Annotated in this window: 42 protein-coding genes and 1 pseudogene (1 of these 43 running past the window's edge); 32 read left to right on the plus strand and 11 right to left on the minus strand. The window is 42.0% G+C overall.

The features are described 5' to 3' along the window. Positions 1-88 precede the first annotated feature (88 nt). The 12 genes from ACT6R0_RS11720 to ACT6R0_RS11775 all read left to right on the plus strand — a co-directional run bounded on the left by ACT6R0_RS11720 (position 89) and on the right by ACT6R0_RS11775 (position 31,303). Positions 89-1,945, plus strand: coding sequence for an OmpA family protein (locus ACT6R0_RS11720; RefSeq protein WP_444653568.1), 1,857 nt, complete (start codon positions 89-91; stop codon positions 1,943-1,945). Positions 1,946-2,127: 182 nt separating this feature from the next. After that, positions 2,128-3,000, plus strand: coding sequence for a cupin-like domain-containing protein (locus ACT6R0_RS11725; protein WP_444653570.1), 873 nt, complete (start codon positions 2,128-2,130; stop codon positions 2,998-3,000). Between the two features lie 49 nt (positions 3,001-3,049). Further along, positions 3,050-3,529 carry a regulatory protein RecX gene (locus ACT6R0_RS11730; protein WP_444653839.1) on the plus strand — a complete coding sequence of 160 codons (480 nt, stop codon included), beginning with the start codon at positions 3,050-3,052 and terminating at the stop codon, positions 3,527-3,529. An 84-nt stretch (positions 3,530-3,613) separates the two neighbouring features. Beyond that, a complete protein-coding gene (locus tag ACT6R0_RS11735) occupies positions 3,614-5,455 on the plus strand; it encodes a tetratricopeptide repeat protein (protein WP_444653571.1) in 1,842 nt (613 codons plus the stop codon). 16 nt (positions 5,456-5,471) lie between these two features. After that, complete coding sequence (locus tag ACT6R0_RS11740; RefSeq protein WP_444653573.1) at positions 5,472-7,298, plus strand: tetratricopeptide repeat protein; 1,827 nt, start codon at positions 5,472-5,474, stop codon at positions 7,296-7,298. Positions 7,299-7,918: 620 nt separating this feature from the next. Next, positions 7,919-12,679 (plus strand): Ig-like domain-containing protein, encoded by a 4,761-nt coding sequence (locus tag ACT6R0_RS11745; RefSeq protein WP_444653574.1) that lies wholly within the window; start codon positions 7,919-7,921, stop codon positions 12,677-12,679. A gap of 462 nt (positions 12,680-13,141) precedes the next feature. Continuing rightward, positions 13,142-16,615: a T9SS sorting signal type C domain-containing protein gene (locus tag ACT6R0_RS11750; protein WP_444653575.1), complete on the plus strand. Its 3,474-nt coding sequence runs from the start codon at positions 13,142-13,144 to the stop codon at positions 16,613-16,615. Positions 16,616-17,475: 860 nt separating this feature from the next. Then, entirely contained in the window at positions 17,476-21,204 is a 3,729-nt protein-coding gene (locus ACT6R0_RS11755; RefSeq protein ID WP_444653576.1) for a T9SS sorting signal type C domain-containing protein, read from the plus strand. A 984-nt stretch (positions 21,205-22,188) separates the two neighbouring features. Continuing rightward, on the plus strand, positions 22,189-23,799 hold the full coding sequence (locus tag ACT6R0_RS11760; RefSeq protein ID WP_444653577.1) for a T9SS type A sorting domain-containing protein: 1,611 nt from the start codon (positions 22,189-22,191) through the stop codon (positions 23,797-23,799). Positions 23,800-23,815: 16 nt separating this feature from the next. Continuing rightward, positions 23,816-27,259 carry a hypothetical protein gene (locus ACT6R0_RS11765; RefSeq protein ID WP_444653578.1) on the plus strand — a complete coding sequence of 1,148 codons (3,444 nt, stop codon included), beginning with the start codon at positions 23,816-23,818 and terminating at the stop codon, positions 27,257-27,259. Between the two features lie 77 nt (positions 27,260-27,336). Then, positions 27,337-30,771 (plus strand): DUF6443 domain-containing protein, encoded by a 3,435-nt coding sequence (locus tag ACT6R0_RS11770; RefSeq protein WP_444653579.1) that lies wholly within the window; start codon positions 27,337-27,339, stop codon positions 30,769-30,771. Between the two features lie 4 nt (positions 30,772-30,775). After that, positions 30,776-31,303: a hypothetical protein gene (locus ACT6R0_RS11775; RefSeq protein ID WP_444653580.1), complete on the plus strand. Its 528-nt coding sequence runs from the start codon at positions 30,776-30,778 to the stop codon at positions 31,301-31,303. Positions 31,304-31,330: 27 nt separating this feature from the next. On the opposite strand, the gene ACT6R0_RS11780 is transcribed toward ACT6R0_RS11775, so the two are convergent. Together ACT6R0_RS11780 and ACT6R0_RS11785 are read right to left on the minus strand one after the other, a co-directional pair. Further along, on the minus strand, positions 31,331-31,639 hold the full coding sequence (locus ACT6R0_RS11780; RefSeq protein WP_444653582.1) for a hypothetical protein: 309 nt from the start codon (positions 31,637-31,639) through the stop codon (positions 31,331-31,333). A 135-nt stretch (positions 31,640-31,774) separates the two neighbouring features. Next, positions 31,775-33,367 (minus strand): hypothetical protein, encoded by a 1,593-nt coding sequence (locus ACT6R0_RS11785; RefSeq protein WP_444653583.1) that lies wholly within the window; start codon positions 33,365-33,367, stop codon positions 31,775-31,777. A 735-nt stretch (positions 33,368-34,102) separates the two neighbouring features. On the opposite strand from ACT6R0_RS11785, the gene ACT6R0_RS11790 reads away from it, so the two are divergent. After that, a complete protein-coding gene (locus ACT6R0_RS11790) occupies positions 34,103-34,261 on the plus strand; it encodes a hypothetical protein (RefSeq protein WP_444653584.1) in 159 nt (52 codons plus the stop codon). On the opposite strand, the gene ACT6R0_RS11795 is transcribed toward ACT6R0_RS11790, so the two are convergent. Further along, on the minus strand, positions 34,247-34,570 hold the full coding sequence (locus tag ACT6R0_RS11795) for a hypothetical protein (RefSeq protein ID WP_444653585.1): 324 nt from the start codon (positions 34,568-34,570) through the stop codon (positions 34,247-34,249). The two genes, ACT6R0_RS11790 and ACT6R0_RS11795, sit on opposite strands and share 15 nt — an antisense overlap. A 60-nt stretch (positions 34,571-34,630) precedes the next feature. Here ACT6R0_RS11795 and ACT6R0_RS11800 point away from each other — a divergent pair, with 60 nt between their 5' ends. Then, a complete protein-coding gene (locus ACT6R0_RS11800) occupies positions 34,631-35,242 on the plus strand; it encodes a hypothetical protein (RefSeq protein WP_444653587.1) in 612 nt (203 codons plus the stop codon). Between the two features lie 34 nt (positions 35,243-35,276). Beyond that, complete coding sequence (locus ACT6R0_RS11805) at positions 35,277-35,855, plus strand: hypothetical protein (protein ID WP_444667395.1); 579 nt, start codon at positions 35,277-35,279, stop codon at positions 35,853-35,855. A 53-nt stretch (positions 35,856-35,908) separates the two neighbouring features. On the opposite strand, the gene ACT6R0_RS11810 is transcribed toward ACT6R0_RS11805, so the two are convergent. Further along, positions 35,909-36,898, minus strand: a complete 990-nt coding sequence (locus tag ACT6R0_RS11810) for a DNA cytosine methyltransferase (RefSeq protein ID WP_444653589.1) — start codon at positions 36,896-36,898, stop codon at positions 35,909-35,911. Positions 36,899-36,927: 29 nt separating this feature from the next. Between ACT6R0_RS11810 and ACT6R0_RS11815 the strand changes: the two genes are divergently transcribed. Beyond that, on the plus strand, positions 36,928-37,800 hold the full coding sequence (locus tag ACT6R0_RS11815) for a recombinase family protein (RefSeq protein ID WP_444653590.1): 873 nt from the start codon (positions 36,928-36,930) through the stop codon (positions 37,798-37,800). On the opposite strand, the gene ACT6R0_RS11820 is transcribed toward ACT6R0_RS11815, so the two are convergent. Continuing rightward, the gene (locus ACT6R0_RS11820) at positions 37,786-39,180 is read right to left on the minus strand and encodes a hypothetical protein (protein WP_444653591.1); all 1,395 of its coding nucleotides are present in this window, start codon (positions 39,178-39,180) and stop codon (positions 37,786-37,788) included. The genes ACT6R0_RS11815 and ACT6R0_RS11820 overlap by 15 nt on opposite strands. Before the next feature lie 356 nt (positions 39,181-39,536). Here ACT6R0_RS11820 and ACT6R0_RS11825 point away from each other — a divergent pair, with 356 nt between their 5' ends. The 4 genes from ACT6R0_RS11825 (at position 39,537) to ACT6R0_RS11840 (ending at position 43,702) form a co-directional block, all read left to right on the plus strand. Beyond that, complete coding sequence (locus tag ACT6R0_RS11825) at positions 39,537-40,100, plus strand: hypothetical protein (RefSeq protein WP_444653592.1); 564 nt, start codon at positions 39,537-39,539, stop codon at positions 40,098-40,100. Positions 40,101-40,106: 6 nt separating this feature from the next. Further along, positions 40,107-41,780 carry a hypothetical protein gene (locus ACT6R0_RS11830; protein WP_444653594.1) on the plus strand — a complete coding sequence of 558 codons (1,674 nt, stop codon included), beginning with the start codon at positions 40,107-40,109 and terminating at the stop codon, positions 41,778-41,780. A gap of 115 nt (positions 41,781-41,895) precedes the next feature. Beyond that, positions 41,896-42,834 (plus strand): tyrosine-type recombinase/integrase, encoded by a 939-nt coding sequence (locus tag ACT6R0_RS11835; RefSeq protein ID WP_444653595.1) that lies wholly within the window; start codon positions 41,896-41,898, stop codon positions 42,832-42,834. Continuing rightward, positions 42,827-43,702, plus strand: coding sequence for a tyrosine-type recombinase/integrase (locus tag ACT6R0_RS11840; protein WP_444653597.1), 876 nt, complete (start codon positions 42,827-42,829; stop codon positions 43,700-43,702). Before ACT6R0_RS11835 ends, ACT6R0_RS11840 begins: the two co-directional genes overlap by 8 nt. Positions 43,703-43,738: 36 nt before the next feature. Here ACT6R0_RS11840 and ACT6R0_RS11845 read toward each other — a convergent pair whose 3' ends face one another. Next, positions 43,739-44,068 (minus strand): YegP family protein, encoded by a 330-nt coding sequence (locus ACT6R0_RS11845; RefSeq protein WP_444653598.1) that lies wholly within the window; start codon positions 44,066-44,068, stop codon positions 43,739-43,741. Positions 44,069-44,260: 192 nt separating this feature from the next. On the opposite strand from ACT6R0_RS11845, the pseudogene ACT6R0_RS11850 reads away from it, so the two are divergent. The 3 genes and pseudogenes from ACT6R0_RS11850 to ACT6R0_RS11860 all read left to right on the plus strand — a co-directional run. Beyond that, a pseudogene (locus ACT6R0_RS11850) lies at positions 44,261-44,356 on the plus strand (hypothetical protein); the annotation flags it as partial. 12 nt (positions 44,357-44,368) lie between these two features. Further along, complete coding sequence (locus ACT6R0_RS11855) at positions 44,369-45,172, plus strand: hypothetical protein (protein ID WP_444653600.1); 804 nt, start codon at positions 44,369-44,371, stop codon at positions 45,170-45,172. Between the two features lie 5 nt (positions 45,173-45,177). Then, the gene (locus ACT6R0_RS11860; RefSeq protein ID WP_444653601.1) at positions 45,178-45,915 is read left to right on the plus strand and encodes a hypothetical protein; all 738 of its coding nucleotides are present in this window, start codon (positions 45,178-45,180) and stop codon (positions 45,913-45,915) included. 55 nt (positions 45,916-45,970) lie between these two features. Here ACT6R0_RS11860 and ACT6R0_RS11865 read toward each other — a convergent pair whose 3' ends face one another. After that, a complete protein-coding gene (locus ACT6R0_RS11865) occupies positions 45,971-46,207 on the minus strand; it encodes a hypothetical protein (protein WP_444653603.1) in 237 nt (78 codons plus the stop codon). 136 nt (positions 46,208-46,343) lie between these two features. Further along, positions 46,344-47,819 (minus strand): BT4734/BF3469 family protein, encoded by a 1,476-nt coding sequence (locus tag ACT6R0_RS11870; protein ID WP_444653605.1) that lies wholly within the window; start codon positions 47,817-47,819, stop codon positions 46,344-46,346. A 392-nt stretch (positions 47,820-48,211) separates the two neighbouring features. Between ACT6R0_RS11870 and ACT6R0_RS11875 the strand changes: the two genes are divergently transcribed. Continuing rightward, on the plus strand, positions 48,212-48,358 hold the full coding sequence (locus tag ACT6R0_RS11875; RefSeq protein ID WP_444653607.1) for a hypothetical protein: 147 nt from the start codon (positions 48,212-48,214) through the stop codon (positions 48,356-48,358). Here the strand turns inward: ACT6R0_RS11875 and ACT6R0_RS11880 are convergent. Beyond that, complete coding sequence (locus ACT6R0_RS11880) at positions 48,355-48,600, minus strand: helix-turn-helix domain-containing protein (RefSeq protein ID WP_444653609.1); 246 nt, start codon at positions 48,598-48,600, stop codon at positions 48,355-48,357. The genes ACT6R0_RS11875 and ACT6R0_RS11880 overlap by 4 nt on opposite strands. A 99-nt stretch (positions 48,601-48,699) precedes the next feature. On the opposite strand from ACT6R0_RS11880, the gene ACT6R0_RS11885 reads away from it, so the two are divergent. Together ACT6R0_RS11885 and ACT6R0_RS11890 are read left to right on the plus strand one after the other, a co-directional pair. Further along, entirely contained in the window at positions 48,700-49,311 is a 612-nt protein-coding gene (locus ACT6R0_RS11885) for a hypothetical protein (RefSeq protein WP_444653611.1), read from the plus strand. Positions 49,312-49,323: 12 nt separating this feature from the next. Further along, entirely contained in the window at positions 49,324-49,590 is a 267-nt protein-coding gene (locus tag ACT6R0_RS11890; protein ID WP_444653613.1) for a hypothetical protein, read from the plus strand. Between the two features lie 50 nt (positions 49,591-49,640). Here the strand turns inward: ACT6R0_RS11890 and ACT6R0_RS11895 are convergent, their stop codons facing one another. Continuing rightward, positions 49,641-50,630 (minus strand): DNA cytosine methyltransferase, encoded by a 990-nt coding sequence (locus ACT6R0_RS11895; RefSeq protein ID WP_444653615.1) that lies wholly within the window; start codon positions 50,628-50,630, stop codon positions 49,641-49,643. Between the two features lie 219 nt (positions 50,631-50,849). On the opposite strand from ACT6R0_RS11895, the gene ACT6R0_RS11900 reads away from it, so the two are divergent. After that, positions 50,850-51,533 carry a recombinase family protein gene (locus ACT6R0_RS11900; RefSeq protein ID WP_444653617.1) on the plus strand — a complete coding sequence of 228 codons (684 nt, stop codon included), beginning with the start codon at positions 50,850-50,852 and terminating at the stop codon, positions 51,531-51,533. On the opposite strand, the gene ACT6R0_RS11905 is transcribed toward ACT6R0_RS11900, so the two are convergent. Continuing rightward, complete coding sequence (locus ACT6R0_RS11905) at positions 51,519-52,925, minus strand: hypothetical protein (protein ID WP_444653619.1); 1,407 nt, start codon at positions 52,923-52,925, stop codon at positions 51,519-51,521. The two genes, ACT6R0_RS11900 and ACT6R0_RS11905, sit on opposite strands and share 15 nt — an antisense overlap. A gap of 368 nt (positions 52,926-53,293) precedes the next feature. On the opposite strand from ACT6R0_RS11905, the gene ACT6R0_RS11910 reads away from it, so the two are divergent. The 5 genes from ACT6R0_RS11910 to ACT6R0_RS11930 form a co-directional block, all read left to right on the plus strand. Then, the gene (locus ACT6R0_RS11910; protein ID WP_444653621.1) at positions 53,294-53,659 is read left to right on the plus strand and encodes a hypothetical protein; all 366 of its coding nucleotides are present in this window, start codon (positions 53,294-53,296) and stop codon (positions 53,657-53,659) included. Next, positions 53,646-54,209 (plus strand): hypothetical protein, encoded by a 564-nt coding sequence (locus ACT6R0_RS11915; protein WP_444653623.1) that lies wholly within the window; start codon positions 53,646-53,648, stop codon positions 54,207-54,209. The genes ACT6R0_RS11910 and ACT6R0_RS11915 overlap by 14 nt, the downstream gene beginning before the upstream one ends. A gap of 6 nt (positions 54,210-54,215) precedes the next feature. Next, positions 54,216-55,889, plus strand: a complete 1,674-nt coding sequence (locus ACT6R0_RS11920; RefSeq protein WP_444653625.1) for a hypothetical protein — start codon at positions 54,216-54,218, stop codon at positions 55,887-55,889. Positions 55,890-56,004: 115 nt separating this feature from the next. Beyond that, a complete protein-coding gene (locus tag ACT6R0_RS11925; protein ID WP_444653627.1) occupies positions 56,005-56,943 on the plus strand; it encodes a tyrosine-type recombinase/integrase in 939 nt (312 codons plus the stop codon). Then, on the plus strand, positions 56,936-57,671 hold the 5' portion of the coding sequence (locus tag ACT6R0_RS11930) for a tyrosine-type recombinase/integrase (RefSeq protein ID WP_444653628.1). It continues 137 nt past the right edge of the window; 736 of the gene's 873 nt are visible here — the first part of the coding sequence; it begins with the start codon at positions 56,936-56,938; its stop codon lies beyond the right edge, outside the window. Before ACT6R0_RS11925 ends, ACT6R0_RS11930 begins: the two co-directional genes overlap by 8 nt.

A 57,671-nucleotide genomic window follows, 5' to 3' on the forward strand; every position in this document is an offset into this window, starting at 1 on the left:
CTCACGAGGTGATGTTGCTGTTCGATGTGAACTTCCCGAAAAAAGTATCACGTTCCCCACGTTATTTCTAACCTAAAGCAACTTACAAATGAAACACCTATATATATCACTTGGTTTTATGCTGGCTGCCATGACGGTGTCGGCACAAACAAAGGAAACTGCCGAGGCCGACAAGCTTTTCAAGAAGTTTGAATACCTTGACGCGGCTAAAGAATACCAGAAAATAAGATCGAAGGACGGCTATGTGTACAAGCAGATCGCCGAGAGCTACTTTAACGTATACAACAGCAAGGAAGCTGTAAAATGGTACGCAAAGGCTGTAGAAAGCAAGCAGGACGCCGAAACCTACTACCGTTATGCCCAGATGCTGAAGGCCGAAGGCAAGTATGAAGAGTCCAACAAGCAGATGCAGAAATTTTCCTCTATGGCCCCGAAAGACCAGCGTGCCATTGCTTTTAACCAGGATCCGGACTACCTGCCGAAACTGAAAAGCCAGTCGAAGTTATTCGAAGAAAAGATATTAGATATAAACGATAAGAAGTATGCCGATTTTGGGGCGGTGTTGGTGAATAACACACTGTACTTTACCAGCGCGCGCAATACTGCGAGGAAAACGTATGGCAGGAACGAAGAGCCGTTCCTTGATATGTATACGGCTACTTACAATAGCAATGGCACCTTTAGCGCCCCAACCCCGATAGCGGAGATCAATTCTAAATACCATGATGGCCCTGCCGCAGTAACCGCCGATGGGACTACCATGTATTTTTCGAGCGAAAGCTTTAAGGAAGGCAATTATGAGAAAGATACACCGGGGCAAAGGACAGGGCTCATTTATCTGTTCGTTGCTACAAATGTGAATGGGCAGTGGACGAACATCAAGCCGGTGCCTTTTAACGGAAAAACATGGTCTACTGGAAATCCATCGATTAGCAAGGACGGCAAGACGCTGTACTTCGCATCGAACAGGAAAGGGTCAATGGGAGCGACCGATATTTGGAAAGTGGATGTAAAAGGTAATAATACCTATAGTGAACCGGTAAACCTTGGCAAAAAAGTGAATACCGAAGGTAATGAGAACTTCCCTTTCATAGCCGATGACAACAAACTGTATTTTGCATCGGACGGAAGGAAAGGCGTGGGCGCCATGGATATTTACGTTAAGGACATTAGCAGCGACAGCGAGTCGCTTAACCTTGGATTGCCGATCAACTCACCGCAGGACGATTTTGGCTTTACATTTAACGTAGCTGCCAACAAAGGCTTTTTCTCGAGTAACCGTGGCGGTATTGACGACATGTATTTGGCTACGCCTATATGCGGTGTAGATGCCGTGGTGATGGTGACCGACTCCAAGACCGGAAAACCATTGGTGTCAGCAAATGTAGCGATCCTGGATGCTAAGAATAATGTGATAGAGACCCGGAAAACCAATACTGACGGATGGGTAACGTATAATATTGACTGTAATACCCCATATTCGCTTACGGTATCGGCAGATGGCTACACCAGTAGCACAAAACCGCTGGAAAAACACCCGGGCGGCAAGCAGGATGCAAAGGTCGTGCTAGATCCCATCGAGAGCATCATCAAGGGGGATATGGTACAGCTGAACGATATTTACTTTGAGTTCGACAAGAGCAACATTACCCAGGAAGGCGCAACTGAACTGAACAAGCTCGTTGCAGTAATGAAGGCGAAGCCCGCAATGGTGATATCTGCCAAAGCCCATACTGATAACCGGGGCAGCGATGAATATAACCTGAGCCTCTCGGACCGCAGGGCGAGGGCAGTAGTGCAGTATGTTGTTTCGCAGGGCATTGCTGAGGATAGGATATCCGGCAAAGGATATGGCGAGACCCAGCCCCGCGTGAATTGCACCGAATGTACCGATGAGCAGCATGCGCAAAACAGGAGGAACGAGTTCATCATCGTAAAAAAATAGTTTAGGACAAAATATACGGAGGGCTGTCACCATGGCGAAAAAAGCTATTTCGGGTGACAGGCCTCCTTCTTTTTACAGCTTGGCTGTTTAAGTTTTTAATTGGCATTAAGAAAAATTTGGCATTACATAATTTACAGTATCGTAACGCTTTCTTAATTTTGTTTTGCTCAATATCCTGTATCATGCCATTGAACCTAACCGAGATCGAACGTGTAAAGACCATTACCAGGGAAGATTTTTATAATAACTATGTAAAAAAGCAGCGACCGGTCGTTATTGAGAAGCTTACCCAAGACTGGCCGGCGTACCACAAGTGGAAGCTGGAATACATAAAGGAGGTCGCGGGCGAAAAAACCGTGCCACTGTATGATGACAGGCCTGTGAGCCATAAAGACGGATTCAATGAGGCGCATGCCAAAATGAAAATGGCCGATTACATTGACCTCCTGCGATCCAAACCGACTAATTACCGTATCTTCCTGTATAACCTGATAAAGGAAGTGCCATCGCTTAAAGATGACTTCAGGTGGCCGGATATTGGCCTGAAGCTGGTAAAGCAGCTGCCAATGCTCTTCTTTGGCGGCGAGAACTCGAAGGTATTCATCCACTACGATATTGACTATTCGAACATACTGCATTTCCATTTTCATGGAAAAAAGCGCTGCATCCTTTTTGCGCCCGACCAGACACCTTACCTGTATAAAGTGCCGCATGCGCTGATCTCGCGGGAGGATATCGACTTTGATAACCCCGATCTCGAAAAGTGGCCGGCACTGCAATACGCGCATGGGCTTGTTGCCGACCTTGAACATGGCGAAATGCTGTATATGCCCGAGGGGTACTGGCATTACATGAAGTACGTTACACCCGGATTTTCGATTAGCCTTCGGGCATTTCCGAGGAAGATAAGCAACCTTTCAAGAGCGGTCTACAACCTTCTGATCATGCGTTATTTTGACAATATGATGCGAAGGTACAAAGGCCAGGCCTGGATAGATCATAAAAATGAGCAGGCCGTGATACGGACCCATAAAAACCTGAACATTCCTGTGTAGTCCCGCCAATGAGCGGGATCTTTTTATATTTACATTATTAACCCTAATGATGGCATCATTGCAAAGATCTTATACCGTAGATGAAGCGAAAAGAAAGCTGGAGCAATATTGTGCGTACCAGGAGCGCTGCCATGCCGAGGTGGTTCAGAAGCTCAAGGACATGAAAATGATACCACAGGCTATTGATATTATCGTAGTACACCTGATAGACAATAACTTTCTTAATGAAGAACGTTTTGCAATGAGTTTTGCCCGGGGAAAATTCAGGATAAAGCATTGGGGAAGGCGCAGAATAGTCAACGAGTTGAGGTCCAGAAACATATCTATTTATAATATAAATAAAGCGCTTAAGGAAATTCCGGATCACGAGTATGCCGAGACCTTCGAGAATTTATCTGCAAAAGAATGGGAAGGAAGCAGCGAAAATAATATCCTTAAAAGGAAAAAGAAGGTGGCAGACTATCTTTTGAGGAAAGGTTTTGAGAGTGATATCGTACTCGACAGGGTACATTTTTTGGCACGACAATAATTAATATTTAAATATTTTAATTTTCATAAATATTTGTTAATTTAGTAGTGTCAACAATTTAGTGTCAAAATAAAATAAAGACTTATGCTGAGGAGATCACCATCGCTTTTATTGTTGCTGCTTTGCCAATTGAATTATGGACAGTCATACGACTTTAAAAAGGCGGAGCACGATGCACGAAAACTCATTTATTCCAAACCCGACAGCGCGCTTACAATAATCAGGAGGACACTTTCACAAAGGGGTGCCCACGATACGGTATACGGCAATACGTACAATATTTATGGGATGTATTACGGCATGACCGGCAATTCTGACTCCCTTATTTATTATACTAAAAAGTCGCTGTCCTACCTCGACGGCTATCCGCGCAACAAAGCCCGAAGCCTTATGAACATGTCTATCGGCTACAGGAACAAGGCAGATTACAGATCGGCAATAAAGATCGTAGAGCAGGCACTTGCCCTGCATGAAAAGGAAGGAAATGACGTAGGTGTGGCGATGGCTTATGGGGAGCTTGCCTCTAACTACAATTACACCCTCGAGTACGACAAATCGATAAATCTGCTATTGAAGGCCATCAAGATCTTGAAGGCTGAAAAGAACACCAGGCAGCTGGTCGCCATAAAGCAGAAGCTGGCTAATACCTATCTTGCAAAGGAGAATTACAAGTTCGCAATAGACCTTTATCGCGAATGTCTGGAAGATTTTAAGAAGGGAGGCATGACCAAGAATTACTACCTGACACAGATGAACCTTGGAGAAGCACTGATACATACAAATGATCTGCAGGGGGCAAAAAGATCGCTGTCGGAAGCTGTAGTGGGGCTGGAGCCGTTCGGCGATAAGGAAATGCTGGGTATTTGCCATTCCAAAATAGGCAACCTCGAAAATACGCTCGGCAATACAAAAAAGGCGATCGCTTCTTTCCAAAAGGCGATGGACTACCTCGTGCCTTCGGGATCTAACAGGGTAGTGAGGATCGCGGGAGAATACATTAACCTGCTTAATAAGGCCGGAGACCATAAAAAAGCACTGGAGGTCATCGTGCTTACAGACCGGCTCAAAAAATTCAACAGCGCGAACATCCAGGACAGGATGGTATACAAAAATGCCGTAGCAGATACCTACAAGGCCACCAATAATGAGAAAGGCGCTATAAAGGCATACCAGCACACCATAGCTATTATGGACTCTATTACCGACAATGAGAAAAAGAGTGCGGTAGAGGAGATACAGGCAAAATTCCAGACGGAATTGCAACGTGAAAAGAACCTTGGGCTCGAAGCCAATAATAAAATGCTGCAGGCAACGATGCGATCGGAGCAGAACCTGATGCTCTTGTATGTGCTTGTGAGCGTTGCCATAATTGTGCTCATATTATTGTTGCTAAGGGGCTATTGGCTAAGGTCGAAACTACAGAAGGAAGAACTGAGATCTATTGAGGCTGAAAAAAATATGATCAAGCAGCAGCATGAATATGAACAGGAGCTTACCAATGCCCAAAAGGAGACCATAGAGGAAAAGCAGCGCGAACTTACCTCGACCACATTGCGAATGGCCAACTACCAGGACAGCATTAACCAGATCATTGATAAATGCGAATCGAACGTATATGCAAAGGTTGGCGATGTTAAGAAGGAACTGCAAAGCCTGATAAAGCAAAAGGACTACTGGCGGCAGTTCGAGACAAGGTTCAACAGCCTGCACCCGGAATTTAGCACTACGCTTACTAACAAGTATTCCAAGCTTACCAAGAACGATGTTGAGTTTTGCTCGCTGCTCAAACTCAACCTGTCCAATAAAGAAATAGCATCGTTATTACAGATCTCGCACGAAAGCGCTATTACAAAGAAGTACAGGATAAAAAAGAAAATGGAGATTCACGATGATTCGGATTTTGAGAAGATGCTTATGGAAATGTAACAGTTATCTCCGCACTATGTTAGTGGTAAGTTTTCTGTTCCCGGCAATTGCTTTGGGACAGGAAACCTTTGACTACAAGGCAGCTGAAGCCAGGATCAAAAAACACATCTATTCATCGCCCGACAGCACTAAAATGATCATAGATGAAGTGCTGTCGAAAAAGGACCTGCACGACACCATAAAAGGCCTGGTGTATAATATCTATGGGATCTATTATAGCCACATGGGGCAGTTGGACTCATCCGGAGTGCAATACAGGAGATCCCTGGGCTACCTGAAAAAATACCCCCGGATACGGACGATGCCGCTAGGCAACCTGTCTATAAACTACCGTAACAAAGGGCAGTATGACGAATCGTTCAAGTGCCTGGAGGAGGTGCTTGAGATCAGCAAAAACCTTGGACTGAAGGATAAAGAAGGGGTAACCTACAGCAACATGTCCTCCAATTACCAGTTCATGCTGGAATATGACAAGGCGATCGAGTATGCGCTTAAGGGTATTAAGGTGCTTAAGGAGATCAATTCGCCGCTGCTGGCCTCAACAATGCAGAAACTGGCGAACATCTACCTGAAAATGGAGAATTTCAATTTTGCCAAAGACCTTTATGAGGACTGCCTTAAAATATTCCGCGCGCAGAATGATATGTCTAATTATAACCTTACGCTGGTCAATTACGGAGAAGTGCTCATTCATCTGGGAAAAACCAGGGACGCCAAAAAGGCCCTGAATGACGCAATAAGAGGATTAAAGAAGCTGAAGCACCCCGGGCATGAGGCAATTGCCTATTCTAAGCTGGGACGTATCGCTAAAGATGCCGGTAATTTAGAAGAAGCCAGCAGGAACTACAGGTCTGCCGTGGATATACTTGCTGGAACGAATTCGATAAACGCAGTAATAATCGCTGCCGAATACATTGAGGTGCTTAATAAGAAAGGAGACTACAAAGAAGCCTTACGGGTGATCCGTTCCATACGTGCGCTTAAGATATTTAAAAGCGTGAACCAGCAGGACAGGTCGCGTTTTGAAATTGCGGCCGCAGAAACATTTGGCAGGACAGATCATGACAAGGAGGCTATAGCGGGATTGGAAAGGGCGATAAAAGCAAAGGACTCTTTGGCCAAAGCCGAAAGGGGCACATATTCGCGCGAATTGCAGGCGAAATTCCAAACGGAATTGCAAAATGAAAAGAGCACAGCGCTTAAGGCAAAGAATGCGGCCCTGCAAAAAGCCCGGGAATCTGAAAGGACAGTGATGTACATTTATATTTCGGTAAGCCTGGGCCTTATACTGCTTACCTTCCTATATCTCAGGAGCTATTGGCTAAAGGGGCGTTTGCATAAAGAGAGGCTGAAATATGCCGATGCCGAGAAGGATATGCTCAGGATGCAGCATCATTACGAGCAGGAGCTCACGCAGGCACAAAAAGAGGTCATTTCGGAAAAGCAAAGGGAACTCGCATCATCTGCCCTAAAAATGGCCAATTACCAGGATAAGCTTCAGCAGGTCGTTGAACGCCTGGATGCAGACGCAATAGTTAAGGTCGCGGATGTTAAAAAGGAACTTGAACTGTTGGTAAAGCAGAAAGACTACTGGAGGCAGTTCGAGGCGCGGTTCAATAACCTCCATCCTGACTTTAGCACATCGCTGGCGGGCCGCTATGCTAACCTGACTAAAAACGATGTTGAGTTTTGTGCTTTGCTTAAACTCAATTTATCCAATAAGGAGATAGCCCAAATGCTGCAGATATCTCCGGAGAGCGCTATCACAAAAAAATACCGTATCAAAAAGAAGATGAACATTACCGATGATTCGGATTTTGAAAAGGTAGTAATGGGCATTTAGGAAAGCCGCGACACGTCTTTATAAGAGCACCTGCAAAAATTTGTTTTGCAGGTGCTTTGTCTATATAATTTGTCTATAAAACAGTATGTTGTTTGTAATCGTCTGGTTTTCATGGGTAAAAAGTAATCTTTTTTATCTTTTGTCTATGTTTTGTCTATTAACATTTTATTAAGTTTTGTGAATTATGTGCTTACTTTGCTCCACAATACTTCCGGATAGTAACCCATGCGGAAGAGCTGACCACTAAATTTACTATGTTCTTATGAAATCATTCATTGCTATTTACTGTTAAGGATCTCGGCGATGCCCCCGCCGAAATTCTATAAATAATGTGCACCCTGAAATTGCACATTGATGACCGTTAAAAACGTTTGCATATTACCAGACGTTGTAGTGAGCAACTCCATTTACTTGTAAAAATGCATAGCTAAAAAAGCCAGATCCACCGATTGAAAATGAAGGATTTTTCCATCAATTATGCATGTTCACAAACCTTAAAATTTTCTTAAAATTCAGAAGAAAAAAATTTTTATATTAAAAAGAATTGTACTACATTTGCCCCCGCAACCAAAAATCAGTTATGCCCCCCATAACTGCCTAAAATTAAAAACATTACTAAAATGAAAAAAGCACTATTTTTTCTAATGCTATTGCCGTGCTTTGTCTTTTCGCAGGCAAATCTGGCAACATGGAACACCACGAACCCTACAGGCGTTGCCGCCAACATGACGGCGCAAAGCATGACATCTGCAGGAGGAGTCAACCTTCAGCAAGATCAATGGGAAGCCTTCGGTTTTATCATGACAGGATGGTTTACAGGAGCTGCTAACCCTACCATCGTTACATCAAAGTACATAGAGTTCAAAGCGGCGCCAAACTCAGGTTATAAGATCACTCCATCACAGTTTAAGATAAATGTGAATACCCCCGGTGCCCAGCAGGCAAGAAAGCTGCAGGTTCGTGCTTCGGTAGACGGATCTACCTGGGTTAATCTTACAAATGCAGCAACGAATATTGCTGAAGTGTCCCTTCCGGGAGGAAATTCAAACCTTGTTATGAATTTTCCTGCAGCATTTGTAGCACTTCCTGCACAGACACTTACTATACGTATGTATATGTATGATTGTGCCGATATTTGGTATTCTAAGAACTTTTTAAGGACGATGGCTTATGATAATGGTAACGCGCAGGGCCCTACACTTACAGGTACTGTGGCTTCTAACGGTGGTGTTACTGCCAATGCGGATGTTGACACTACTTATGAGTCGACGGCCATTACCAGGAACGTTACAGGCAATGACACGGCTGTAGGAACAACTATCTCCAACGTGCAGATCATTGCTCCTTTGCTTCAGGCTTCTTTAGGTACGGCTACCATCAATGGTAATAACATTACAGTTAACCCTACCGCCACTCTGGGTGACAGGGTGGTAAGGTATAGGATCACAGGGGCCGATGGAACTACCAGTGAGGCGAACTACACCGTAACTGTTGTTGCCTTCCCGAGCCCTACAGCTGTGAACGATGCGGCTACCACAGGTAAGAACATTCCGGTTACGCTTTCTGTATTGTCTAACGACCAGGTGGGCAGTGGGACTTTCGGTGCCATAACCATTACGGCCCAGCCGCTTGGTGCAGGCAGCGCTTCGCCTTCAGGAAGCAATATCATTTATACGCCATCGGCATCATTTACAGGTACTGCTACCATTAAATATACGGTTGTTAACAGCAACGGCAAAGTTTCTAACGAGGCTACAGTTACTGTGAACGTGGTAAACGTTACCCCATACGCTGCCGCAACTGATAACGTTTCTACCGCAAAGAATACAACGGTAACATTCAATCCGCTTAGCAACGATACGCAAGGCAACAGCGCTGTTTCAACAGTAGCGCTTACGGGCAACCCTGCGCACGGATCGGCGATACTTAATGCTAACAATACGGTTACTTACATCCCGAACACCAACTACGTAGGTACAGATTCGTTCACCTACTCTGTAACCGATGCTTACAATACAACATCATCGGCAACGATAAATATTAGCGTAATGCAGCCAACTATATCTGGCGCATTGTGCGGAACTATCGTTATCAGCGCTACAACCCAGTATGAATATCCTCAGTTCACAACGATCTCGGCTGCGGTAGCGCACCTAAACCAATATGGTGTAACATGCCCGGTAACTTTCCTGTTGAAGGATAATAACTATAATGTTTCTACAGGCGAGACTTTCCCTATAACCATTAGCCAGTTTACAGGTACATCTACTACCAATACGGTAACGTTCAAGCCTGCCCCTGCTAAGAACGTACGTATCGAAGCTGTACGCGATGCAGTATCTGGAGCATGGACACCGGTATTCGCAGTATTTAAGCTTGTAGGCGCAGACAATATTATTTTCGACGGAAGTAATGCTATAGGCGGAACAACAAGGAACCTTACATTGGTGAACAGCAGCTACCTTGGCCAGGGGTCACACCAGGTAAGCCAGGATACTGGTAACAGGACGGTACTTTGGATAACAAGTGCCAGCAGCAGCAATGGTGCTAACAATGTAACGGTTAACTACTGTAACATCAGGCAGACATACAAAAATTATCAGTCAAACTTCTGTATGGGTATCTATTCAGGTGGCGATTCGATGAACTCAAGCAACCAGACAATGGAGAATACCGCATCTGGTGCCAACAATAACCTGATCGTTAAAAATAATGACTTCATGAACCTTAAGCAGGGTGTGTATGTAAATGGTAACAGCAGCACTAACTTGCAGTCCTCAAATATAGTAATTCACCAAAATGACCTAGGTTCTGAAGTGAATACAGAAACTATCATCCAGCCTACCCACCTAAACAATGTTAACGGGTTTGAGTTTACCGAGAACCTTATTTACAACCTTCGCAGGGAAACTGCAGCGGGAAGCCTTGTTTCGGCAGGTATCTATGTATCAGGGAACAGTAAGAACGGTTACATCCTTAAAAATAACATGAGCGAAATACTAAAAACGCTTGATGAAGGTAACTACTTTGGAGGTATCGTGCTTAACTCAACCGAAAATGCTTCGAACATTTTGGTAGCCAATAACTTTATCCTTAATGTTATAGGTTATAATACTACGAACTACAGAGGCTGCGGCCATGGTATAGTGGTAGCGAGTGGTGGCGGGTATAAAATTATCCATAACACTGTATCGCTTAATACGAACCAACAGGGTGGCCCTATCGGATACTCCGCAGCACTTTACGTTGAATCCGGGACCGGACTGGATGTTAGGAACAACATATTTGCCAATAACCAGACCAACCCTAACACAAGAAGGACCGCAATAGCTGTAAAAACACACTATTCTAACATCAATAATGTGTTCACGCACCTGGATTACAACTCTTATTTTTCGAATGATAAAGTGGCGTTCGTTGCCAACCAGTGGAGTGTGAATGACATTGAGAGCTTTAACAGCCCTGATTACCTTACTTTGTTCGATTCATGGAAAGCGCTTACCACAAAAGACGGTCACTCGTATGAGTATAACCCAACGTTCATTTCGGTTACGGACCTGCACCTTGCTTCAAGCAACAGCACTATAAACAACGCAGGTACTCCAATTACTTCTGTACCTAAAGATATCGACGGACAGGTTAGGAACACTTCGACGCCGGATATAGGAGCAGATGAGTTCGGTTCAGTACAAATGCCAACTCCGGGTACCAACACAGGTATCTACTGTTCAGCATCTACAACATGGGAGAACGGCGCATGGAGCAACGGTGAGCCAGCCTTTGGTAAAGACGTGATCTTCAGGTCGAATAAAACCTATACAGGACAGGATATACAGGCATGCTCGATATATGTAGAAGATGGCGCACAGGTGAATTTCATTAGCGAGTCTAATGCTTATGTTACCTATAATGTGAACGTAGAAACGGGGTCGGCTCTTACTTTTGAAAGCAGCAGCCACCTTATCCAGACAGAGAACACACAAAATACAGGTGTTGTAACGGTAAAAAGGAACAGCTCAAAGCTTAGGAGACTCGATTATGTAATGTGGGGATCACCTGTTAGCGGCAGCCAGACACTTTTGGACTTCTCTCCTAACACCCTTACAAACCGTTTTTATACCTATAATACATCTGACAACATATACAATGCGCTGGCCAACCCGGCAGCGACAACTTTTGCAAAAGCTAAAGGATACCTTATCCGTATGCCTAATACGCATTCGTCTACTACGCCTACAGTTTACGGAGGTGTGTTCAGCGGTACGCCGAACAACGGAAATGTTTATTTCCCAATGGCTTATCAGGATGCTACCCATGGCTATAACGCGGTAGGTAATCCATATCCTTCACCAATAAGCGTTACAGCTTTCATTGATGCTAATATTGACAACATACAAGGTACGCTTTGGGTATGGAGGAAAACGAACGATTACACACAGTCAAGTTATTGTACAATGACCAAGACCGGATATACAGCGAACGCTGCTCCGGGCGGATCAAGCAGTGACAATGATCTTATTGCCGATCCTTTTCAACTGGCTCCGGGCGTTGGCGCACTAAACACAGGACAGGGCTTTATTGTAAAGGCTACCAGTGTAAATAAAAACCTGGTTTTCAGGAACAACATGCGCATTGACCTGAATTTTAATAACTTCTTCAGGAACTCGGGAGACAACTCACCGGCTGTACAGTATGAAATGAGCCGTATATGGCTTAATGTGAAGAATGCTGCTAATGATTTTTCGCAGACCCTGATCGCTTATTCGCCTCAAACCACAGCAGGATATGACAATGGCTTTGACGGTACTGCCCTGAGCGGATCAACTGTTGATCTGTCTTCAGTGATCACTGAAAATGGAGAGCCTATGAAGCTTGCTATCCAGGCACGTGCGACATTCGTTAACTCGGATCAGGTACATCTTGGTTTTACAACAAGTGCTGCGGGTACATACACATTCGAGATCGATCATGTTGACGGCTTATTTGCTACAGGCCAGGACATCTACCTGGTGGATAACCTTACAGGGAACTTCCACGACCTTAAAGGTGGCAGCTATACCTTCAACGCAGAGGCAGGTACATTTGACGATCGCTTTATGGTCGTGTATGCAACTGATGAAGAACTAGGCATCGGCACTCCCGTGATAGAAGCTAAAGATGTTATCGTATACCGTGACGGAAAGCAGGTAAGCATCAAGGCACAACAGGACATAAAGTCTGTAACCGTATATGACATGCTTGGAAGGGCGCTTTACAGCAACAATAATGTTAACAGTAGTGAGTTTACAACTTCGGCTATTGATACTGCACAACAGGTAGTTGTTGTAAAAATGACCTTTGATAACCAGCAGGTCGTTTCCAAAAAGATCATGATAAACTAACATCATCATTCCCCTTAAGTATATAAGCCAATAAGGGCGGCACTGCTAAATGTACCGCCCCCGGCTAAAGAAATTATAATGCGTAGTAAACATTATAATGTTTTAGTAAGTTTTTTTAGTGGATTTCGAGGCCTCCTTTTAGTTGCATCTCAGGGGGCCTTTCACTAAAAACTTTTTCCTGATGCTAATTCACGCAACATAAAGAGAAATTATGAGCATGCTCATAATGTTTTAGTAATTTTTTAGTTGGATGTAAGAATCCCTGTACGCTTTTTGCAGTACCAGGGATTTTTATTTTTTTGTATATGATCATAATTGATTCATCTTCCTCACGCTAATTATCCATTTAGTGCGAAATATTGATACTGTAACCTAAATAGGTACATAATTAGCAAATATTAGTTAACATTTTGTTAATATTTAAACTGTAAAGTATATTTGCAGCGACCCAAATATCTGTCTATGAATGCTATAACTACTCGAAGGCAAGGTTTTTATGCTGTTGCCCTATTAACTATTTTTCTACTATTACCTGTTTCCAGGGCAAATGCACAGTGCGACCCCGTTGCCGGAGATCAGACATCCTACGGAGATAACGAATGGATAGGCTATGTCTATTCCAACATTGTACAGGGAGGTCCCGGTATCGCGCCGCCAAACCCTTTTATAGGAACTTACAGCGGTTACATTACCCCGGGTGAAACGTTCAGCGTACACCTGCTGGAAAACCAGCCCCTTGCAGGCCCTGCACTTTGCGGCGACCACTACCAGAATTATTCAGTTAAATTTAAAATGCATATCGATGTGGCCCCGGGTTACTATACCTTCAGGGTTGGTGGTGATGATGGTTACCGCCTGAGCCTTGATGGGGGAGCTACATTTCCAGAAAATATGCAGGCATGGTTTGAGCACGGTGTTATAGAATCGGAAGGTACATATTATATCAATGGCTCTGCCGATCTGGTGATCGATTATTACGAAGGCCCGGGCGAGTCGCATATTATCTTCGATTACTATCCTGCTGAGTGTATGGCTACAGCGCCAACATCGGTATCGAACGCTCAGATCGCGGCCTGTGTGGGCAATACTACGCTCACTGCGCAGGGTGGCACTGTCGGAACAGCATTTTATCAATGGGGTTCAGGGAACGTGGTTGGCGAAAATGTACTTCCCGGCAACGATGTTTCTGTTACAGTATACAATACCGGAACATACTGGGTGCGCAGGGGGATGTATGGCCCATGCCGCTCAAATCCGGATGTGGCAGAATATACCGATGCTTACGTTTTTAACGTAACGGCTACTAATAACGCTCCCGGCGACCAGGTGACCTATGGCATTGGCCAGTGGATGGTATACGCCTACCAGGGCAATAACAGTAATATGCTGTCAAATACATATAAAGGCTATTATACCTTCGACCCACTAACCTTCAATTCTGAAAATAGTTTTGACCAGGCGGGGGAGAACCCTTCGAACGCGCCTACATGGATAGGGTGTAGCTGGCCTGGTGATAATGACTTTTGGTTCGATGCCCGCAGGACAGGTTTTGAGTGCGGTGAATATGTATTCGCAGCCCGCAAATGGGATGACGAAATATGGGTGTATGTAGACATTGATGGCTCCGGCCCTGCAACTGAACAGCAGGTATACCATTACAACGGATGGAGCGCGGGTGTCCAGAATATTGCCCTCGGAACGTTTTACCTTAATGAAAGCAGCACCGTAAGGATCATTCTTCGAGAAGCCGGGGGCGATGCCAATGCATGGATAGACATTACAAAAACATCTTCCGCACCTGTAAGCCTTTCGGGTAACAATGCATTATGCTATGGGCAAAGCACTACGCTTACCGCATCGGGTGCTAATGCAGGGACCGGCGGAGCCTACCAATGGGGTACAGGGACAGTTTCGGATGCTAACGTGATATCAGGTCAAACGGCAGCTACGCTTACCGTATCGCCAACTGCCGATACTACTTATTGGGTTAGGGTAACCTTTCCCGGATATTGCAGCACAACGGTAACACAAGCTACAACACTGGCCGTAACGGTTGACAATACTGTTGCAGGGACGCTTGCTACAAGCAGTGCGACCATTTGTAAAAATACAGGGATCAACAATATAGTGCTTACCGGTTATAGTGGTGCCATACAGAAATGGCAGTCGGCAGATGACGAGGCTTTTACAGTGAACGTCCAGGATCATAACATTAGATTCTCCACACTTACAGCAGCCAATACGGGTACTTTGATAACATCGAGATATTTTCGTGCGCTGGTACAGGACGGCATATGCAGCAACATAGCTACAGAACCGCTGCTTATTACAGTAACGCCTGCTGTCATATATAACGGAGCGTGGAGCGGCAGTTATGATATTACGACAGCGGTTGAAATTGTGGCCGACCTTGATATTACAGAGGACATAGCCGTGTGCTCATGCCTGGTGGCGAATGATGCCGTTGTTACTGTGCCGGAAGGAATTAATTTGACCGTTAAAGGTAAACTTACTGTTGCAGAAGGCTCGGAAGTTGTCTTGGAGAACAAGGGGTCACTTATCCAGATCGATGATATTCAGGACAGTGGAAGTATCAGTGCTGTAAGGAGCAGCTCAAAAATAATGAGGCTGGACTATAGTATATGGTCGGCACCGGTGACGGGCCAACAATTACTTGACTTTTCTCCAGAGACATTACCCAACCGTTTTTATGTTTATAACACGGTTACAGACATATATAATGTTATAGCGCCAACACAGGCTTTCATGCCGGCGACAGGCTATCTGATACGTACGCCGAATACACACCCATCGTCCGTGCCTACGGTACACACAGGTACGTTTACAGGCCAGCCTAACAATGGTACGGTAGCACGCACCCTCAATTACATAGACCCTGCAACAGAAGAAGTAGGGGAGGGTGAGGAGCCACGCTTAGCGAGCTTTAACGCGATAGGCAACCCTTATCCATCGCCCATAAGCGTAAATGATTTTATAGATGCCAACGAAGGGATAATTTCCGGACAGCTGTGGTTTTGGAGGAAGACCAATAATACAGAGGAAAGCTCTTATTGCACGCTTACTAAGTTTGCCTACATTGCCAATTCGGCTCCGGGTGGGACCAATGATTTTGCGGTGAACCCTAATGGGGTGATCAATACGGGCCAGGGCTTTTTTGTCAATGCGCTAACACCTGGCAGCGTGATCTTTACCAACAGCCTGCGCATGGGCAACAGCTCAGACCAGTTTTTGCGCACTGCACAGGATGACTCATCCCGTATGTGGATAAACCTTAAAGGCTCCGGAAGTGCATTTTCGCAAACAGTGATCGGTTACACCAATGAGGCGTCCCTTGGCTATGACAATGGCATTGACGGGAGATCGCTTGCAGGAGGCGGAGTGAGGCTATATTCTATCATTGATGGATACGAGCTGGCCATACAGGGGCGTCCGCAATTTTTTACGCAGGATGTAGTGCCCGTAGGATTCACTGCCAATGAAGCAGGAAGTTTTACCTTTTCTCTTGACCATGCCGACGGAATATTTGAAAGCGACCAGGACATGTACCTGCTCGATGGCTTTACGGGGCTTACACATAACCTGAGGAATGGCGACTATAGCTTTGCTACCGAGGCAGGTACTTTTGACGGGCGATTCGCTATAGTATATGCCGAAGCGCTTGGCAATGGCGATATTGATGCAGGGAACAGAAATGTTATTGCATTTGCACAAGATGCTAAGGTAAATGTCAATGCTCATAAACCAATTGAGGAAGTGCAGTTGTATGACCTGCACGGAAGGCTGCTGTACCAGCATGGCAATATAGCATCAGAGAGCTTTGCAACGCCGTCCCTAAACCTCTCAAAAGGTATAGTGGTCATAAAGATCAAGCTGGATGATAATACAACAGCTACAAAAAAGATAGTATTTGAATAGTGTGTTAAGTTATTTCATACAAAATTAACTTTGAGCCCCTGTTGAGATTGTTTTAATAATTCTACTACAGGGGTTTTTCCTTACATATAATGTATGATAAAATAATCAGTTTTAATTATAATTTAAATAAAACGATATATTGTGTGTATTTAATGTAAAACTAAAATGCTCTGTTGCTTGATGTTAGATTAACAATATCTTTGCCCTCAGATAATACGGGGTATTCAGCCCTATAGTATAAAAGGATTTATGAGGTTGCTCTCATAATGTTTAGTAATTTTTTAGTTGGATGCAATTAAATCCCCTGCCGCCGTGGTTTGGGGATTTTTTATTTCACCTATACTTAATAGGTGTGTCACTGACCATATTTGAATATCCATCTCTGAATGTTAAAATGTGTTAAATTAAACATTTTGTGATAAAAGCATTTATTTGGTCTGTTTGTGTGCAAATACAAGATTATGGGCGTAAATTTTAAGGATAATGTAATCTCATTTCATCAAAATTGTAAAATCTGACATTACTCGAAATTTGTTGTAAGTAAAAACTTATTTAAAACCATAAGAAAACGTTAAAAAATCCATCTAAAATTGCTTGCCTAAAAAAAAATTAAAAAAATTTTTCACCACAAAAACATCGACAAAAGGTAAAATTGCCCGTCGAATGACCAAATTTTAACAACTATAACGTTTTAGCCTGATAGTTTTTCTTTATTTAAAAATAGGAAAATCCAATAATGTGATTTCCTTATAGTTGCATAGATAAGAAGTGTTTTTCCCGTTAAATAAATCTTAAAACGGAGCTTATCTTTGCCTCAGAAAGTTAACAGAAAAATAAGATTGACCCGATAAGTAACAAAAATGAAAACACTACCAATTTACTTAATACTACTATTATTACTTCCCGCACTTGGCTTCAGCCAGACCGATCTGGTTAAATGGACAGGCGTGATCAACAACCAGCCGTCTACCGCCCCTACAGTTGTAGCCAACTATGTAGCAGCAGACGAATTTACCGCAAGCAGCAATGTTAGCCTTAACACCAACTGGCAAGGCTTTGAAACCTCAGGTTGGGGTGACGCTGCAACAGTAGCAGATTACAATAAATATTACCAAATGAGCTTCAGGCCAACTACGGGAGCCTCGATGACGGTAACTAAAATAAGGTTCAAATACCAGGGTGAATACAAAAGGTTTGAAGTGCGCTACTCCAAAAATGCCGATTTCTCGGGATCTGTATCAGTAGGTATTACAAATCCGGCCGTATCTACCAACACTGGTACACAAAAGGACGTTAACGTGAACATTCCTGTGTTGGCCGGAGAGCGCCTTTTTGTAAGGATATATGTATTTGACAGGGTAGGCGGTACTACATGGAGGATACTTCATACTAATGGTAACCACACGCCCCCAACGATCGTGGGTACTGTAACAGCCCCGCAGCCACTATCAGGCACTTATACGATAGGCCAGGCGTTAAGCAACGATTTCAAGACAATATCTGATGCTGCAGCTGCAGTAAACAGCATAGGTGTACAAGGCCCTGTAACGTTCCTTTTGAACGATGCGGTATATAACAATACACTTGGTGAGAACTTCCCGATCACGTTTAACCAGTTCACAGGTACAAGTGCAACGAACACAGTAACCATCCGTCCTAACACAGGTGTTAACGCAAGGATCGACGCTTACAACGCAAATGGTACCGTGCCGGTTCAGGCAGTATTTAAAATGAATGGTGCCGATAACATTATCATCGATGGCAGCAACATAGCAGGCGGTACAGGCAAAAACCTTACTATAGATAACAACGGACAGCTTACTTACACGAACCGCTCTGTGATCTACCTTGTAAGCCCTACAAGCTCTAACGCTCCTGAGAACGTAACGATCAAGAACGCTGTACTTCAGCAAAGTTATACCAACGGGGATAGCTTTTACACAATGGGTGTTTATGTAGGCCAGGATACATCGGCGAACAACAGCCTGAACATTGGTGCTGCGGCTGCTGAAGTGAAGAAACTTACGGTGAGCAATGTAACTTTCCTTAACGTTAAAGAGGGTGTTTATATCCTTGACGGTACAGCGGCATCTTCTGCCCTTCAAAATGTAGTAGTTGAAAAAAGCATCTTTGGCGGTGCGACTACAGAAGAAAGGATCATCACAGCGGTATACATGTCAAACCTTAACGGTTTTACGATCAATAAAAATACGATAACAGGTGTTTACAGGAACCATAACAGCGGTGACCTTGGCTTTGCAGGCATCCAGATCGCAGGCAACAGTACTAACGGTACTATCTCTGCCAACAACCTGTCTCAAATTGAAAAAACAGTTGCAAACGGTGTAGGAATTGCAGGTATCAACCTTTCGTCTACATCTACAAATACTAATATCACTGTAGTAAACAACTTTATACTTGATGTAATAGGCCCGGGCAACGGTGGTGAGAACCAAAATGGCTTTGGTATCGGTATCTTCTCAGGAAAAGGTTACAAACTGTACCATAATACGGTGAAGCTTTCAAAAAGCCAGTACAATAACGCAGGTATATCTTCGGCGCTTTTCATTGAGAACAACGTAGTGAACCTTGACGTGAGGAACAACATGTTCATCAACACACAGCCATCTAACGGCACACGCTTTGCCATCTACGTAGCAACAGCAGGACAGGCAACGTTTGCAACGCTGAATAACAATAACTACTATTCTGTAGATAAAATGGGCTCGATAGGCAGCTTCTACCAGGTAGCTAACATCAAAACGTTCGCCCAGTGGAAAACAGCTACAGGCAAAGACGGCGCTTCGACCACAGTAATGCCAACGTTCGTATCGTCATCTGACCTTCACCTTGCACCATTCGCAGTAGCTAACATGAGCATCAACGCAGGCCAGGCGCTTAACATTGCGAACGACATCGACGGAGATACAAGGAGCCTTACAGCGCCTTATGTAGGAGCTGACGAATTTGGTAGCGCAGGCTGCCAGTACTCTACAACTTACAATGCCGACGGTACATGGTCAAACGGCCTTCCTGACAGCAGCAAAGCAGTTATCATCAACGGTATCTACGCACCAACAACAGATGTTGAAGCATGCTCACTAACAGTAACGGCGACAGGCTCTATAATACTGCCGGTAGGAAAGAACCTTTTCGTAGTAAACCAGATAGACATTGCCCAGGGAGGTGTACTTACAATGAACAGCAACAGCGACCTTGTACAAATGAACAATGTATCTAATACAGGAACGGCTTCTATCAAAAGGAACAGCTCAATGATCAAAAGGCTTGACTACACACTATGGACATCTCCGGTAACAGGCACACAGACACTGCTTCAGTTCTCGCCAATGACGCTTACTAACCGTTTTTACACTTACAATACACACACTAACCTGTACAACCCGGTAGCAAGCCCTTCAACAACAACGTTCGCACTTGCAAAAGGTTACCTTATCCGTACACCGAACGATCACCCGTCAGCCGCTCCCGCAGTATACAACGGTTTGTTCTCGGGAACACCAAACAACGGTACGATCACATTCCCAATGGTGTATGAAGGTGCGTCAAACGGTTACAACGCAGTAGGGAACCCTTACCCGTCACCGATCAACGTAAGTGAGTTCATCGACGCCAACATCAACAACATTGAAGGTACGATATGGTTTTGGAGGAAAACAAATGATTATACAAGATCAAGCTACTCTACACTTACCAAGCTTGCTTACTGTGCCAATGCTGCACCGGGTGGAGAGAATGCTTATGCGGTTGACCCTCATGGAACGCTTAACACAGGACAAGGCTTTATCGTAAAAGCAAAAAGCGCTTCAAACCTTGTGTTCACGAACAAAATGCGTAAGGCTAACAGTTCTGACCAGTTCTTCAGGAACGCAGCACCGGCTTCAACAGAAGAAGAAGTTTCAAGGATATGGGTAAATGTTACTAACGGAGGTGGTGCAGTGTTCACACAAGCTGTAATAGGCTACACGGCCGAAGCTACTCTTGATATTGACAACGGTATAGATGGTGTAAGCTTTAAAGATGGTGATACCAACCTTTACTCTGTAGTTGCTGACCAGTCACTTGCCATCCAGGGACGCCCTGCCTTCACAGCAGAAGATGTAGTGCCAATGGGCTTTAATACAGCAGCAGCAGGAACGTTCGAATTCTCAATAGACCACATGGATGGGATCTTCCTTGGTGAGCAGGCAGTATTCGTGAAAGATAACCTTACCGGTACTACACACAACCTGAAAAATGGCGCTTACAGCTTTACATCTGAAATTGGAACTTTCGATACACGTTTTGAGATAGTATATGCCGAAGAGGCTCTTGGAACTGACAACCCTGTAATTGCACCTTCGCAAGTGGTTATCTTCCAAAATGCAAAACTGGTAACTGTAACATCGCCGGAAGCTATCAAGTCTGTTGTAGTGTACGACCTCCTTGGAAAAGCGATCTACGTGAACAATAATGTGAACGCTCAGGAACTTACAACTACTTCACTTACCGCACAGAACCAGGTAGTGATCGTGAAAGCCACACTTGAAAATGGCCAGGTAGTAAACAAAAAGGTACTTGTTAACTAAGGAACATAAAAATATAAAATTGGTAGTTTTATAAATTGGTTGGTTTGTTTGAAAACCCTTCCGCAGCACGTTTCTGCGGGGGTTTTCTTTTCAAAAGGCCAATTAAGGACCTCGAAAGTCTTTACTGCCTAAATAAAGAATATAATAGGATTGGTTTTATAAATTTGTTGGTTTGGTGAAAACCCCTGCAGCACGTTCTGTAGGGGTTTTCTTTTTTATGGATATGTCCCGTGCTGAAATAGCGATAAATAAAACTTCATCATTTGAGAAGAAACAAATTATGTAAAGCGTACCCAGCGGGATTACAGTATGTCGCTAAAATTGCAGATTGTTCAGGAGATTGAACGCGGTGAACTCTCTACCCATGCTGTCCAAAGGAAATATGGTATCCAAGCGCTCTACCTTTGTAAGCTCGCTCAGAAAATTTGGTAACTTGATTGGGAAACCCAAACTCCATCGCAAATGCCTAAGATACCGGAACAACAAGTTATGGAACTACAGGTCAAAGTTAAACTTTTGGAAAAGTAGGAAGCTTTGCTGGAGTCACACTGCAGAAGTATCGAACTGAAGCCGCTAAAAGAGAAATATATACTTTTTACCGGAGAAAATGTAAGATCTCACTCTATACCTAGTTAACATATACACAGGATAAGAAAAATATTTTTCCGGAAATCGCCAATAAACTTGTAAGTCGCAAAAATAATATTTGTATTCAAAAGCTGAATTGTTATAGGTCTAATTTACATTTTAAAAGCGGAAGATTTTATGGACATAATATATGCATAGATATAACCGGATTTACCTCAATATTTTTAATACCTCCCAACCTTTGAATAGGATAATGCATCATATGATTAACTCAATTAAAGATTGAAATGAATTTTCTGTTTACAGGATCGTGATTTGTATTTTAATTAAAAAAAACTTTTTTATGACAATTTTATAAAATATTTTCACGTTAAAAATTTGCAAAAACCACCAACTATGAATAAAATCTTACTTTACTTTTTGACACTCTTGATCTGTCCTTGCGGGATTTATGCCCAGGATATCCTTTGGGAAAAATCCTATGGAGGAAAGCAGGCCGATTACCTTTTAGATGCACAACCCACTGCCGACTATGGCTTTATCCTTGCTGGCGCATCACTCTCTGTTAAATCCGGAAACAAGACCGAAGACAATCAGGGCGATTTGGACTATTGGATTTGGAAAATGGATGAGGGTGGCGAACTCGACTGGCAGAAAGACCTTGGAGGTACTGGTTCCGACATCCTTTACAGCATCCGCAATACCAATGATGGCGGGTTCATACTGGGAGGGATATCCAACTCGCAACCCGGCATTCACAAAAAAGACTCCTGCCGTGGCAAAGATGATTTTTGGATCATTAAGCTCAATGCCAAAGGTGGTGAGGAATGGCAGCGCACCATTGGCGGCATTGGCCAGGAAATACTCAAAAGTATTGCCCAGACCAAAGATGGCGGATATATCATCGGAGGCTCTTCAGCATCTCCGGTAAGCCCTAAAATACTTAAAGGCTGCACGGATCCATACGGTAAATGGGAAGCCTGCCGTGGCAACATGGATTATTGGGTGGTTAGGCTCAATGAAAAAGGAGAAGTGAAGTGGCAAAGGATATTGGGCGGCAAGTATGCCGATATGCTTGAAAACATAGAGCAAACCAGCGATGGTGGGTTTATTATCGGCGGCCACTCTAATTCGCCCTCCTCACAGGATAAATCTGAACAGGGATATGGCTCGGGCGATTACTGGGTGGTAAAACTCGACAAAGATGGGAATACCGAATGGGAACAAGTCTTTGGCGGTGAGCAGGACGACCATCTTTACATCGTAAAGCAAACTAAGGATGGGGGCTATATACTTGGGGGCAATTCAGCCTCTGCCTCTACGGGCAACAAAAGCAAATCCAACAAAAAAGGTACGGATATCTGGCTCATACGCCTTGATGAAAATGCAGAAATAACATGGCAGGAAACTTATAATACAGGTAAGACTGATGTACTTATGTCGTTGGTAGAGAACAACGACGGTACATTCCTTCTTGGGGGTTATGCTCAAACGGAAATCAATGAGAACCAAAAATCGGACAAAAAAGAGATTAACGATTACATCGCCATAAAGATCGCGGCCGATGGAGAGGAGTTATGGAAAAAAGCAGTGGGAAGTAGTGGCGAGGACATCCTCCGCAAGCTTGTTGAGACCCGCGATGGGGGCTACCTATTGGCCGGGACATCCAAAGGGACTATATCGCGCGATCGTAACAGCGGAAAGGGCAGCAACGACTTTTGGGTAGTGAAGCTAAAAGACAAGGATAAAAAAGAGAAGAAGGAAAAGAGGTCATTCCTTGAGGCGATACCTAATCCAACACAGCAATATACCAACGTGATCGTTGGTTTTGAGTTTGCCACCGGGACAGCAACTGTAGTTGACCTTTCGGGAAGGATGTTGCAGACTTTTTCTGTAAACCAAAGGACTATACCGGTTGACCTTGGAGGGTACTCTGAGGGTATCTACATCATAGAGATAAAAACAAATGCCGGGACCGACTCGGTGAAAGTAATGAAAGGAAAGTAAATAACGAACTAAGACAATGAAAAATTCACATTTTAGATTATTGAATGCTATCATAAAAATATTTGTCCTTTTAGCTTTTTGCAATTTAATGGCTCAAGGAGTGCCTCAACTTCCTGACATGCCTAATGGATTACCAAAAGTACTCCCACCTTCGCCAACGGTTTCAGGGCTGATGAAGTTTGAGGAAGTGCCGGTAGATAATTATGTAGGGATTCCTGATATAACTATCCCGATCTATAATATTGGAACTCATTCTAAGGATGTGTCTGTTAATCTTTCGCTTAAATATCATCCGTCGAGCATAGCAATAGACGAAGATGCAAGCTTTACAGGACTTGGATGGAGCCTTTTTGCCGGAGGAACTATCTCAAGGACGGTACGGGGGCTTCCGGATGACTGGAATGTAAATGCGGGAAGTGGCATGATGGGTATTTATAATTCAAACAACCCTTATTATGAATCCAGGGATATTTTTAACCTGCCTGCAGGAACATGGACAGAGGGGCAGACAGAAACATTTAACAAACTCATTTGGGAAGCGGCAGAACGGGGCACATATGATACGGAACATGATCTTTACCAATATAACTTCATGGGGCATAGCGGAAGATTCTACATTAAGAAAAATGGTAACAGTTATGAAGTAATAAAACTTGATAACGATAACGTTTTGCTAATTTCATATGATCATAGCACAAAAAGATTCTTAATTACAGATGATAAAAATATTACTTTCACTTTTGACATCTTGGAAGAAACAAGCCAAAATAATGGTGATACCACATTTCAATATTTTGGACCTTCATTTATCCATGGGTCAAGTTTTCAATCTGGGGTTAATTATATAAGTGCCTTTCATCTTTCCCGCATAACTGATGCGAATAACAAATGCATAGTGACATTTGATTTTAATGACCCAGAAACAGAACCTATGTCCGAAATTTCTAGGGATGCATCCTCTAGCTACACATATCTTAGAAACTACACCGTAGTAAATGAAATTTTGGACTATTGTGATGATGAGACCGAACTTCAAAAAATTGGGCCAAAATTAGCTACGAGTGTATCTTTTCGAAATACATCCACAAGAAAAATAAAACAGATCAATGTTGAAGGAAAAGTAAAAATACAGTTTATACATACTAATGACCGCACTGATACAGATAACGAAGGCACCTACCGCCTATCGGAGGTCTTAATTAAAAATTGGGCATATCCAAATACTGTTGTAAAGAACTTTACACTTGAATATTTTAATTCAATGATACATATGACCGGTTATCCTGATAAGTCCAGAATGAAATTAAGAAAAGTCATTGAAAGCGATGGGTCAGGCACTCTTCCGCAGTCCTATGAACTGGAGTATGTAGAAGCGGATCATACTATTAGTTATACAAAAGACTATTGGGGTTATCTCAATCATGTTCTTCCTTATATGCCGCCATTTTTGCACAGAAGCACAAATCCAACCGACTGTAAGATAGATGTGCTACAAAAAATGAGGTTACCTTCCGGAGGTGCCATAGTTTTCAATTTTGAGACCAATACTTATTCTTATAGTGGTGCTTTAGCACTGGATAATTTTGATGAGAATATATTTAACTGGGACTATTATGAAGACAATTTCTCTTTTGAGAGTAATGGAGGGAGTTCAGCACCCCAGACTTTACCTTTAATTGGTATGGGGACATGCTATGTTTCGTTCCAGCCGATATCAAATTCGGTAGATGGTAATTATGGGTCATTTTGGCTTGAAGAAAAGCTTCCAAATGGACAGTGGGGAAATCAACGGGGTATAAACTGTATGGATAATACAGGCTGCTACACCCCGGAACTTGAACTGCCGCCAGGGGAATATAGAATCACTTTTCATTGGTTAAACAGCGAAGTTGCAGGTTCCGGATCAATCAAAGCATATATTCGTTACAGGAACACCAATAACTTCCAATACCTTCACGGGGGTGGTGTACGGATCAAAAATATTGGATACTTTACCGATGGCAATGTATCGCGGCAATATTATGACGGACTCATGTTCCAAGGTGACCTCAACCCCGCAAAACAGAAGGACTATGATTACAGGTTTTTTGGTAACGCACTGAAAAGTAGCGGTTCTCTTGTCTTTCCACGCCCTTACTTTGTCGAAAGTGTAGCAAAAGAAATTGAGATAAAAAGAGTCATGAGCGGCATGATATCATATAGGATATTTGAAATATCTGCAGTAAAATATTCAAGTATGAACCGCTTGAATCCGCTAAAAACAAAAGGTAGCGATGTCGGTTATAAAAACGTTAAAGTATCTGAAACCGGCAACGGGCGATCGCAGTTCACATATACATCAGCAATTGACCATCCCGAGTATTACAATGATAGTGCATCACCATATACCGTATCTCAAAATTGGGACTATAAGCGTGGATTACTTGAAATGGAGGATCATTACGGAGAAAATAATAATCGTTTGTCCCTAACTACCTATGGCTATAGTAAAGAAGAAGGCTCTTATGTTTCAGGATTTAAAGTTAACACAATAATTCCTTGCAAATTCATGTATTTTTATAGTAATTTTAACAGTTACTATTCAACCGCATCAGGTTGTCTACAAACCGCAGATCCTACCGGACTTCTTTGTCCCCGACAATGTGGCCTCCCCGCTGATTTTATAGGATATCCTGAAGTAAAAGAAAATTTCGGTTGGGTTAAGCTAACAAGCAAAGAAACTAATGAGTATTTCTATACGAGTGCAAATGCACTTCAAGGCAACATCGTAACTAAAGAAACTTTTGATTACAATCCAACCAACAAACGAATTGCCTGGCACGAGACTGAGACCTATAATTCTAACGGAAATATTGAAAAGATAAGGAATGACTACAGCTATTATGATTGGCCTAACAATAATAATCTATCCAGTATAAATACTATAGAGACCAGGAAAAATGGTGTTTTGATCAGTTCTCAAAAAATGCTTTATTCCAATACCAATCCGGGCAATGTATCCTATCTTCCGGTAACCGTACAAGCTGCCAAAGGAGACTGGCCATTGGAAAACAAGGTGCATTTCGAGAAGTATGATGCTTGGAGTAATCCTTTGCAGGTGAGGCAGGAAAACGGGATACCAATATCTTATATCTGGGGATACAACAAAACCCAGCCTATTGCAATGATCGAAAATGCTACTTACGAGCAGCTGGCGACAGTGTTAGGGACATCGGTTGATAACATACGTGACAATTACAGCGAAGCTGATCTCGAGGCTATAAATGCCCTTCGTACCTCAATGCCTAATATAATGGTGACTACTTATACGTATGACCCGTTAATTGGTGTAAAAAGTATTACGGATCCAAAAGGCTACATAACAAAATATGAGTATGACGAAATGTTGCGCCTCAAAGAAGTAAGAGACCAAGGTAATAAACTACTCTCCGAAAACAAATATCACTACAGGACGCCTTAACAGGTTCAGTACTTAGAGTTCAGGTTTGATCTTCCTGACATACAGACTAACCGAATGGCAATTAAAAATATAGAGACATGAAAAAACTATTATATCTGTTACAGATGTTTCCTGTAATGGTATTGGCGCAAACCAGTACACAAAATTATGTGCGTACCTATGTATACAAACAACCAACTGAAGAAAGTGATGCTTCCAAGGCACAGGCATCAGTAACCTATGTGGACGGGCTTGGAAGACCAGTGCAACAGGTTGTGGGTAAGGCATCTGCTACAGGAAAGGACATTGTGACCCACATGGAGTATGACAAATACAACCGCACACAACGGGAATACTTGCCGTATCCGGCGAGTACCGCCGACCTTTCATATACTGACGGGGCAAAGGCCGGGACATTTGGCTATTACAGTTCGGCAACTGACATCGAACATACCGGCAATCCGTACAGTCGTACCCTGTATGAGGCCTCGCCGCTAAACCGTATATTGAGGACTACGGCACCGGGTGACCCGTGGGCGATGGATGACACTAACGCCAACGATCACTCCATTAAATTTGCCTACCAGGTAAATACCGCTAACGTAGATGACCTCATAAAAAAGTTGCGTGCCGTGGCCACATGGAACAACACTACACAGCTATATGACATTGCTTATGTATCTGATGGGAACTTCCCGAGGGGAAAAGTTTACAAGACCATAACGCAGGACGAGAATAAAACCGGTATTGTATATACCGGAATGACACTGGCATTAAAGAACAATACTACAGAAGAATTTAAAAATACCGAAGGGCAGGTACTTGTTAAAAGAACTTTTAACAATGGTGTTAAGTATGATACCTATTACTTGTATGACCAGTTTGGGAACCTAACTTACGTACTTCCCCCAACATGTGAGGGGTCTTTTGCCAATGGCAATGCCAATGTATACGGCTACCAGTACAAATATGATGCCCGCAACAGGCTGGTTGAAAAGAAACTTCCCGGCAAGCAGTGGGAGTATATTGTATATGACCCTTTAGACAGGGTTGTTGCCACGGGCCCTGCCCTCTCGCCTTTTGGTGATGGCGCTACCGGATGGCTGCATACCTACTATGATGCATTTGGGCGGGTTGCCCTTACCGGATGGGCACCCCAGGCAACCATCAATAGCGCTGCCCGTAATATCCTTCAACAAGCTGCCATTGTGAAAAATACAGGCCGTCAGGACCAGCAGGTAGATGGGGTGGATATCAATTATAAGCCGGGTGTACTTCCTTCGGAGTTCAAACTCCTTACCATTACTTATTATGACGACTATGCCTGGCAGGGGGCTCCCGCTACGCTTCCGCCTTCGGTGGAAGGAGAAAGCGTGCGTACCTTTTGCAGGGGCCTGGCCACAGGGACATGGGTAAGGGCGCTTACTGCCCCTTCCGAAATTTTAGCCGATGTTACCTACACCCTGTACGATACAAAAGGCAGGCCATTGCGCAGCCATACGGACAATTATCTGGGTGGATACACTGAAACAGATACAAAAATGGATTTTGACGGCACCCCGCAACATACCGTTACCCGCCACAAGCGCGTCACGGCGGATAACGAATTGGTAACACGTGAAGAGTTTACCTATACAGATCAGGACAGGCTATTGACCCACACACACCAGATAAACAGCCTTAATGCCGAGCTGATGTCGTTTAATGTATATACCGAGCTGGGACAGCTGAAAAACAAAAAAGTAGGCGGGGGTGACACCACAGCAGCAGCCTATTATCAAAAGGTAGACTATAAATACAATGTAAGGGGATGGCTGACGGATATAAATAATATTGATGTGCCACCCAACTCTGTAGAAAATGATCTGTTCGCCTTCAGGATAAGCTACAATACGGTTACCGATGTTGTGGGTGGTGTAAAGCCGCTCTATAATGGTAACATTTCGGAAACCTACTGGCGCAGCGGCAATGACTTTAACCGGCGTAAGTACAGTTATGAGTATGACCATCAAAACAGGCTGACGGGATCTTACTACCAAAAACCAGATGCCGCGATACAATTGAACAACAGCTACAATGAAATGGCAAGCTATGACAAGAATGGCAACATATTGACATTGAATCGTAACGGTGGGCTGGACGACCCGAATTTCGTAGTAGAAATTGATAATTTGGCCTATACCTACACAGGTAACCAATTGATGAAAGTGGCAGACAGCCAAAACAGCCCGCAGGGTTTTAGGGACGGATCCAATACTGATAATGATTATAGCTATGATGTCTACGGGAACATGAAGGAGGATAAAAATAAAGGTATTACCGCTATAAGCTATAATCACCTGAACCTGCCGGCAGAGATACAGTTTGGAGGTACGACCAAAAAAATTAATTACCTTTACAATGCGGCGGGCGCAAAGCTGAAAAAGACCGTTACAGATGGCACCACCGTAGTGATCATAGATTATCTTGGCGGCTACCACTACAAAAAAAGCGTCCTGCAGTTTTTCCCTACGGCGGAAGGCTACGTGGATTGTACCCCGGGCGGATCTGCAGGAACAATGGAATTCAACTATGTCTACCAGTACAAGGACCATTTGGGTAATGTGCGGGTAAATTATGCAGGCAGGAATGGGGAGGCAATCATAAAAGATGAAAGCCATTATTATCCTTTTGGACTCAAGCACCTGAATTACAACATGGAGGAGTACGAGTACCAAAACCAGGGTGGCAGCGTTGTACTTTTACCTGCCTTGGATCCTACCAGCAAGCTGAAGTATAATTATAAGTACAACGGCAAAGAATTGCAGGACGAACTGGGGCTTAACATGTACGATTACGGCGCAAGGAATTATGACCCTGCGATTGGTAGATGGATGAATATTGATCCGCTGGCGGAGACAAGCAGACGATGGTCGCCTTATACGTATTGTTATAATAACCCGATGAGGTTTGTTGACCCTGATGGAATGATGGCGATTGAAAATGATGATATAATAGTTTTATCACAATCATCTCAAGAAAATCATTATTCAGGTCACCAGGCCGTTTTAATTGGAGATGATAAAAATGGTTGGACTTATTATTCCCTTGATGGAGATGTTACAGGTACTGATAATGACCAGCAAACAACTGCCCAATTTACAACATTGGAGGATTTTACTAATTCGGAACATAACACATTTAAAGCTGATTATGATGATAAAAATGGTACACAAACATCCGAGAAGGATAGCGATGGAAATATTAAGCAGCGTTATGACCAAGGTTATAGAATAAAAACCACAAAAGCACAGGATGAAAAAATGAAAAAAGCGGCAAAGGAAACTGTTGATAATGGTTTCGGATTTAACACTAACTGTACTACAGTAGCGACAGAAGCTTTAGATGCAGCAGGATTAAATAATGGAGAGGTTAGTAATGATGGCCCTTTCGGTTTAAGTTTTGGCAATTACTGGCCTTCTTCAAAACAAAAAGAAATAGAAAAAAGCAATCCAGGTAAAGATATAGACAATCTCCTAGTACCTAATAAATAAAAAAATGAAATATTTATTGAGAATTATACCAGTTAGTATAGCTATTCTAATAACCATATTTAAGACATCAATTGAAAATTATGGCATTTTAATGGTTATTTGTCTTGTAGGAAATTTAATCTATTCATATAAAAAAGATGATTCAGATTTTACAAGCCTATTAAATTATATAGCATGGTGGCCTTTCATTGTAATCGCTTTGATGCCAAATGGATTTATTGTTGATTATATGTTTTTTTTATTGCTCATTCTTAAAGTAATTCTTTTAATATGTAGTTATTTTAAATTTAAGCGATTTGGTGTACCATCAACATTTTTTAGTAAAGTATGGATAATTGTGTTGACATTATATTTAATTGAAATATTTTTGAACACAACTCACGTATTCAAAGCGTTATGTTTTATTGTAGGACTAATTTCATCAATAGATAGTATTGTAGCGGTATTGTTACTAAAAGATTGGCAAAAGAAAATACCCAATTTTTATGGTATTTCTATTACACGGCGTTTTAGAGGCAATGTATCAGATTAGGTATTTGCTGTATAGCTTTGTAAACATCTAAAAATTAACAGGGTTTAAATTTAGATATAAGAAGCAGAGGCAGCCGCATGGCTGTCTTTGTTGTTTTATAACCTTTTCCAAACCCACCACGCCAAAGCCCCGCCCAATCACCACCAAAGCTACCACACCCTGCAAAACTGCTCCAACCAATCCAAAGGCACCCATAGGAGACGGTGCGGGTGCATTGCGTCGTTGGTGGCTCTCAATACCAGCCATAAATTTACTGGCAACTATATCGTATTTGAGTTGAGTGCTGGGTGAGTTATCAGTTGGTAATCCGTTTAAGTTTTGTGTGTTATCTGTCATGGTTTCTTATTGTTTGCCATGAAGGTAAATAATCCAGTTCTCCCGCGCCAGCTTTCTTTATAAAAGAAATAATTAGGCTATTATATAGGATGATCCACCATCTCCCCGGCGGGGAGATGGTGGATCATCCCATTTTTATGCAGCTATTATATTCCTCAAAAGGTTTATCCGTTCGGGTGTAATTGGAACACCGCTATAATCATTGTACAGTTGTTGTTTCCTTTGGTGGCCGATGTACATTACCAACTCTTTCATCGAGACCTTTGCCTTGTTTAACCCGTCGATAATAGCCATGCTTTCCTGAACGGAGAAAGACAGCTCGGGTAATAATTCGTAAAGGTTTACTTCATCCTCTAATCGGAATTTGGTAGTGAAGGCATTGCTGATGGTATTCCCCTCAACTTTTACAGAAGTTTTTACCCCATGTTCAAGTATTGCCCTGTTCATTGTATGGGCTACTGTGTCCCTGTCTTTTTCCTCGCATACCAGCGCATCATAAACATATAGCACCTCAACTCCCTTTTGGTTGAGTTCTTTTATTACATTGGTCATTATCCCAACTTCGGCTTTGAACATCCTTCGGGAAGTAACCTTATAACCATTCTCTTTTTTATCATTCCGAATGCCCTCAAGCATCTTTGGCTCATTTTGGGAGTAGTACTTATATAATGGGGATTTCTTCATCTCAACCCATTTCATATTGAAAAACTTTAGGTGGTCGACCTTAACGGCTTTCAAGTCAATAGAAGCCTTTTCGGCTACCTTTTGGTGTGTGATATAACTTTCATTGCCGCCGTACAGTTTGATGGCTATATTGGGGTGTAATGCGGTATAATCGCATTCCGTTAACTTCCTGCCGTCAATGGTTATCTGTTCCCTTATCCACGCTGGCATTAGGGTAAAGCTGTCAACTACTCGGCCACCGCTCCTTTCATCGCCAGCGGTTGGTATCATAAACCCTCGGCCCGTCAGGAACTCAAACAGCTTGATATTATCCTCTACAAAACTGCGGTTTTGCCAGTCATTCCAATAATCATTCTTATGCTTGTTGCGCATGGTTAGTACTTTACCCTTCTTAGTGGTTCGCTTTTCGTCCACAAGCCTTTTACCAATAGCCAAAAGTTCCTTTGATGTTGGCAGTTCAATCTTCGGGTATAACTTTACTAAGTTGCTACAGATTGGGTTTGACATAGCATTGGCCAACTGCTGGTAAAACAGGCGGTTCCTTGTTGCAATGATACCCTTATCTTTGATAAGGTATTCGGTAAGGCCCGCTTTGAGGTATTGTTCAGTTAGACGGTATTTTTTAGATTGAATACCGACCCCATAAGAATCGCCTACCTCTATAAATGCACCTGTTTTAGTACCTGCTTCAAGCAACCCGACAATCTTTTTATATATAAAGTTGTTGTTGCTGGTCTTGGTTTGCTCATGCAGTATAATTGAGTTTAAAGCCTTCCAAGGGTCTTCTGTATAATAGGTACTGGCAAGGTTTGAGAGTAGCACAAGACACTTTTCAACGGCGGTATCAACGTTAGAGTCTATTTCTTTCAGAAGGTCCTTCGGGACGTATTTAGAAAGGTTGTAACGGGCTTTCTTCGGGATAAGGATAGAATTGACATCTGGGAACACTATGGCCAATTCAGAGAGGTTGTAATCATTTTGGAGGATGCTTATATCCTCGGTATCGCCAGAGAGGGCGATAAACTCGTCATTTTCAGTAAACATTTTGGTTATACTTCTATTCACCCACCAAACAGATGCTGGTGCTTATTCCTTCCCTTGTTTTGCTTGGTAGAAGCAGCTGGGGTAATTACTCCCCAGCAACCAAGAATTTTAAAGAGTTTATTCTCATTTCATATAATATACGCAATTTTATTTTTACAGTCAATAGCTGTTTGTAGATTTATCTTAGATTTTTATAATTAGCGCAAATTGAGCATGACATCATTATTGCCAATCTCTGTAACTACCTTATTTCATTGGTTCTTTTCAATATTTACTACTATTATATTACGTAACATATATGATAGGATAGTTAGATGTAATTAGGATTGGTAGGTAGGTAAGTAAGTTATATATGATAAGAGATTAATATAGCGTTAATGTAAGCTAATATTGCGCTATAGTATTGTATAATAATTGTCTGTAAGGTCATAATACACACCTTTAACCGTTCCTTGAGGGCATTTGATTAGCACCTGAAAATAGGAATATTAAAATCAAAACCCTCGATTTTAACCCTGTTTGAAACGATTATACAGAATGGTGTGCGGGTCCTCCCTCCCTGGGGTCCGATTTTTGATTGAAAATGGAAAATGCCGTTGGCGTTTCCTCGCTTACATATAGCTTTTTTAGACTAAGCTGTGCACCAACTCGGAGTGGACCGAAAAATTCCAGGAATATTTTTCAGCCAATTTTGGAGGATTTCCCCACGGCAAACTATTTATATTAAAAGGAAATATGAAAATTTTATTAACGGTTGACCAGCTAAAAAAAATACTTGCCAGTGAGCCTTTGCATCTCCCCCTAATTATAAAAATGGATAGGGTAAGTAAGAAGGAATTTAAGGAATTGTCGGCAATTATAAAGGATAATAAGAAAAGATTATTTGGTGGGTAATTTAACGCCGTTAAATAGTTCATTATAGTCTTCCAATCCTAAAGCCAACGCAATACGGATTAACTTATCTGTACCCATTATTATTGACGGATGGCCTTCTTGGCTTCCAATATATCTGCGGAAGGTTTCTGTATCAATTTGGGCTTTGATAGCAACATCACTAATTTTTAGGCCATTGTTGTTAATATGGTCTTTTATATTTCTTGCTACAATCTTAATATTTTCTGGTATTTCTGATTTCCTTTCTCGCATTGGATAAAGGTAAAATCCTTGTAAATAACATTCAATAGCGCATGTTTCATGATACATGCGTAGGTAATTTGTAAAAATATATTATGTTTGCGGCTGTAACCTTAAAAATATCAACCAATGAAAAAACAATTATTCGGTTCGGTCATGCTGGCATTTGTATTATCGTTAACCGCCTGTTCAGGCGATGACAGTTCACCCGTTAATGACGGCGGCCCCGATAGCAACCCCGACACTACTTTTGAAATTGGCGATACTGGCCCTGGAGGCGGCATTGTCTTTTACCTTGATGCCGATGGGCATGGCTATGAAGTTGGCAATAACCTAGGCTTAATAAAATGGGAAGATGTGGCAAATCTCTATGATGCCAAGGATATATCGGGGCTGGGTACAGCAATAGGTACAGGAGAGGCTAACACAGCTTTAATAGTTAGTACAATTGGTAACGGAAACTATGCTGCCAAAAGGTGCGCTGACCATGAGCAAGGCGGTAAAAATGACTGGTTCTTACCAAGCAAAGATGAGTTGGTAGCCCTTTACAACCACTTCCGCAGCCATTGGGATTTGGATATTGAAGTAAATAACCATTGGTCATCATCGCAAGGCGGCAATTATACAAGGGCTTGGAACACGGATTTTTCAGTTAATTCAGCAACCACAGAATTTAATAACTGGACTTTTGAAGTGCAGAAGGACCAAACCCTATATGTAGTACCAATCCGTAAATTCTAACATCATGGCAGATACTAACAAAACATCGTTCGGCATGAAATTGTTAATGGCCTTTACCGTTCTATGCTTGGCCTTCGGTGCTTACAAATGCACCAAAGCTGTAACAGGCGGTGATGAAACCGACAGCAGCCAAAGAAAAAACTCACCACAGCTATTTTGCGGAAAAGAGTTTACAAGTGCGGATTATAAAAAAGAAATGGATATGCGGAAAGAGTACCTTACAATATTAAATTGCAATGGTACTTATACCTCAGAACTAAATTGGAAAGCCAGTTCTTCCGAAGGTGAGGAAATCTATAATAATACCGTTGGTTTTTCCAAAGGCAATTTCAAAAGTTTCGCTGGAAGTTGGGAGATTGTTACCGATAGCATACCTTCATACCTTGCCCGACAAATCGCCGAATATGAAGATTTTGAACCTAACCATATGCCAAAGGGCCAAACTACGGTTATCAGGTTCCATAGTAAGGGAGGGCGAAGCGGTTATGCCTACATTTATGTGTCAAACGATAAAAATGAGACGATATTAACCCCTGTACCGTCTGCACTTCAAGCTACATCCAATTATGAGGAAGATGATTTGCACATGTATTTCGGCAGGTTTCAAAACTAAATTACAACTCACATCAGTAAAAAAGAGCCGGGGATCGGCTCTTTTTTATTGGCTTATTTTAAGCCCTGAAACAAGTGGGCAACCACATCGACTGTAAAAGCTAAGCCTAACGTCTTTTGCTTTTCGGTCTTTGAAACACCAGAAACACCATCCACATAATTATCGGGAATGGTCATCATTCTTGAATATTCCCTGATAGTCGGATGCCTGTAACAGCCATTAGGAAAATCCAAATCATTCTTAATATCACGGGCTTTTCCCTGATACCCTGAATTGGCTAATATCTGGGGATACCTCAGTAATTTTTCCTCAGTTGACAGCTCGGCAAAATCCTTGTCCTTATATATAATATTGCCAATGCTCATTTTAAAGTGCCTCAACAAGCCATTTGTTAACGTAACATTCCCTGAAAGCAATACATTGGCCTTGTCACGGTCCACATAACCGTTTTCCAATATATCGGCATAATTCAACCCGACAGGTTCAGGAACGCTCACATTAGGAATATTTGTCCAGTAAAGCCTCCTGCGGTGCGCTGGTGCCAATAATGCCGAATCTATTTTCAACAGCTGTACTTCATCTTCAAAGATGTTGCTAAGCTCCTCGGTTATCTTGTCCCTGTCAACTGCCTTCATACTTGCCACATTTTCCATTAGGAAATATAATTTTTTGTGATACGGTTGAAAAATAAATATTTCCTTAATAATCCTAATAGCTTCATAGAACAGCTTGGATTCACTCCCCTCAAGGCCACGTCTGTCAATCGGGTTAATCGAAGAAAGATTTGTACAGGGACTCCCCATCACCACCAAATCAATTTCATCGGCCAAATCTAAGCCTTTGATATTCCTAACATCTCCTAATTGGATGAATTTGGGGTCACTGCCATAGTGATGCTCTTGTATTTTCAATGCGGATTTGTCAATCTCTGAACTGTAATACTTATTGATTTTAATGCCCGCCTTCTCCAGGGCGAGCCTTGCACAGCTTATCCCATCAAACAGGGAAAACACATTAATTCCTTCTTTTTCATTTTGGCTCATATTTACCTTTATTGATAAATATTTGCGACATGGGGAAAAGACTGATTTTGCCGTGGGGTAAACGGAACAATTTCAAGGAACGCCCTATTGGCGGGGCTTCCCGATTAAAAAAAATTGAAAAAACTTGCACAGGAAAGAATTTCCTCTTATCCTCGTGGCATATCCAGCGGACCTTAGACATCCGTTTAGAATCCGCTGGATTATTTAAAAAGCCATATATGAAAAAGTTTGTAGCCTATTTTCGAGTGAGTACGTCAGAGCAGGGTAAGTCAGGTTTAGGTCTGGAAGCCCAAAGGACAATGGTTGAAAATTACATCGGTAATAATGATGGGGTTTTACTAAACCAGTTCACGGAAATTGAAACAGGTACATCCAAAAGGAGGAGGACTGAGATTTATAAGGCTATCGAATTTGCAAAACAAAATAATGCTGTGCTGGTAATCGCCAAGATTGACCGCCTTGCAAGAAATGTATTTTTTGTGAGTTCCTTAATGGAAGCTGGCGTTGAGTTCGTAGCTTGTGATTTACCACAGGCTACCAACTTCACAATACATCTGTATGCCGCCCTGGCGGAGATGGAAGGTAAACTAATATCGGAGCGCACGAAAAATGCTTTGGCCGAGAAAAAGAGACGTGGTTGTAAGTTGGGTACACCCGAAAACCTGACCGATGAAGCCAAAGAGAAGGGAATAAAGGTTATTAAAGAGAAAGCGGCAAGCAACAAGGCTAATGTACAAGCTACGGCCCTTATTGTAGAGTATCGTGGTAAAGGGCTAAGCTATGATAAGATTGCCGATGCGCTTAACCAGTTGAATTTTGGAACTTCGCAGGGTAAAAAGCATAATTCCACCAGTGTAAAAAGGCTGTATGATAGGGCTGTCACGACCCTAAATGTCGTATAGTACTTCCTCAAACATAGTCTTTCTCATTCTACCACTCTTAAATACCACCCCATCTTTATTGTAATCAAGGTATAGGAAGTCGAATAATTGCTCGGCACTCTTAAAATTAAAGTGTTCCTTTAATTTTTGGATGGTGGGCTTGTGGTTTCCCTTAATTTCAAGTACCCTCCTGCCATACATTATAGCTGTAGATTTGGAAGTAAATTTATCTGCATGCGGAAATCCCATTTGCTGTAATGCCTTTTTAATTTCACGGGACAGGCTCGGCTGGGTAATAGCGTTGCCACTATTCATAATGAAAACTGGGGTGTCGAAGTCTGGGAGACTTCTATATATAACCTTTCGTTCAGCCTTATACCTGTCGTCTTTCGGCTCCAGTGCATCCCGCATAGTTTTTTCTGCGGAAATCTCAAAATGGTACAATAGCTTATCCCGTAATTCTTTTCCAATCTTGATGGTATAACCCTCAAATATAGTCCAATCACAAACCCCAATGGTTGACTGCCTTTTATCTACATCCATTATATGTTTCCATTTAAGGCGTATCAATGTCGATGGCCGCACACCATTGTACAGGCTTAGCCACAACAGTAAGTAAATACTGTTAGTTACAGTTTCGCTATAATAGGTTTTACACGTCAGAAGGAACTTTGAAAATGCCGTGAATTTCTGGAATGGATGCTTTGGTTCTCCTGTCTTTGTAAGCCCATCATTGAAATTTTTATCCTTGAACTCAAGGGGGGCTTTGCAATCCAGATTAATATGATGCAGCCTGTACACAATTTCCTCTTTTGAACTGTAACCTAAAAAATCGAAAAGGGCCTGATTTGACCTAAACCCAAGGTGCTGTTTTAATGCCCTGCAGGTTTCAGTGGTATAACCCATAACCTGAAATACTTTCCTGCCAAAACAAACCTGCGTATAGGTATTAAAATCACATTTTTCCAGATACTCATTTATGACATTCAGGAATTTATGCCTGTTTGAATTATTAATCATTAGTATAAGCCCTGGCAGTTTATCCAAATCATTAGCATCTTTACCCAATTGCGAGATTATTAATGTGTCCCGCTCAGGAAATCCCACTAAAGCGTAAGTGTCAGAAATCTGCTGTTTCGCTTTTGGATGTATGGCAATACTATACTTACGGACAATCAATTCATCTTTGACAATAGCATCGTTCTCCGAACCGAGGCTTAACAAGTCTTTCCATTTTAGCCTGAAAACAGAAGACATATCAAGCCCCGCACTAAGTGAAATCAATAATAACACCCGCCTTACAGCCAATTCTTTGAAACCTGTACTCCCTTCCTTTAAAGAGTTAGCCATTAAATCGTCAAAGGTTAATAGGCCCGCAACGTCCTGCGTGATTTTTGCCATAAATCGGGATTTATTATTTTTTTTTCGCTACAAATATATAGCATAAACCCTATAAAAATAAGGATATAATCCTGTTGCGTGAAAAATTACCCAAATCGGCACAGGCTTTTTTATGTGGTTTTCTATGCGTAATTTTGCCTTGTCAATGAGATGATAATCAGCAGGTTTAAAAAAGAACCAATAATTTATGAATACAACAGGGAAGAAAATGGATAAAAAGCTGGCGGATGTCCAAACTTCCTTATATCCTTGCGGTGGGATGTAGCTTTTAGGCCCGCAAATACCAACATTTAACGACAACAAAAAATTCGGTGCAATACCCGAAGCAGGATTTTTATGCTTAAAAATTATGACCTATGAAAGACCTTAACCAACTCTTCCAGTCCTTTGAAACGGGCATTAGGAACGGCAAAGCCGAAAAGCCAAAGCAATACCTGAAAAGCATTGGCCTTGACTATAACAGCCTGCGGATAGGCTTCAACAGCGGCCAATTCCACCATCGGGACACCCAAGAAGTCAAAGACCATTATGAACAGTTGGGATTGTTGGTAAAAAGCGATATGGGTGTAAGAGATAGTTCAATGACCGCTTACACCGTATTTGGTCGGTACGGGCTGATATTCCCACTAATGGACAAGGCGGGCCAGATAGTGAACTACTATGCATTCAGGTTTGATATGGCTACCCCACAGGAAGACTACCTGAACGGTAAAGGCGTTTATCCCAGCTACCCGCACACCAGCACCAAAAGGCTGTTCCTAACACCGACCCTGATGGATGCCGCAAGCCTGTTGCAGTCCAAGGCACTTGACCAACGGGAAGCGGTAATGGCATTGCACAACGGGGAACTGTTGCCCCAGCATTTGGAAGCCATCCAAACCCTCAAAGAATTGGAGGAAATCATCATCATCAAGTATTAAAAAATTATGGAAAACCTATACCCGCAATTACAGGCAATACAGCCCAATGTACAGATAAATACCGTCCAACTGGAAGACGGCAACAACCTAAACAACCTTTGGTTACTATACGGCACGGAAGGCGTTACCGAACTGATTAACGGCTACGAAAAGAAAGCGTCCCAATCCGCCCAGCTTGAAATCATTTCAGAACAAAAAATAAAATTTATTGGCAAGGCTGCACAGTATTTTGTGATTGGCTACCTGCCGAACGATTTGGGGAGTATGAAGGTATCGTTAAGCATCGTTGACAACGATACCGAGCGAAAGCACCGAATAAAAGCGGATTTGTTCGACTTTACCAGCGTACAATACCAGTGCCAGCAGCTTAATGAAAATCAGGGCATGGATTTCAACCTGTTGGAAGCCGACCTGATACTACTGGCCGACCTGTTAGAACAATATAGGGAAAGCCTCTTTGAAGCAGATGCGAACCCGATAACGGACAAGTATTCAGAAAAGGAACTTACACCAAAGGCGGCAGAAAAAGCGGTGGAGTTCCTATCCAATCCCCGATTAATAAAAGACATTGACAAGCTGTTAGAGCAGTCAGGCATTGTCGGGGAAGAAACCAACAGGATAAGCCTTTTTGTAATCAGTTCCAGCTACAAATTCCATAATACACTTCACGGGATGGTACAGGGAACTTCGGGGGGCGGCAAATCGCACCTGATTAATGCTATAGCCCAATGCATGCCGCAGGAAGATGTATTGGACATGACAAGGATAACGCCCAAAGCCCTTTACAATCACGGAGAAAAGGACCTTACAGATAAGTTGGTAATCATTCAGGATTTTGACGGGCTGGATGAAGAGGCGCAGTATGCATTTAGGGAAGCCCAAAGCAATAAGAGGCTGGGAAGCTCTACCGTTGTCAAAGACAGGCAAGGCAATATGAGGACAAAGCAAAAGGTGGTAAACGCCAACTTTGCCAGCCTTGTAGCTACCACCAAAGCGGAGATTTACCTTGACAACGCCAGCCGCTCCATAATGCAGGGCATTGATGAAAGCACCGACCAGACCCAGCGCATCATTGAACGGCAGAACAGAAAGCGGGCGGGGATTGTCGATACCGAAACAGAGCATGAGGCAAAGCAACTATTGAGGAACTGTATGAGGGTTTTAAATAAGTACCACGTGGTAAACCCCTTTGCCGACAAGATAACCTTGCCATTGGATGCCAAGATGCTACGACGGCTTAACGAACAGTATCAGGATTTTATCAGCCAGATAACCCTTTTGCACCAATACCAGCGAAAGACTGACGATAAGGGCCGATTGGTTGCCACAAAGGGCGATGTAAAAATGGCTACTGAAATATTCTTTAACGCCATCCTGCTGAAAGTGGATGAACTGGACGGCAGTACCCGCCAGTTCTTTGAAAAGTTGAAGGATTTTGTAAAGGCACAACCGACTGGCACCACCTGTAAATTCAAACAGATTGAGATACGCCAGCATACCAACCTTGCAAAGACCACGGTATTTAAATATTTCCAGCTATTGCAGGAACTGGAATACATACAGGCGGTTGAAGGCACGGCCAACACAGGCTTTAAGTATGTGGTAAGCTATTGGGATAACCTTGAGAAATTGAAGGCACGGGTAAAGCAGGATTTGACCCAGCAACTTGAAAACCTGTAAAACCACCAAAAAGAACACGCCAGCACCAGCAAAATAAGGGCATACGCCGCTGGTGTTCGCAGTTCGGGGGAAACAGTACAGCAAAAACCGAAATGACCGATAAAAAATAAAATTTATGGCAAAGCAAATGCAGATACCCGCCTTCCAAAACCTGTACAAAGATTATGATATTTTCATTACCGCAAAAGGGTTCAAAGGAAAGATGTACCAAGGCAATATCAAAGAGTTTATCATCTGGATGGAGTGCCAGGGCATTATTGAAATTAAAAACTTTACCACCGCCGATATGATGAAGTATTACCAGTACCTGACAGAGCGGCCAAACAGGACTAAAGGCGGCACATTATCGGATAACACCATAAAGCTCCACTTGATGTCCTTAACTATTTTCATCGAGCATCTTTTAGACAAAGGGGAATTGGCAAAAGGCTTCCAAATCCCAAAGCACGGACGGCACGACCAGCAGGACAGAAGCTACCTGAGCGTTGACGAGGTTAAAATCCTTTACCAGAACACGGAAAACCCGTTAGAGAGGGCAATCCTGTCAGTAGCCTATGGATGTGGGCTTAGGAGGTCTGAATTGGAACGTATCAATACAAGTGACATCCAACTGTCAAGCGGGATGCTGATTGTACGGAACGGCAAAGGAGATAAAAGGCGTGAAGTCCCGATGAGCGATACGGTACTTTCGGATATAAAGAAGTACATAACAGAATACCGTTACCAGCTGATAACGGGAAGGTATGCGGAACCCGCGCTATTCATCAACAGGCGGGGCAAACGGATGAGCGGGGAAACCCTATGCGAAACCCTAAAGAAAATCATTGAGCGGTCGGGACACCAAGCCATCATCAACAAGAAAATTACCCTGCATTGCTTACGGCACAGCATAGCGCACCACCTGATGGAGAACAATGCGGGTATAGACTTCATCAGGGGCTTTTTGGGGCATTCCTTCATCAACACCTCATACATCTATGCCTTGAAGAACAAAAAGCGCACAGCGGCCAAAATAAGGCAACATCAATTAATAACAGAACCAGCTTATGGATAAAAACCTAACCCTTGAAAAATACCTGTACCAGCACTTGGCAGGACAAACCGCAAAGAACTATCTCTATACCATCAATAACTTCCTGAAACTGCATCCCAAAGCAAGGCGGTATAAATACCAAGATTTGGTTAACTATATGGCTGGGGTTCGGGAACAATACGCCAACGCCCAAACCTGCAACAGGGTACTTGCCGCTATCAAAAGGTATTATGATTATTTGGTTTACACGGGCCAAAGGGAAGAAAACCCATGCCAGACCCTGACCCTAAAAAAATCTATTAACCAAAACATCCAGCTACAGGATTTATTTACCAGCAAGGAACTGGAAGCCCTGATGCACCGTGAGAACCGTTACAGGCATTTGGATTTGAGGAATAAAGTTATTATCTCGCTACTGATATACCAAGGGCTTACAAGTGATGAACTGATACGGCTGGAAGTGGGTAGCGTGGATTTGGATAGCGGTACGGTTTATATCAAAGGTTCAAGTAAGCTAAACAGGAGAACCCTTGATTTGAAGGCCAACCAAATCCAGCTTTTCTACAACTACATCAATGAGGTGAGGCCCGAAATGCTTTGGATGAAAAATAAGACCGAAAAACTGTTGCTGAATAAACTAAGTAACCCTATTTCGGTTGATGGTATCAATGCGATGATTGAGCCGCTTACAGTGCTTTATCCCGACAGGCCGCTCAATCCCCGAAGCATCCGAATGAGTGTTGTATCCAACTGGCTAAACGAAAAGAAACTGCCGTTAGAGGACGTTCAGGAACTTGCAGGGCATAAATGGCCAAGTACTACCGAAAAATATTTCAGGGTTGATAGCTTAGAGCAAAGGGAATTGATTAATAAGTTTTTCCCGCTATAAAAATAAAGCCATCATTACGATGGCTTTATAGTCCTTTTAGGTTAAATCTTCTGTCGAAGCAGTCGGAGCGTTACTCTTAACTGATTCTATTCCAGAATCTCTACCGCTCGAACTCTCATACATTTCACTAACGCCTATAACCTGTCCGTTACTCGCTTTGAGAGTAAAATAATACTTCCCATTTGTAGAAGTTTTACGGTCATAGTATGAATCATAAGGAGCATGATTCTTTACCGATTGAATACCATTCTGACAACCTGATTTTGTAGAATATCCTTCACTGGTAAGGATTAATTGACCATTACTTGCTTTTAAATTGAATTGATACTCTCCATTTGTTCTTTTTGTAATTACAAATTTACCCATAGTGTTTAAAATTTTATTGGTTTAACTAATTGAAAACAAGAGGTTAAATTTACAAAATAATCTATTTACAAAAATTGAGGTTTTCCTTAAAACTGTAAGATTATTTATATATTTGATTTACGTTCTTATAAATTAAAGGAGTTTACAAAGCCTTAGAAGTATAAGTATAACGGCAAAGAGCTGCAGGATGAGCTGGGGCTTAACTGGTACGACTACGGGGCAAGGAATTACGACCCTGCAATTGGCAGATGGATGAATATTGACCCGCTGGCGGAGAGACGGTACAGTAATAATCCGTACATGTATGCCAATAACAATCCTGTCATTTTCATTGACCCTGATGGAATGGATTTCACTCTTTCAGGTGGAGCTGCTCAAAGTTTTGTAGCTGGGTTACAGCGTGATTTAGCCCAAGCAGAGGTAAATGGAGATGAAGTACGTTTAGATGCAAATACTGGAAAGAGAGAAATTGTAGAAAATTGGAAATCATTAGATAAAAAGACATTGACAAGCCATGCTGAAAATTTAAAGCCTTCCCTAAGTTCTGGAAGTTTGCAAAATTATATCGGACGGCTTTTTGAAAACGCATGGAATAATTCTGCTTTATCAATGCCTGGCTTGGTAAACGACAATTACAGAAGAAATACAACGCTAAAAACAGGTGGCAATCGGAACACAGTTCCTGATGCTACTGCAAACGGAATTTTACAGACACCGTTTTATGAACCAAATATAGAAGTAGACGAAGCGGCATGGTTTGAAGTGAAAGCAAAAGATGGCACTATTTACAATTCTACAAGTGCTGGCCAAATTGCAGGTCACCTTGCTAACCTTGCTTTGGCAGTGCCTTATGAATATAGATATTATGGCAGTGTCGGGGAGATGAAAGCATCCGCTGCATCATTAACATTGGTAACAACTAGTGGTGTCAAGATTTCACCATCGGTTGTGGCAAGAGCAAGTTTACATAATATAAGCTTGTATCAATATACAGCACAATATAGAATGGACGGTACAAATATGATTGTACGCTTCCAATTGCAAAATATGAATGGGATTGCTACTGAAAATAACATGACTACACCACCAGTAACTTTAAAATAATCATTATGAATAAAAATAAATTGATTTATTTACTAATAATAATTGTGTCAACAAATATGTATAGTCAAAATTTTAAAATTTTAAGTTTGAATGATTTAAATGTAATTGAGCTTAAAAAAAAGAATGATATCTCTAAATCGTATATAGTAGAATATAATAAAGCTTTCGTAATAATTTTTAAGGATGGTACATCAATATTAAGACCTCCTGTGTTAGGAGGGAATAAAGGACTATATTTTGATGATTATAATGATATGATTAAAATCATTGATACTAAAGTTTATCCAATAAGTAATAATATCACATTTTGGGAAAGAAATAAGGAACAGGTTCAAATTATAGATTCTTTTATTTCAACTAATATTGAGAAACTATCAACTTTATTGAAGTTTGAAGTTATTTTTGATGATGATTCTGCTTATCTTAAAAGTTTGTCGGATACTATTAATACTAACTATAAAAAAATAAAAAGAAAAGACAAAGATTTAGATTACTACATTGCTATCTATATAGGTGAAACTATAAGAAGGAAAAATAATGCTGTATGGAAATTGTTGCCAAAAAATGGATTTGAGATTTCATATATACCTGAAATTGTAAAAGATTCTACATTCTGTAGTCATTGGGGATTTGTTTTTGGACAATTAGAAATGATTTCTTACATACCAATTGAGCTTGAAACCATTGTGCAAGACTCTGGTAAATTCTTTGAATTTACAAGGAACAGGTATATTGCAGATTAAAACCCCGATAGCGCGGATATGTCCTCGGTAGGATAGCGCGGATTTGCAATCCGTGCTATTTTTTTAATTTCTTCCAAACCCGCCATACCACCGCCCCAAACAATACTACCAAGGCAACTACACCCTGCAATACAACTACAAATAGGACAAAGGGAGACGGTGCGGGTGCATTACGGCGGTTGTGGTTCTCAATTCCAGTCATAAACTTGCTGGCAATAATATCGTATATGAGTTGGGTGCTGGGGCTGTTATCGGTAGGGAAGCCGTTTAGGTTTGGTGTGTTATCTCTCATGGTTTCTTTATTGTTTGCCATGAAGGTAAATAATCCAGTTCTCCCACGCCAGCTTTCTTTGCAGAAGAAATGGCAAGACTGCTATATAAGATGAATCCACCATCTCCCCGGTGGGGAGATGATGGATCATCCGATTTTATGCAGCTATGATATTTCTTAAAAGGTTTACTTGTTCTGGTGTAATTGGAACACCGCTATAATCATTATACTGTTGCTCTTTCCTTTGGTGTCCGATATACGTTACCAGCTCTTTCATTGAGACCTTTGCCCTGTTTAACCCGTCGATAATGACCATGCTTTCCTGAACGGAGAAGGACAGCACGGGTAATAATTCATATAGGTTTACTTGGTCATCAAGCTTGAAAGATTGTATCGCATTTGGTACCGCCTCAGCCTCTATTGCCTTATCCATTGCATTGGTGGGTTTATGGTAACTATCATTTAGGTCTTTAGAGTAAGCCTTAAAATCGGCCCAGTGCCTCTTTACAGTGGATTCTCCCCTTTCGGCAAACTTTGCCACTTTCTCCTGCGTAATCTTCCCATCGGCTTCAAAGTTCCAGTTTTCTAGCACTTGATAAATAACCTTTTTTGTGAAATCAGATTTACGCTTGCCAAGCTCTCTGTTTACTATATTCATTTTTTCCTTTTGTGTTAGCAACGCCTTGGGATTAAATAGTACCCGCCTTTCATCATTGCGGTATAGTTCCAATGAACCCGCTTCCCTTTTCTTCAATACACTATCTATTACAAGGCTTATCTCCCTCCCTGATAGGTTTGGGTACATCTTACTGTTAATGGTGTCAGCAATGGCCTTTAACCAGCCCCTGCCGACATTGGGATTTAATAAGGCATATTGTGATAATAAGAAGAATATGGTTTTATTTCTATTACCTTCCTCTATCCTGATAATATAAGGATTGCAAATCCATTCCTTTACATCAAATACCCTGTAATCGCCATCAGCATATTCACCAGTAAAGTAGTCATCAATATTATTAAATCGTATAGTGCCATCATTCTCATTATAAAAGGTCTCATTCGTCCCTATACACTTCTCTCTTTTCTTTATAGGAGCGTGTGAGACCTTTTTACTTTCAGTACATTCATACACCAAAGCATCAGGATTATAATACAGATTGGGGTCATAGCTTTGTATGGTTTGTTGGGTTGCCTTGCGTGCGCCTGCATCGCTGGTAATGCCAATCAATTCTGATAAGTGGTTATAGGTATCTTTATAGCTATCTAAAGTTAATCCAGTTACCTTTATAAGGATAGCAAAGCCAGTATCTGACAATGATTTCCATCTGGCGAGTATATAAGGGCTGTCTGGGATGGTATCTACATTATCAGCATCCAAGTAGATAAGGCCCGTTGGTGCTGTAATTCTATCATTGGCCGCTGAACCATCAAATAGGAAATTGAATCGGAAGGTTGGCAGGAGCGTTGTCTTAATGGTATCATACTTAGGGTTGCCCTTTCCAAACGCCCTGGCGGATTGAATTAGTGATAGGTTCTCATCCCCATTCTTTATAATTTCTAAAACCTCTGTGAGGTTGATGTGGCTTTGCACCTTTGGCTCTTTTGCCGATGCGTACTGTGTAAGTTGAAACATTCATAGATTATTAGTTTCATGTTATGGGAGACCTGAATCTCTTGTAACCATCTTACGAAAAGTGCATAAATATGTAAAGGATGAACACTAAATAAATGTTTAAAAGGTCAAATCCGTACCATCGTTAGCACGTATGACGAAGATTCCCAATAAGAAAATCATTGATTTTAACCAAATTTGGACCTTTTATACAGATTGGTGTGTGGGTCCTCCCTCCCCTTGGGTGTGTTATTTCGTAAAAAATATAATTGCCTTCGGCGTATCCGCTCTTACATAGGTGGTTATTAGCGATAGTTATACGGCCAATCGGATAGCCTCGGAAAATTCAGAAATATTTTTTGCCAATTTTTGAGTATTTCCCCATGGCAAACTATTTATATTAAAAGGAAAATATGAAAATTATATTAACGGTTGACCAGCTAAAGAGGATATTGGAAGATGAGCCAGTAAAGCTACCTATCCTTATAAAGATGGACAGGGTAAGCAAAATGGAGTTTCAGGAACTATCGATATTGTTAAATCAGAAAAGGATGGGTTAATTTTCTTTTTTAAAGTTTAATCCTTCCAATAATACGGAAGGCTCAACTTCTATAGCGGCAGCAATTCTAAAAAACAAATTTAAGGTCATGCCTTGGTTGTGGTCGAATATCAGGCGTATGGTCTTCTCATCACATCCAACAGCTTTGGCGAACTTGCGGTTATTCCCTTCGAATTTACTTTGGAACTCCTTGTAAATTCTTTGGGTTACTTCTCTTTTAATATCGTCAAGCTCTTTCTGCATTGCACAAAATTGAGGAATGCATGAAAAATTTAATCATTCCGCTTGCGGAGTTATATCCGCATGGGTTATATTTGTCCCAAACCTTAAAAATATCAACCAATGAAAAAACAATTATTAAGTTCGGCCCTGCTGGCAATTACACTATTTCTAACCGCCTGTTCAGGCGATGACAGTTCACCCATTAATGACGGCGGACCTGACACCTACCCAAACACATCTTTTGAAATTGGCGACACAGGCCCTGGAGGCGGTATTGTCTTTTACCTTGCTGCTGATGGGCATGGATATGAAGTGGCCAACACCTTAGGCTTGGCGAAATGGGAAGATGTGGATAATCTGTATGATGCGATTGACATTTCAGGGCTTGGCACTGCAATCGGCACAGGTGCCGCAAACACAGAATTAATAGTTAATGCAATCGGCAATGGCAACTACGCCGCTAAAATATGTGCTGACTACGAGCATGGCGGGAAATCGGATTGGTTCTTACCAAGCAAGGATGAACTAATTGCGGTTTACAATCACTTCCGCAGCCATTGGGATTTAAACATAGAAGTAAATAACCACTGGTCTTCCTCCCAAGGCAGTAATAATACCAAATCATGGAATACTGATTTTTCAGTTAATTCAGCAACTACCCCATTTAATAACTGGACATTTGAGATACAGAAAGACCAGACCCTTTATGTAGTTCCAATCCGTAAATTCTAAAATGGAGATAAAATGAAAAACACACTTTACACTATAGTATGCATTGTGATAGTTTTATTCGTTGTAGCCCATCAATGCGACAAGTCAATGCAACGGGAATATCAGGAAAAAGCTAACGAGCCAAAACAGGAAATCCACTGCATGGTATGCGGCAAAGACCTTACTGATGACTATAACAGGATTTCACCAAATGGCAACGGCAATTATTACTGTACGCCTTGCTACAAGCAAACGATGCGGGAAGTCCACGAAGATATAAGGGCCGAAGGATATGACTAAAAATAATGAAGCGATCCCACCGGGATCGCTTCATTATTTTATAAAACACTTTACTTTAAACCTTGAAACAGATGGGCAACCACATCGACCGTGAAGGCCAATCCAAGGGTCTTTTGCTTTTCGGTTTTTGAAACCCCAGCGACACTATCAACATAATCGTCTGGTATTGTCATCAACCTTGAATATTCCCTGATAGTCGGATGCCTGTAACAGCCGTTCGGAAAATCCAAATCATCCGTAATATTGCGTGCTTTTCCCTCATACCCTGAATTGGCCAATATTTGTGGATACCTCAATAACTTTTCCTCAGTTGGCACCTCTGCAAAATCCTTCTCTTTATATATAATGTTACCGATGCTCATTTTAAAGTGCCTGAAAATACCATTGGTCAGGGTTACGTTGCCCGACAGCAATACATTGGCCTTGTCACGGTTCACATAACCGTTTTCCAATATATCGGCATAGTTCAACCCAGCAGGTTCAGGAATGGTCACATTTGGAATATTAGTCCAGTAAAGCCTCCTGCGGTGCGCTGGAGCTACCAATGCCGAATCTATTTTCAACAACTGCACTTCATTCTCAAAGATATTGCTAAGCTCCTCAGTTATCTTGTCCCTATCAACTGTCCTCATGCTGGCAACGTTCTCCATCAGGAAATATAATTTTTTGTGGTACGGCTGGAAAATAAATATTTCCTTAATAATCCTAATAGCTTCATAGAACAGTTTGGATTCACTCCCTTCAAGGCCACGCCTGTCAATCGGGTTAATAGATGAAAGATTAGTACAGGGGCTACCCAGCACCACCAAATCAATTTCATCGGCCAAGTCTAAGCCTTTAATATTCCTTACATCTCCCAACTGGATGAAATTGGGGTCACTGCCATAGTGATGCTCCTGTATTTTCAATGCGGATTTATCAATCTCTGAACTGTAATATTTATTGATTTTAATACCCGCCTTCTCCAGGGCGAGCCTTGCACAGCTTATCCCATCGAACAGGGAAAGCACATTGATTCCTTCTTTTTCATTTTGGTTCATATTTACCTTTATTTGATAAATATTCCGCCGTGGGGAAAAAGACAGATTTTGCCGTGGGGTAAACGGAACTATTTTAGGTAACGCCCTATTGGCGGGGCTTCCCGCTTAAAAATATTTAAGAAAACTTGCACGGGAAATAATTCCATCGTATCCTCGTGGCATATCCAGCGGATTCCAAACGGATGTTTAAGGTCCGCTGGATTATTTAAAAAATCTTATATGAAAAAGTTTGTAGCATATTTTAGGGTAAGTACATCAGAGCAGGGAAAATCTGGATTGGGATTGGAGGCCCAAAGGACAATGGTTGAAAATTACATCAGCAACAATGATGGGATTTTACTAAACCAGTTCACGGAGATTGAAACGGGTACATCCAAAAGGAGAAGGACTGAAATTTACAAAGCCATTGAATTTGCCAAACAAAATAATGCCGTGTTGGTTATCGCCAAGATTGACCGCCTTGCAAGGAATGTGTTTTTTGTAAGTTCGTTAATGGAAGCTGGTGTTGAGTTTGTGGCATGCGACCTGCCACAGGCAACCAATTTTACCATCCATTTATATGCCGCGCTGGCGGAAATGGAAGCGGGTCTTATATCGCAAAGGACTAAGGCCGCATTAGCCGAAAAAAAGAAAAAAAATTTTAAGCTCGGCACACCTGAAAACCTGACCGATGAAGCCAAAGCAAAAGGAATGCAGGTAATCAAAGAAAAAGCGGCACAGAATAAGGCAAACATACAGGCTACGGCCCTGATTGTAGAGTACCGAGCCAAAGGGTTAAGTTTTGATAAGATTGCCGATGCGCTTAACCAGTTGAATTTTGGGACTTCACAAGGGAAAAAGCATAATTCAACCAGTGTAAAAAGGCTTTATGATAGAGCTGTCACGACCCTAAATGTCGTATAATATTTCCTCAAACATATTCTTTCTCATTTTACCTTCCTTAAATATCAATTCTATTTCCTTCTTATTTTTAGTATAGTCAAGGTATAGGAAATCAAACAATTGTTCGGTACTCCTGAAATTGAAGTGCTCTTTTAATTTTTGGATAGTGGGCTTATGGTTTCCTTTGATTTCAAGTACCCTCCTGCCGTACATTATAACAGTAGATTTGGAAGTAAATTTATCTGCATGCGGAAATCCCATTTGCTGTAATGCCTTTTTAATTTCACGGGACAGGCTCGGCTGGGTAATAGGATTCCCTGAATTATTAAAGAATATGGGCGAATTAAGATTTGGCAGGTATTTGTATTTTATTCTCTTGTTTTCATATCTGTTTTCACGGGTTTCAAGCATATTTGGATGCTCCTTTTCAGCATAAAGCTCGAATTGGTACAATAGCTTATCCCTTAATTCCTTACCAAAGGCTATAGTGTAACTCTCAAAGGCTATAAGCCTGCAAACCCCAATGGTCAGGTTGGTTTTATCTACTTCTAAAATATGCTTCCATTTCAGGCGTATTAGTGTTGATGGCCGCACACCATTGTAAAGACTGGTCCATAAGAGCAGATAGATGCTATTGGTTACCATTTCGGAATAGTAAGTTTTACCAGTCAATAGGAACTTTGAAAATGCCGTAAATTTCTGGAATGGGTGCATTGGTTCTCCTGTCTTTGTGAAGCCATCATTGAAATTCTTATCCTCAAACACAATCGGGGCATCGCAATCCAGATTAATGTGGTGCAGCCAATATACAATTTCTTCTTTTGAACCATATCCTAAAAAATCAAAAAGGGCCTGATTTGACCTAAACCCAAAGTGTTGTTTTAATGCCCTGCAGGATTCATTTGTGTAGCCTGAAACCTTTAACACCCTTCGTCCGAAATAGACCTGCGAACACTCGTCAAAATTGAATTTCGCAATAAGTGCTTCATCCATTTTCAGGAACTTAATATTATTTGAGTTGATGGTCCTCATTATAAATTCTGGAAGCCTGTTAAATTCAACATAAGGATTTTCGTGAAGCCTTTGAATTATCAAGGAATCAAGTTCTGGAAAACCTAGCACGGCATATACCTGTGACAGTAGCTGTTTTACTTTTGGATGCAGTGGGATGCTATACTTACGGACTGATAATTCATCCTTAACCTTTGCATCATTTTCTGAACCGAGACTTAACAAGTCTTTCCATTTTAAAGTAAAGATGAATGACATTTCAAGCCCTGTACTAAGAGCCAGTAATAGAACGGCCTGATAGACGGCTATACCCTCATACCCTGGCATAGGCTCCCTCAGGGATTTAGCTACCATATCATCAAAATGTATGAGGCTTGCAACGTCCTGCGTGGTTTCTGCCATAAATTAGGATTTATTATTTTTTTTTGTTGCAAATATATAGTGTAAACTCTATAGAAATAAACACATAATGTTAATGCGTGAAAAAATACCCAAATCGGAACAGGTTTTTTTATGTGATTTTACATACGTAATTTTGTCTTGTCAATGAGATGATAATCAGCAGGTTTTAAAAAGAACCAATAGTTTATAAAATACAACAGGGAAGAAAATGGATAAAAAGCTGGCGGGTATCCCATCTTCCTCTTATCCTTGCGGCGGGATGTAACTTTTAGGCCCGCAAATACCAATGCTTAACAATAATCAAAAAATTCGGTGAAATACCCGAAGCGGGATTCTTATGCTTAAAAATAACCTAAAATTTAAAATCTATGAGTACAGCAGAAAAAATGGGATTAAGTCCAAATGAGATGAATTTAATTTATGATTCCATGAATGGCAAAATACCTTATTTAAATTGTCTAAACTGGAAGGATAATGATATTTCAGACCTTATTGAAAACAATGGATACTATGACCTTGCAACAAAATGGGAAGTGGATTTTGCATTTTTCATCAGTAAACTTAATGAAATGCAAGCAATAGATTATCTGGAATTATTGAATGATGTGAAAACCTTTTGGCGCATAAGCGATGTTGAGTATCATTCCATCGGAAATATTACACCTTTAGAAAAGATTGCCAAAATAGCCGCCGAAATGATTAGCAATAAACCTGATGCCAATGAAAGACCTTAACCAACTCTTCCAATCCTTTGAAACGGGCATTAGGAACGGCAAAGCCGAAAAACCAAAGCAATACCTAAAAAGCATTGGCCTTGATTACAATAACCTAAGGATAGGGTTTAATAGCGGCCAGTTCCATCATCGGGACAAACAGGAGGTCAAAGACCATTATGAACAGTTGGGGTTGCTGGTAAAAAGCGATGCATCTGTTCGGGATAGTTCTATGACGGCTTACACAGTATTTGGACGGTATGGGTTGATATTCCCGCTAATTGACAAGGTGGGCCAAATAGTCAACTACTATGCTTACAGGTTTGATATGGCAACGCCTCAGGAAGACTACCTGAATGATAAAGGTATTTACCCCAGCTATCCGCACGCCAGCACCAAGCGGCTGTTTATCACACCGACCCTTATGGATTCCGCAAGCCTGTTGCAGTCCAAAGCACTTGACCAGCGGGAAGCGGTACTGGCCCTGCATAACGGGGAACTATTACCCCAGCATCTGGAAGCTATTGAGGCCCTGAAAGAACTGGAGGAAATCATCATCATCAAATATTAAAAAATTATGGAAAATATATATCCACAATTACAGGCAATACAGCCCCAAGTACAGATAAATACCGTCCAGTTGGAAGACGGATTTAACCTGAACAGCCTTTGGTTGGCATACGGTATGGAAGGCGTTGCAGAACTGATTAACGGTTATGAAAGGAAAGCAAAACAGGCCACCCAGCTTGAAATCATTTCCGAGCAAAAGATAAAATTCACAGGCAAGGCCGCACAGTATTTTGTGATTGGCTACCTGCCGAACGACTTGGGGAGTATGAAAGTATCATTGAGCATCGTTGACAAGGATACCGAGCGAAAGCACCGAATAAAAGCGGATTTGTTCGACTTTACCAGCGTGCAATACCAATGCCAGCAGCTTAATGAAAAACAGGGCATGGACTTTAACCTGCTGGAAGCCGACCTTATACTATTGGCCGACTTGTTGGAGCAACATCGGGAAACGCTATTTGAAGCCGATGCGAACCTCATAACCGACAAGTATTCTGAAAAGGAACTTACCCCAAGAGCGGCAGAAAAAGCGGTTGAATTTTTATCCAATCCCCGACTGATGGAGGACATTGATAAGCTATTGGAGCAGTCAGGCATTGTAGGGGAAGAAACCAACAGGATAAGCCTTTTTGTAATCAGTTCAAGCTATAAATTCCAAAATACCCTTCACGGTATGGTGCAGGGAACCTCAGGCGGTGGCAAATCGCACCTGATTAATGCCATTGCCCAATGCATCCCGCAGGAAGATATTATGGATATGACAAGGATAACACCCAAAGCCCTCTACAATCACGGCGAAAAAGACCTTACTGATAAGCTGGTAATAGTTCAGGACTTTGACGGGTTGGACGAAGAGGCTCAATTTGCGTTTCGTGAAGCCCAGAGCAATAAAAGGCTGGGAAGTTCTACCGTTGTGAAAGACAGGCAGGGCAATATGAGGACAAAACAGAAGGTGGTAAATGCCAACTTTGCCAGCCTTGTGGCTACCACCAAAGCGGAAATTTACCTTGATAATGCCAGCCGTTCCATCATGCAGGGCATTGATGAAAGCACGGACCAGACCCAGCGGATTATCGAACGGCAAAACAGGAAGCGTGCGGGAATGGTTGATACCGAAAGCGAGCATGAGGCCAAGCAATTGCTAAGGAACTGTATGCGGGTTTTAAAGAAGTACCAAGTGGTAAATCCCTTTGCCGATAAGATAACCCTTCCATTGGATGCCAAGATGCTACGGCGGCTTAATGAACAATACCAAGACTTTATCAGCCAGATAACCCTATTGCACCAATACCAGCGTAAGACCGATGATAAGGGCCGATTGATTGCAACTAAGGAAGATGTGAGGATAGCCACTGAAATATTTTTTAATGCCATTATCCTCAAGGTTGATGAACTGGACGGCAGTTCCCGACAATTCTTTGAAAAATTGAAAGATTTTGTAAAATCACAGCCTACAGGTACCACTTATAAATTCAAACAGATTGAGGTGCGCCAATATACCAACCTTGCAAAGACTACAGTATTCAAATATTTCCAACTATTGCAGGAACTGGAATACATACAGGCGGTTGAAGGCTCTGCCAACACAGGGTTTAAATATGTGATAAGCTATTGGGATAACATTGAAAAATTGAAGGCAAGGGTTAAGAAGGATTTGACCCAACAACTGGAAAGCCTGTAAACCCACCAAAAAGAACACGCCAGCACCAGTAAAACAAGGGCATACGCCGCTGGTGTTCGCAGTTCGGAGGAAACAGTATAGCAAAAACCGAATGACCCACAAAAAAATAAAATTTATGGTAAAGCAAATACAGACACCCGCCTTTCAGAACCTGTACAAAGATTATGATGTTTTCATAAAGGCAAGAGGTTTTAAAGGGAAGATGTACCAAGGCAATATAAAAGAATTTATTATCTGGATAGAGTGCCAGGGCATTGCAGAAATTAAAAACTTTACCACCGCCGATATGATGAAATACTATCATTATCTCACGGAGCGGCCAAACAGGACAAGGGGCGGCACATTATCTGACAACACTATAAAACTCCACCTATTGGCAATTTCCATTTTCATCGAGCATCTATTAGACAAAGGGGAATTGGTAAAGGCGTTCCAAATCCCAAAGCACGGGCGGCACGACCAGCAGGACAGAAGCTACCTGACGGTTGATGAAATCAAAATACTTTACCAGAACACCGAAAACCCGTTAGAGATGGCAATCCTGTCAGTTGCCTACGGATGCGGCCTTAGAAGGTCTGAATTGGAGCGTATCAATACCTCAGACATTCAACTCTCCAGCGGTATACTCATTGTACGGAACGGCAAAGGGGACAAACGGCGTGAAGTCCCGATGAGTGATACGGTATTGCTTGATATAAAGAAATACATAACCGAATACCGTTACCAACTGGTAACGGGAAGGCATGCAGAACCCGCACTATTCATCAACAGGCGGGGCAAGCGGATGAGCGGGGAAACCCTATGCGAAACCCTAAAGAAAATCATTGAGCGGTCAGCAAACCAAGCCATCATCAATAAGGAAATTACCCTACATTGCTTACGGCACAGCATAGCGCACCACCTGATGGAGAAAAATGCGGGCATAAACTTCATCAGGGGCTTTCTGGGACATTCTTTCATAAACACCTCGTACATCTATGCCTTGAAGAACAAAAAACGCACAGTGGCCAAAATAAGGCAACATCAATTAATATCAGAATCAGCTTATGGATAAAAACCTGACCCTTGAAAAATACCTTTACCAGCATTTGGCAGGACAAACCGCAAAGAATTATCTCTATACTATAAACAATTTCCTGAAACTGCATCCAAAGGCAAAGAGGTATAAATATCAGGATTTGGTCAGCTACATGGCTGGGGTTCGGGAACACTACCCCAACGCCCAAACCTGCAACAGGGTCCTTGCTGCTATCAAACGGTACTATGATTATCTGGTCTATACGGGACAAAGGGAGGAAAACCCATGCATGACCATCACCCTGAAAAAGGCAAATAACCAAAGCATCCAATTACAGGACTTATTTACCAACAAGGAACTGGAAGCCCTAATGCACCGTGAGAACCGTTACAGGCATTTGGACTTGAGAAATAAGGTCATCATTTCTTTATTGATTTATCAAGGGCTTACCAGCGATGAACTGATAAGGCTGGAAGTGGGTAATGTGGATTTGGATAATGGGACCATCTATATAAAAGGTTCCAGCAAATTAAATAGGAGAACACTTGAATTAAAGTCTAACCAAATACAGCTATTCTATAATTACATTAATGAGACCCGACCGATGATGATGTGGAGGGGTAAAATAAATAAACTGCTTTTGAACAAGTTGGGTAATCTTATTTCTGTGGATGGTATCAATGCAATGATTGAGCCGCTTGCGGTTCTTTACCCCGACAGACCGCTCAATCCCCGAAGCATCCGAATGAGCGTTATATCCAACT

The sequence above is a fragment of the Flavobacterium sp. genome, assembly GCF_052437795.1.
In the GTDB taxonomy this organism is placed as follows: domain Bacteria; phylum Bacteroidota; class Bacteroidia; order Flavobacteriales; family Flavobacteriaceae; genus Flavobacterium.

Excerpts from the sequence above, each read along its gene's own strand:
- ACT6R0_RS11720 (WP_444653568.1), top strand. The coding sequence starts at position 89 with ATGAAACACCTATATATATCACTTGGTTTTATGCTGGCTGCCATGACG.
- ACT6R0_RS11725 (WP_444653570.1), top strand. The coding sequence starts at position 2,128 with ATGCCATTGAACCTAACCGAGATCGAACGTGTAAAGACCATTACCAGG.
- ACT6R0_RS11730 (WP_444653839.1), top strand. The coding sequence starts at position 3,050 with ATGGCATCATTGCAAAGATCTTATACCGTAGATGAAGCGAAAAGAAAG.
- ACT6R0_RS11735 (WP_444653571.1), top strand. The coding sequence starts at position 3,614 with ATGCTGAGGAGATCACCATCGCTTTTATTGTTGCTGCTTTGCCAATTG.
- ACT6R0_RS11740 (WP_444653573.1), top strand. The coding sequence starts at position 5,472 with ATGTTAGTGGTAAGTTTTCTGTTCCCGGCAATTGCTTTGGGACAGGAA.
- ACT6R0_RS11745 (WP_444653574.1), top strand. The coding sequence starts at position 7,919 with ATGAAAAAAGCACTATTTTTTCTAATGCTATTGCCGTGCTTTGTCTTT.
- ACT6R0_RS11750 (WP_444653575.1), top strand. The coding sequence starts at position 13,142 with ATGAATGCTATAACTACTCGAAGGCAAGGTTTTTATGCTGTTGCCCTA.
- ACT6R0_RS11755 (WP_444653576.1), top strand. The coding sequence starts at position 17,476 with ATGAAAACACTACCAATTTACTTAATACTACTATTATTACTTCCCGCA.
- ACT6R0_RS11760 (WP_444653577.1), top strand. The coding sequence starts at position 22,189 with ATGAATAAAATCTTACTTTACTTTTTGACACTCTTGATCTGTCCTTGC.
- ACT6R0_RS11765 (WP_444653578.1), top strand. The coding sequence starts at position 23,816 with ATGAAAAATTCACATTTTAGATTATTGAATGCTATCATAAAAATATTT.
- ACT6R0_RS11770 (WP_444653579.1), top strand. The coding sequence starts at position 27,337 with ATGAAAAAACTATTATATCTGTTACAGATGTTTCCTGTAATGGTATTG.
- ACT6R0_RS11775 (WP_444653580.1), top strand. The coding sequence starts at position 30,776 with ATGAAATATTTATTGAGAATTATACCAGTTAGTATAGCTATTCTAATA.
- ACT6R0_RS11780 (WP_444653582.1), bottom strand. The coding sequence starts at position 31,639 with ATGACAGATAACACACAAAACTTAAACGGATTACCAACTGATAACTCA.
- ACT6R0_RS11785 (WP_444653583.1), bottom strand. The coding sequence starts at position 33,367 with ATGTTTACTGAAAATGACGAGTTTATCGCCCTCTCTGGCGATACCGAG.
- ACT6R0_RS11790 (WP_444653584.1), top strand. The coding sequence starts at position 34,103 with ATGAAAATTTTATTAACGGTTGACCAGCTAAAAAAAATACTTGCCAGT.
- ACT6R0_RS11795 (WP_444653585.1), bottom strand. The coding sequence starts at position 34,570 with ATGTATCATGAAACATGCGCTATTGAATGTTATTTACAAGGATTTTAC.
- ACT6R0_RS11800 (WP_444653587.1), top strand. The coding sequence starts at position 34,631 with ATGAAAAAACAATTATTCGGTTCGGTCATGCTGGCATTTGTATTATCG.
- ACT6R0_RS11805 (WP_444667395.1), top strand. The coding sequence starts at position 35,277 with ATGAAATTGTTAATGGCCTTTACCGTTCTATGCTTGGCCTTCGGTGCT.
- ACT6R0_RS11810 (WP_444653589.1), bottom strand. The coding sequence starts at position 36,898 with ATGAGCCAAAATGAAAAAGAAGGAATTAATGTGTTTTCCCTGTTTGAT.
- ACT6R0_RS11815 (WP_444653590.1), top strand. The coding sequence starts at position 36,928 with ATGGGGAAAAGACTGATTTTGCCGTGGGGTAAACGGAACAATTTCAAG.
- ACT6R0_RS11820 (WP_444653591.1), bottom strand. The coding sequence starts at position 39,180 with ATGGCAAAAATCACGCAGGACGTTGCGGGCCTATTAACCTTTGACGAT.
- ACT6R0_RS11825 (WP_444653592.1), top strand. The coding sequence starts at position 39,537 with ATGAAAGACCTTAACCAACTCTTCCAGTCCTTTGAAACGGGCATTAGG.
- ACT6R0_RS11830 (WP_444653594.1), top strand. The coding sequence starts at position 40,107 with ATGGAAAACCTATACCCGCAATTACAGGCAATACAGCCCAATGTACAG.
- ACT6R0_RS11835 (WP_444653595.1), top strand. The coding sequence starts at position 41,896 with ATGGCAAAGCAAATGCAGATACCCGCCTTCCAAAACCTGTACAAAGAT.
- ACT6R0_RS11840 (WP_444653597.1), top strand. The coding sequence starts at position 42,827 with ATGGATAAAAACCTAACCCTTGAAAAATACCTGTACCAGCACTTGGCA.
- ACT6R0_RS11845 (WP_444653598.1), bottom strand. The coding sequence starts at position 44,068 with ATGGGTAAATTTGTAATTACAAAAAGAACAAATGGAGAGTATCAATTC.
- ACT6R0_RS11855 (WP_444653600.1), top strand. The coding sequence starts at position 44,369 with ATGTATGCCAATAACAATCCTGTCATTTTCATTGACCCTGATGGAATG.
- ACT6R0_RS11860 (WP_444653601.1), top strand. The coding sequence starts at position 45,178 with ATGAATAAAAATAAATTGATTTATTTACTAATAATAATTGTGTCAACA.
- ACT6R0_RS11865 (WP_444653603.1), bottom strand. The coding sequence starts at position 46,207 with ATGAGAGATAACACACCAAACCTAAACGGCTTCCCTACCGATAACAGC.
- ACT6R0_RS11870 (WP_444653605.1), bottom strand. The coding sequence starts at position 47,819 with ATGTTTCAACTTACACAGTACGCATCGGCAAAAGAGCCAAAGGTGCAA.
- ACT6R0_RS11875 (WP_444653607.1), top strand. The coding sequence starts at position 48,212 with ATGAAAATTATATTAACGGTTGACCAGCTAAAGAGGATATTGGAAGAT.
- ACT6R0_RS11880 (WP_444653609.1), bottom strand. The coding sequence starts at position 48,600 with ATGCAGAAAGAGCTTGACGATATTAAAAGAGAAGTAACCCAAAGAATT.
- ACT6R0_RS11885 (WP_444653611.1), top strand. The coding sequence starts at position 48,700 with ATGAAAAAACAATTATTAAGTTCGGCCCTGCTGGCAATTACACTATTT.
- ACT6R0_RS11890 (WP_444653613.1), top strand. The coding sequence starts at position 49,324 with ATGAAAAACACACTTTACACTATAGTATGCATTGTGATAGTTTTATTC.
- ACT6R0_RS11895 (WP_444653615.1), bottom strand. The coding sequence starts at position 50,630 with ATGAACCAAAATGAAAAAGAAGGAATCAATGTGCTTTCCCTGTTCGAT.
- ACT6R0_RS11900 (WP_444653617.1), top strand. The coding sequence starts at position 50,850 with ATGAAAAAGTTTGTAGCATATTTTAGGGTAAGTACATCAGAGCAGGGA.
- ACT6R0_RS11905 (WP_444653619.1), bottom strand. The coding sequence starts at position 52,925 with ATGGCAGAAACCACGCAGGACGTTGCAAGCCTCATACATTTTGATGAT.
- ACT6R0_RS11910 (WP_444653621.1), top strand. The coding sequence starts at position 53,294 with ATGAGTACAGCAGAAAAAATGGGATTAAGTCCAAATGAGATGAATTTA.
- ACT6R0_RS11915 (WP_444653623.1), top strand. The coding sequence starts at position 53,646 with ATGAAAGACCTTAACCAACTCTTCCAATCCTTTGAAACGGGCATTAGG.
- ACT6R0_RS11920 (WP_444653625.1), top strand. The coding sequence starts at position 54,216 with ATGGAAAATATATATCCACAATTACAGGCAATACAGCCCCAAGTACAG.
- ACT6R0_RS11925 (WP_444653627.1), top strand. The coding sequence starts at position 56,005 with ATGGTAAAGCAAATACAGACACCCGCCTTTCAGAACCTGTACAAAGAT.